This window comes from Zavarzinella formosa DSM 19928 (assembly GCF_000255705.1).
Taxonomy (GTDB): Bacteria; Planctomycetota; Planctomycetia; order Gemmatales; family Gemmataceae; genus Zavarzinella; species Zavarzinella formosa.
Genome location: NZ_JH636440.1, coordinates 748,641 through 794,518, shown reverse-complemented (window position 1 = coordinate 794,518; position 45,878 = coordinate 748,641). Strand labels below are relative to the sequence as shown.

Here is a 45,878-nt window from a genome sequence, read left to right as displayed (position 1 = left end):
AGATCCAGAAAATCCTGATGTCCAACCGCACGGATTTCCGGACGGCCGAACTGGTCGAACTTTATGATTTGCGCTGGCAGATCGAACTGTTCTTCAAGGAGTTGAAAAGCACATTGGGCTTCGCCCAATGCCGCCTGCGCCGGTTCGAGGCGACGGAGGGATGGCTGGAGCTGGTCCTGGTGACGTTCCTGTGGCTGGAGTGGCATCGGGCGAGGCAACTGGCCAAGTCCGGCCTGACGACGAAGCAGAAAGAGCGCTGGCGACACCAGCGAACCCACGGCCTCTGCCTGGCGGTCCGCCGCCACAGCGAACAGGCCGACTTGGAATACCTGGCCCGCGCCATGCAAACACCCGGCGGAATCCGGCGTTTGCGACGAAAACTCCGGCAGGCCATCCCGGCCGAGTTTCGCACCGCCGGATAAAAAGCGCAACTTCAAAACTTGCGCTCGGTGCTGTCCCGGCAGACAACCGCGAAACCAATGTGAATCCCAAGAGGATCATGAAGGGCGTTGATGGTGACGACGGCCCAAAAAGGCAAGCCGCCATTCCGAAGCCACAGCCCTTCCTCCTCAAGGCGGCCTTCTTCGAGGGCAATCTGCAATCCCCGCCAAGGCTTGCCCGCCGCCGTGTCCCTTGGAGTGTGGAAGCAACTGACGGAACGACCGACGATCTCTTCGGACTGATATCCCAAGATTTTCCCGGCGCCGGGATTCCAACTGGAGACGTTCCCCGCCGGGTCGAGCATGAACATGCCGAAATCAGTCACTGATTCCACGAGTAGTCGAAACGGATCGGCGGAGAGGGGAGTCGACGTGACTAGCAAAGCTGATGAATTGTGCGTGTTTTCCTCGATTCATCCCGGGACGTTGGAGATTGTGCGAGACAATCTCCCGTGGAAGTGACAGACATTCCTGTCATCACCACTCATCAACTTCACCTGTTAGAGAGGAAAAAGCAAGAACCAAATTGAAAAGGTCGAAAGCAATCTTCCGGAAAGGTAATGAGAGTTGACGGGAATCCGGCCTGACAAATGATGCTGCTCATGGCATGGAACGCAAATTCTCTCTGGCTTAATCGGTTTCGACATCGAGACAAAACTGTCATTCATTAGAAGTTTCCGTTTCTGGAAACTTTAGCCAAGGCGTTGGGAAAAGTTCGGCTCCCCCTCTCCATCGAGGTCTTTCGGATTGTGATTCATTCATTTTGCAATCCGTCACATGAACTTTACGATTCAGCGGGGAATGGATTTCACATCGTTACCCCAGCCTTCTCTCCGGCGGCAAATGATGTCTAAAATCCATTATTATCACTTCCTGTTGGTCTTGTTGTCATTTCCTGTCATGGCAAACAACCGTCCATCCTGGCAGCAATAAACACATATTAAATTAATGCTGTTTAATTCACATTGCCGGTTCTGGATCATGCCCGGCCTATCCTTCATTCATGTCCAGGGTCTGGGGAAATGTCGATTCGGCTCATTTGATGGTGATGCGAGAGGACATGCGGCCGTCAAAATCCTCGGGTTTTGACGCCAACCCCTTTCTAGATATCGTCACTCAACCTCAAATATCGATGGAGGCATGACATGATCATGCAAGGCAAATACCCGTTGGTCGTATGTTCCGTTCCTCCGGTGGCATGGGAAGACGAGACTCCCCGGCCGGAGGGGGTCTCCGCCGTCCTCAAGCAGGCGGGATATGTCGTGCTTGCGGCGGTATTGATGGTGCTCGTTGCCCCGCTGGCGCTTCTTGCCGTGATCTTGGTCAAGATCACTTCACGAGGACCGCCCTTTTACTCTCAAGAGCGTCTCGGACGAAACGGCGTGCCGTTCTGGATTTACAAAATCCGCACCATGACTCATAATTGTGAGCGCCAGTCCGGAGCGGTTTGGGCTGTCCGCAACGATCCTCGCGTATTCCTCGTCGGCCGGATTCTGCGAAAACTTCACATCGACGAACTGCCACAATTGTTCAATGTCATCCGGGGCGACATGTCCCTCATTGGTCCGCGACCCGAGCGGCCGAAGATCGCGGCCGAATTACAGGAAGATATCCCGGCGTATCGCGACCGTCTCGCCATCCGCCCCGGTGTGACCGGCCTCGCCCAAGTCCAGTTTCCGGCCGATACCAACCTCGGGTCCGTCTGCCGGAAACTGGTGGCCGACCTTCATTACATCCGCTTCGTCCGGCCCTGGCTGGACCTTCGCATTTTGATTGCCACGCTCTTCTACCTGCTCCATTTCCCGATGTCATGGCGTCGCCGGGCGCTCGGGGCGGCCGCCGAACCAATGCCTGCACCGGATCACCCAAAGAAGAGTTTTCGAGAGAGATTTGCGGGGATTTACGAGATTCCTGAAAAGACGGATCGGATCGTCGCCGTGCAAGGACTTCGCGGCGTCGCCGCCTCGCTGGTGTTCTTGGCGCATTTCCTGACCCTGTTCGGGATCTACCTGGGCGGGGCGGAGAGCGTGTTCGTCGCCCGGGTGCTGGACACTATTGCCCGAAACGGGACTGACATCTTTCTGCTGATCAGCGGGTTTCTGATCTACGGAATGTGCGTTCGCCGGCCGTTCCAATACGGTCGGTTCCTTCGGAATCGAGCATGGCGAATCTACCCGGCCTTCCTGTGCATGTTCGGGCTATACATATTGCTGTCGGTTATCTTCCCGTCCGAGTCCAAGATCCCCTCGGACCCGCTGGCGGCAACGATCTATTTGCTGGAGAACTTGTTTTTGCTGACCGGCTTGACCGGCGCCCCCTCATTGATCGTGGTGACCTGGACGCTTGGTTATGAAATGGTTCTCTATGTGACTCTGCCATTGTTCGTGCGATTCTCCGGGATGCGGGACTGGTCGGTGGCCCGGCGAGTCGCCCTCCTCATCGGTGTCTGGGCTGCCTACCTGCTGTATTGCGGCGTCATGTCCCCAAGCCACGTCCGGCTGGCTGTCTATTTTGCCGGGTTTCTGGCCCACGAGGCCGTCACCGCCCGGCGAAACCATTTTGCGTCCGCGAGAGAGGGAATCGTGGTGTTTGTCGCCGCATTGGGAGCCGGGTTGGTCGTCCTGCTTCGGGCGGGATCAGTGATGTTCCCGGATGGGGCGCCAGGGTATGCGATCATCATCCGGGCAATCGCCAAGGGTTTGGGCATGTTCGCGGTGGCTTGGTACTGTTTTGGCGGCGAAGGCGTATTTGCGAGAATTCTTTCTCTGTCACCGCTGCGCTGGATCGGGAATATGAGTTACTCGTTCTATCTGACCCACGGTTTGGTCTTGAAGACACTGGCGTTGATGATCGCCCTGCTTTTGCCCGCCGCCTCGCGCGGCTCATGGGTGTTCTGGGCCGCACTGCCGTTATGCTACCTCGGAGCCATCGCGGCCTCTACAACCCTGTTCGTCCTGGTGGAAAAGCGAGTATCATTTTCTCGCAAGCCGGCGCCTTTTATGGTTATCACGGCGCCGCCGGAGGATGACCAGACTGCTCTGACCGAAACTGTTCAGGACAATGAATATGGGTCAGCCAAGTCTCTCATAACGGCAGCTTACAAAGAGGACCAGAGATAACGGCCTTGTCCTCATTATTGAAGGCAAGGCCAACACGGCTCGTCACGATGTCAAAGATAAGGTCTTTCCATTAACTCCATATTTTCCCTCCTGGGAAAGCGGCAGTCGTGGCCGCTCTTAAAGTGAAAGACCGGCCACCATCGCCATCACGTCAGCCAGCGAAGGGTGGCTTGCGGAAACAGCATGCTCCCGCCTTTTCATCAACTCCCGAGCGCTCACTTCCCTGTTGATCAAACACTGCGGAATATTTCCAAGTAAATGAGCAGTCTTTCCGACATACTGGTACATTAACTGACGGGACTGATCTTTGGCCGTGAAGATTTCTGCCCGGTTCAGTCGTTGTTCGCCGAACAAGGCGGGAACACCAGAACATCTGAACCTTGTGATTCGGACCGGCCGGGTGTGTCGGGATACTCGCCCCCGAACCGAGGTGAATGACTCGCTTGACGAATTCCACCACCACCGTGATTCAACACCTCGCAAGGCAATTGCTTGCCGCCGAGGCGGTTGGTCCAGCCGTCGCCGAGGCGGTTGGCGTGGCGGCCGCGCGGACTTGTGAAAGGCTGCGTGTGCCGTTGACCAAACTGGCGGGGGCAGCCGGATTCCGTTCCCTCATGGCCCGGGCTCTTGCCCTCGCCATCGTCGAATCGCCCGCGCTGGCCATCGTTCAGGTCAAAGCCGACGGGTCTCTGGACGGACTTCAACACCTCAAAGATCATCAGGACGGCGGGCAGGCCGGGTTTGTGGTCGTGGCCCAATTGCTCGGGCTGCTCGTGACTTTCATTGGCGAACCGCTCACGCTGGGCATCGTGCGTGACGCCTGGCCGAACGCATCCATCACCGGCATGGATGCCGGAAGCGCGGAGGAACGATGAACGGGGAAAACAGGGTGACGATCCGGAAAATACCCACCGGAGTGCCCGGCCTGGACGAAATTCTTGGCGGCGGCCTGCCCGAATATTCTTTCAACATCATCGCCGGCTCGCCCGGTTGCGGGAAGACCACGCTCGCCCATCAGGTGGTCTTCGCCAACGCCACGCCGGAACGGCCGGCCCTGTATTTCACCGTGCTGGGCGAACCGGCCATCAAGATGCTCCGGTATCAGCAGCAATTCCGGTTTTTTGATTCGGCCAAGCTTAACGGCTCCGTGCGGTTCATCAACCTGAGCCAGGTCGTTCTGGAACGGGATCTGAACGCCGTCATGGAGGAGATCATCAAAGAGGTCGAGGCGGCCAGCCCCGGCGTCGTGGTGGTGGACTCGTTCCGAACTGTGGTGCGGAAAGCCACGGCGGGCACGCCCGAACTGGAGCTTCAGGGATTCGTCCAACGGCTGGCGCTTCACCTGACAAGCTGGCAGGCGACCACCTTTCTGATCGGCGAATACACCGAAGGGGAAATCCGCGACAACCCGGTGTTCACCGTCGCCGACGGTCTTTACTGGCTCTATCAGCAGGTCGAGCGGAATTCCATCGTGCGGAAGTTGCAAGTCATGAAGCTTCGGGGCCAGGCATCTGTTCCCGGCTTGCACACGTTCCGGATCACCGAGGGGGGCTTGCAAGCCTTTCCCCGCACCTTCGGTCTCACCGGCCGGAAGGACAAGTCCCCCGACCGCCGCCGTCTTTCCACGGGAATCTCCGAACTGGATACGATGCTGGGAGGCGGTATTCCCGAGGGGGACAGTCTGCTGGTCGCGGGGCCGTCGGGGACGGGAAAATCGGTCTTGGCCACCCAGTTCATCTCGGAGGGGATTCGGCAGGGAGAGCCGGGAATTGTCGCCATTTTCGAGGAGCGTCCGGAGGAGTACGCGGGGCGGGCCGCCAAACTCGGCATGGATTTTGAGACACCCCAACGCGATGGCAAACTGGACATCATTTATCTTCGTCCCCTGGACCTGTCCGTCGATGAGACAATGTGCGAGGTCATCGAGGCGGTCAAGCGAATCGGCGCGAAACGGGTGGTGATCGATTCGCTGGCGGGATTTGAAATGGCCCTTGCGCCCGGATTCCGCATCGACTTCCGCGAATCGCTCTACCGGATGATCGGGGCGTTGACACGTGTCGGCGTCACGATCGTAAGCACCGTCGAAGTGGCCGAGTCCTTCACCGAACTGGCGTTGAGTCCGTACTCCATTTCCTTTCTGAGCGACGACATCATTCGTCTTCGCTACGTGGAGATCGCAGGCCAGCTTCGCAAACTCCTCATGGTGGTCAAAATGCGGGCGGGCGCCCATAGCAACGACATTTGCGAATACGAAATCACCTCCGACGGCCTGAAAGTCGGCAAACGGCTGACGGGCTATCAAGGACTGATCACCGGCATTCCCGAACCGATTCCCGGCACGGATACCACCGACGCGCCGACGGCAAAAGAGTAAGGTGAAATCATGGCTGCGGAACTCGATTTCGAGGCAGCCGGGCATGCCCTCCTGATGCCTCCCGGCCTTGGCCGATGCCTCTCCGAACTTTCGCCCCAGCCGATCGTCGCCGTCGAGGGATCGACGCATGTCGTGACTTATCTCAATCCCGCGTTTGCGCGGCTGGCGGGAAAAGAAAGCAAAGACCTCCTCGACCGCCCCTTCGCCCTGGCCGTGCCGGAGGGGGTTGGAAATGGCTGTCTGGCGCTCCTCGACCGGGTGTTCCATTCCGGGGCGCCGGAAAATCTGGCCGAGCAGGAACATCAATCAGTGCCGTCCGTCAGCCCGGCGCCCGTTTATTGGTCCTATGCGGTTTGGGCGATCCTGGGGGCTGACGAACAGCCGGTCGGGGTCATGATTCAGGTGACAGATGCCACGGAGACCGCTTCTTTCCGTCAACAAGTCGTGGCCATGAACGAGGCGTTGCTCGTCTCCGCGAACAGGCAACACGAACTGGCGGCGGCGGCGGAGTCACTGAGCACGCGCCTGCGGGCGGCTGTGCAGTCGAGAGACCGATTTCTGGCGGTGCTAAGTCATGAACTCCGCAATCCCCTGGCCGCGATCTGCGCCGGGATGGAATTTATCAAGCTGGCCAACCGGGATCCGGTGAAGGATCAGAATTCACGGGCGATGATGGAACGGCAGTTGCGGCAGATGGTGCGGCTGGTGGACGACCTGCTGGATGTCAGCCGCATCATGTCCGGCAAGTCGAGTCTCCGCAAGGAACGGGTAGACCTCGCCGTGATCCTTCGGGATGCTGTGGAGGCCAGCCGACCCTTGATCGCGCTCGGCGACCATCGGATTACCGTGACCATCCCGGACGAACCGCTCCCGCTGGACGCCGACCCGGCGAGGCTCGCGCAGGTGTTCCAAAATCTGCTGAACAACGCCGCCAAGTACGCGGAACCGGGCGGCGACATACGGCTTTCCGTCCGGCGGGACGGCGACGAATTGGTGACCGGCATCCGGGACAGCGGAATCGGCATCTCCGCCGAAGACCTGCCGCGCATCTTTGATGTGTTCGTCCAAGTGGACACCTCTTGGCAACGGGCGCAGGGGGGCATGGGAATTGGATTGTCGCTGGTGAAGGAATTCGTCGAATTGCATGGCGGTCGGGTCGAAGCGATCAGCGACGGAATCGGTTATGGCAGCGAGTTCATCGTCCGTCTGCCGATGGCCGTTTCCCCGGCCCTTGAATTGAACACGAGGCCCGGCTCGACGCTCTCCGCTTCGCCTCGGCGCGTACTGATTGTCGATGACAACCGGGACGCCGCCGAGTCGCTCGGAATGATGCTGGGAATCCTCGGGCATGAGATTTGCACTGCTTGGGATGGTGCGGGAGGAGTGGCGGCGGCGGATGAGTTTCGGCCGGATGTGATCTTGATGGATATCGGCATGCCGCAGATGGATGGCTACGAAGCCGCCCGGCGTATTCGGGCCGAATCGTGGGGAAAGCCCATGTTTCTCATCGCCCTGAGCGGTTGGGGAGCCGAAGAAGACCGGCGAAAGTCTCAAGAGGCCGGTTTTGACCGCCATTTGACCAAACCAGCGGAACCGGGGACTCTGGCCGAACTCATTGCCAAGTTGCCGACAGATTCAATTCGGCCGCGACCGTGAAATCGCAGAAATGAAACCAACGGAAGGTCTTTCACATCCGCGGAATGTTTTGTCGATGTGATGGCGCCATGAAGGTTCATCGTCAAGAACGACGGAGGTGTTGGCATTTGGGCCAAGGGGGGTGGGTGATGGACGCGGAAACCGCATCAAGACCGATAACCGATCCCTTCGACCCGTCTCGTCTCTGCGCCTATTTTTCCCGATACTCTTCCCGGCCAATGGTGGCGGTCGAAGGGGCGACGCACATCGTCCGATACTCAAACCCCGCGTTTTCACGTCTCGCGGAAATCACTTGCCAAGAAATCATTGGCCGCGAATTCGTAAAAGCCGTCCCCGAACTGGCCGGGAACGGGTGCGGAGAACTTCTTGATCGCGTCCTTCAAACCGGGATTTCGGAAAGCTTGGAGGAACAGGAACACGCTCATGTTCCTCTTAAATACTGGTCTTACGCCATGTGGGCAATTTTGGGGGAGGATGGTCGTCCCGTCGGGGTGATGATGCAAATCACCGATGCGACAGAAATCGCCCTGTTCCGTCGGCGGGTCGCGGGCATGAACGAGGCCCTGATGGTCTCCTCTGTCCGACAGCACGAATTGATCGACGCGATTCGGCGGGGAGAGCAGGAACGGCATGAGTTGCAGGTCCGAATGTTTCAGTCCCAGAAAATGGAGAGCCTGGGCGTCCTCGCGGGGGGACTGGCCCACGACCTGAACAACATGCTGACGCCTGTGATCGGATTTGCCGAACTGGCCTCTGAAATTTTGCCAAAGAACTCGCCGGCCATCGCGATGCTTGAGGAGGTCGGAAAAAATGCCCGGCTGGCGGCCGACTTGGTGATGCAAATCCTCGCCTACGCGGGCAAAGGACGGTTTGTCGTCGGGCCGGTGGATCTTTCCCGACTAATCGATGAAACGGGGAAATTGGTGAGGTCGTCGATCTCGGTCAATTCCCGGCTGGTGTTCGATCTGGCTTCGGATCTGCCTCGCGTCGAGGCCGACGCCACCCAACTCCGGCAGGTTGTTTTAAATCTGGTCATCAACGCTTCGGAGGCGGGCGGCGACCAAGGCGGGGAAATCAAGATCCGCACCGGACTGGTTCCGGAAGCGGCCGCCGGCTCGCAAGCGAATCCTCCCCAAACGGTCGCCGCATCAGGGCCGCGCGTGTTCTTGGAGGTGGCGGATTCGGGATGTGGCATGAGCGAAGAACTGATGGGCAAAATTCTCGATCCCTTCTTCACCACCAAATTTACTGGCCGGGGACTGGGACTGGCCGTGGTTCAGGGAATCGTCCGGGGTCATCGCGGTGAACTTCAAATTCACAGCGTTCCCGGCAAGGGAAGCACATTCCGTTTGACGCTTCCCGCCCTGGAAGGCTCCAAAAGTGTTGTCATCGCGCCAAGCTCGCGCGAGCGCTGGCAGGGAACCGGCACGATCCTGGTGATCGACGACGAACGAGCGGTGCGAGACATCGTGACAATAACGCTCAAAAAAGCGGGTCTCAAAGTGCTGTCGGCCAAGGATGGCCTGGAAGGACTGAACGTGTTCCGCGAGAGACCGGATGAAATTGATGCCGTTGTCCTGGATATGACCATGCCGGGCTTGGGCGGACAGGAAACCGCCCGCGAACTGCGTCTGATGCGGAAAAAACTCCCCGTATTACTTATCAGCGGGTATGGGGCCGACGAAATCGCCCTGAAATCCGAGGGTGAAATCCTGACGGAATTTCTGCAGAAACCGTTCAAGTCATCTAACCTGCTCGCCGCCATCCGTCGCCTCCTCGGTCAGTGAGTCGGGAATGCTGATTTTCAAAAGCCGAGTTATGATTTATTGAGGTGGGTGTTCGGGAACGCAAGACAATCCAGGCGTATTCTGCTGGTTTAGAGTAATCTCTCCGCTCAGTAGAGAGGCCAATCGTTGCCGGTCTGCCGGGGAAAGGCTGGCCATCATTACCATCAGTTCAGCCAGTGAAGGGGCATTTGCTGAAACTGCACCGGATTTTGCAGCGCGTGGAAGTGGCGTTTTCTCTAACTCATTTGTGGAATTGGATGTTACGTCATTTAGTTCGTATCCAGCAACGCCCATACCATCACTTTGCAAAACTTTCCGTCAAGCCAATCATATTCAGACATTCTAATTCATCTTTCTGCTTCACCAGATTTTGCAGCCCGTAAAGCAGCTTTTTCAAAATGGCCAACTTGAAAGCCGATTATGTGCTGGCCAACGGCAGCATGCCATCCAACTAATCAGGCGCGGGGAGATCCGCAAGGACGTTATCAAGGCCGCCACGGGAATCAGCAGCGTGCGCGTCCTCATCTTCACATTCATCTTCAACAAGAACAAACCCGCCCTCCCAAGGAATCGGGGATTCCCCAAGTCGGCCCGGACATCTCGATAGACATGATCGGCGGCAAAATTTTGAACTGACGGCCGGTTCCAATCTCTTGGAAATGTCATGGCAAGACCAGGCACATTCTAATTTGTCGGCAAAAATTTAAGTTCGCGGCAGGATGGTGAGGTATTCCCGCCACGGTCCCACGGCGTCGCGGCATTGGAACGCCATTGCCTTGGCGACCTGATGCAGGTGGCCGAGATCATGAACGACCCACGCGGCGATCAGTTGCCGGATCGTGACCTCGCCAAACGCCGGATGGGCGCCGCGAATGTCCAGTTGCTTGGGTGTCAGGTTGAGGGCTTTCAAATCGTCGAGGCTTCTCGCCCGAAGCGAGGCGAACGATTCCAGCAGATCGTCCATCGTCCTGCCCTTGCTGGTCTCGTACATGCCGTATCGGTCGAATGCCGGAAATGGTTTTGTTTCGCCATGCTCAAGGATCACCCGGAGGCGGGTCATCCAATTGGTTTGGTCGGCTTCGATGAGATGGCCCACGACATCGAACGGGCTGAAGGTGTTCTCGCCGTAATTGCCCAAAATCCAGAAATCGCCCAGGCCGCCGAGCAGGGATCGCAGAACGGCAGGCGTCCGCTCCAAGACTTCCACGGCCCGGCCTAATTCAACGTTCATTGACTGCTTCCTTGCGGAGCGGTTGTGTCAGAAGAGATCACTTTTTCTCGGGCAGGTTCGGCACCAGTTTCGGATCGTATTTGGACCCTTTCGCCACCTGGATCATGGTGATCCGCATCTTGGTCGGGAAGAATTTCTCCGGGTCGGTCCGTTTGTGGGCGTGGCCGCTGCCGCCGCTGTCGTCCTTCATCACCAAGTGCATTTCCTTGATTCCCTGCTCCCAGACGATGTTGTCGTTCTGCCAGAACGAGGTCATCTTCACATCCCGTTCGTAGACGCCCTTCTCTTTGTAAACCTCGGTGCCGGTGCAACCGTACCCGGCCTTCTCGCCCTTGTTTGGGATATAGCAGAGTGTCCAAGTGGTGGGCGCGCCCCCCGCCGGTTTCTCGATCACCTCGGCCCGGATGTGGACGGTGCCGTTCCGGTAGTCCACCGGACTCGTCCAGTCCTTGGGGCGCTCTGCGTTGAGCATCTTGCCGAGAACGTAAAAGTGCGACTTGCTCGGCTTGGAGTTGTCCGCATCTTCCTTGGTGAAGGTGAACGTGGCGTCGAAAAGCACGAACTGTTGCGCCGGGGCCGCCGTGCCCGCCAGCAGCAGGCCCGCCAAGATGATCGCCGAACGATTTGTGCACAGAGATTGAATTGCAGACATGATTGCCTCTCGAAAAGTCGCCGTCGATTCCCTGTCCTGCCGGGACAGAGGCGGGCATGATCCTTGTTTATTCCGGAGCGATCCAAAAAGAACCGCCGGCCCCAATCTCGCCGACGGCGGGAAGCATCGCCGCTCATCCGAGATCAGGATCGCTGACAAAGACAAGCAACACTCTTGAACCGTCCCAAATCAACGGCCATAATCAGGTCGGGCATCGCAAGCTCCCTCGAAGATAATCAGAACCGGGCAACTCATGGCTGCCCTCTCCTTCGGACGGCGGCTTGCCTGATTCTTTGGGAAAGGAGACCGGATGCGAGCGGAAGACTGTGTCGGCCAATACGGTCGCACCCTGACCGAGGTGTCGGCAACCGGTCGGATTCAAGTGGCGGGCAAATCATTCGACGCGATCACCGTCGGGCCGTTGATTCCCGCCGGGGAAACGGTCCGGGTGACCGGGTGGCGGCTGGTCGATGAGTTTCGGCGAATTCTGTCGGTTCGAGCGACCCATGCCCCCGAACTTGGAGGGACATCGGGCCTTGCGGATGAGTTCCAGAAACTGCAAAAACTGCGGGATGCCGGCACGCTGACCGATGCGGAGTTCACCGAGGCGAAGGCGGCGCTCCTGAAGAATCCGCCCGTTCGCGCCGCCGAACCGCCGGCGACCAGACCGGCAAGCCCCCGTTGCCACGCCTGTGAGGCGGCGGCGACAACCCTGTGCCAGGGTTGCGGCGCGTTGAGTTGCATGACGCACCTCCAAAGCATCTATATGGCGCACGATGACGGCGGGGCTTACGAATTGCGATGCAAAACCTGTTATGCGTCCGCACAGTGGTGGAAGGTGGCGGGCTGGGTGTTTTTCGCCGTTATGACGGTTATCACCCTCGTCATCTGGTCGCTGGTGAGCAGTCGGTGAGACTGGCTTCGTCCTTCAATCTCTTTAACTGCTTCGCGTCGTGCAATTCCTCGGAAAATGAACTCGCCGACACATCGGTGATGTGCCGCTTTTCACGACTCCCGTCGACTACGCTGCTTCTCGATACTGTCCGGGTTGACCGTCGGCGCGCCGGGCCATGCGGCAACACCAAGATCGGGCATGGTCAACTCACTCGATGATATTGCATTTGGGCAGCGCCTTCTTGAGTTCCTTCAGTCCGGCGTCGGTGGCACTGGTCTTCCTCACATCAAGGAAGCGGAGGTTCGTGAGTGGCGCGAGGTCCCTCACCCCCGCGTCCGTAAATTTTTCCCCGCCCAGCATGAGTTTTTCGAGGCTCGTGATCGTGGCCAGTTCCTTCGCCGCCGTGTCCGTCACTTCGTTGCCAATGGCAATCGCCTTGAGTTTCTTGAGAGCCGCCAATTCCTTGAGGCCCGCGCCGGTGACTTGGGTGTCGAGCAGAGTGAGTTCGGTGAGGCCGGACATCACCGCAAGCGATTTCAATCCCGCGTCCGTCACCGGCGTTTTGTACAGCGCCAATTCGGCTAGGTTCTTCAGCGGAGCGAGTTCCTTTAACCCCGCGTCCGTCACCCGGGTGCCACCGAGATTCAAGGTGGTCAGATTTTGAAGTTTTCCGAATTCTTTAAGGCCGGCGTCCGTCACTTGCGTTTCGGCCAGAACGAGCAGCTTGAGTTTCGTGAGCGCCGCCAGTTCCGTCGCGCCGGCATCGGTTAATTTCGTGCGGGTCAGGTAGAGGGTCGTGAGGCCCTTGATCGCGGCCAGTTTTTTGGCGCCGGCGTCCGAGACCGGCGTGTCGTTCAATTCAAGGAATTCGAGATTTGGGAGGGCGCCAAGTTCCTTGAAACCATCATCCGACAACTTTGCGTGTTTCATCTCGATTCGGGTGAGGGATTTCAGGCCGGACAGTTCCCTCAATCCAACACCCGTCACTTGAGTTTCGGACAGGTTGAGAAATTCGAGATTCGCGAACGTGGAAAACCCCTTGAGTCCCGCGTCCGTCACCTGAGTCCGGGTCAGGTAGAGACTTTTGAGCTTTTTGAATGCAAAGAGTTCCTTGAGATCCGCGTCGGCCACTTTTGTGAAGGCAAGAAAGACCGTAATGACGGGCTTGCCGGGGAGTGACTGATCGCGGGACACTCCACCCCTTAGCTGCTTCACAAACGCCTCGGCCTTGTCCTCGGCCTCGTCAGCCCGCGAAGTTGCGGGTGAACACAGCGCCAGCCACACACCAATCCCACACATCATCAACCGTGACATTGTCATTTCCATTCAAGTGAACGAATTAGAAATCGAGCGGCACAGAACCGGTCGGCTTTGGCCGAGTGCAATGGCGACAACCTTCCACCCACGCCGTCTTTGCGAGACCAACCGCGTGACGACGGCAGATTATTTAGTGAAACACCATCCGTCAAATTTATTCTCGCCGGAACGCTTCGTTCGTCGGGCCGGCGAATCCATGACTACCGGAGGCAAACCTGTGGAAATCGGCATTGCCTCGGCCCTCAACATCTCCCGAATCGGGCAATCGCCCTCGACAGCATGTATGAGGCGATCTTGCCATTTTCTAATACGCAAAAAAGTCTTCGCCCCTACTGAGCAAGCCGCCGAGGTGGGCGGTCAGGGAGAGGAAGGCGACGCCGACCGCCAGCAGGAGGCGGGTGACCGGGTGGCGCTGTTTTTGGCGGGCGTCGTGTTCGGAGGCGATGGCTGCGAGGACGAGGCAAAGGGCGGTGGTTGTCCCCAGCCAGCGGTGGGCGTTCAGGAGTTGGGGGGAGCCGATTCCGTTTCCGGAGGCGGCGAAGAGCCAGCCCAACCCGGCCGTCGGGATGGCCGTGATCGCCCCCAGCGCCAGACAGAACCGGACCGTGTCCGACGGGATTGGATTTCGCCGCCACATTGCCCATGCTTCGGCAAAGGCGGCCGCGAGAATGAGGGCGACGGGAAAGTGCAGCATGAGCAGGTGAAACTTGCCCAGCCAGCGGATCATCCGTTGGGCCGCCGTTATCCGGGGAATCTCGCGGCTGATTGGTTCCGGCCCTTCCGGGGTCTCGAACGTGTGAGCGAACACGTCCGGGGCCCCGGCGGCGATCCAACTGCGGACAACCTCTTTTTGCGAGGTCGTCAGTTCACCCTGCGGCGAATCGGCCGGGGGCATTTCGTTGTGATAGACAAGCGCCCACAACTCCGATTGATCCGGCTGGTAGGGAATCACCATCTCCGGGTTCGCGGCCATTTTCCGCAGGTCAAGAACGTCGCCGAACCGACCCTTGGGCTTCGCCAAATCGGGGCCGTGGCATCCGGCACATTTCACCGCGAAGAGGCTGCGAACCTCGGCGCCGAGATCGCGCCCCGGAGAATCCGATTGGGCATGGACAATCGCCGGTTGAAATCCCACCAACACAGCGGAAGACACGGCTGTTGATAGCCACCAGTTCAACATCGGGCACCGTCCTTTCTGGACATGTCAAGAAGGCGGAACCGGCGACAGAAACATGCGCCGCCGGTTCGGGCAAAGAAAAAAAATCAAGTTGTCGCCTGGCGTTTCCATCACGCAAGCGTCGAGTCCACAATCGCCAGTTCGCCGCTGTTTTCGACGTAGGAAACCGTGGACAATCCCAAGGCCGATTTGAGCTTTTCGGCCGGGAGATCGCGCATTGGCCCCGGCGTCCCCTTGCCGGGTTCCGATTGCGGGAAGGCCGTGGAGCGGGCGGTGTGGAAGGTTGCCTTGCCCTCCACCTTTTGCAGGATTTGATGGATGTGGCCGTTCAGCACCGTGAGCGAGCCGAACCGTTTCAGGATCTTGAGGGCCTGTTCGGAATCTCGCGTGCCCCAGCCCCATTTCTCGTGAACCATCCACAGGGGAACGTGGGCATAGACGACGACCGGCGTGCTGTCCCGAAGACCGGCGACATCCTTTTCCAGCCACTCCAGTTGATCTTTTCCGATCACGCCGAGGCCGCCGTCGCCGCTGCCGGATTTGGCGCTGGCCACGTTCACCAAGCCGATGAAGCGGACGCCCTTGTAATCGAAACTTCGCCAGCCGGCGCCTTGCGTCCCTCGGCCGTATCGCTTCAAATATTCCGCGTTGCCGTCGCCGTCGAAGTCGTGTTCGCCGGGGACATAGAGGACGCCGCCGGTCTTCGCCTCCTTGAGAATTTCATTGGCCGCGTCGAATTCCCCCGGCTTGGCGAGGTGGGTGATGTCCCCCGTGTGCAGGACAAACGCGGGGGGCTCGGGCATCGCGTTGATCCGGGTGACGGTCTGCCGAAGCGTGGCGGCGACATCCTTGTTGGGATCGCGGGCAAAGCCGAGGTGACTGTCGCTGATCTGCACGAATGTGAACGTCGGCTTCGTCGCCGGGGCTTGGCCGAAGACGCTCGACGTGGCCAGCCCCCCGGACACGCCCCAGACCATCCCCGTGCCGGCCCATGCCATGCACTTGAGCATTCCCCGGCGGTCAACGCCGTCCGCGCTCGATGGTTCCGTCCGCCGTGTCTTGTGTTCGATTTTCATTCTTCTGTCCTCGTGATCGGGGGTTTTGAAACGACCGCCGGTTGCCGGGGCAACTCGCGTCGCCCATCACTACCGGCCGTTTCGCCGGAATATTCCCGACGAAAAAATCGGGAGCGTTTTGGGAATAATCCCGGTCTGGAGGCGGTAGACTAATGGGCGAGGTTGGGGTTGATTGCTGATTTCGTTGATGGCTTTGATCGCTGACGGAAGAGACCCCCTCCAACTCCCCCTTGCCAAGGGGGAGAGCAAAACCGGCCTCTCTTCCGAAGCTGGCTGTTCTTGCGACGACCGGATTTCCTCTCCCCCTTGGCAAGGGGGAGTTGGAGGGGGTCTCTTCCTCTCCCGCTTGACGGGGAGAGTTGGAGGGAGTCTCTTCTTCCCGAAAGGCTTGGGATTTGGACCCTCATGAGCGGATGCGGTTTGAGCGGGCGACGCTGCCTCATCTCAATGCCGCCCACAATCTGGCCCGCTGGCTGACGCGGGACGATCACGCGGCCGAGGACGTTGTCCAGGAGGCGTACTATCGGGCCGCGCGCTATTTCAACAGTTTTCGGGGGGACGAGGGGCGGGTCTGGCTCCTGAGTGTGGTTCGCCGGGTGGCGTTCGACTGGCTCGCCAAACAGCGGGCGCAATCGGCCGCCGTCTTCAACGAAGAGTTCCACGATCGGGGGGATGAGTCGTCAAACCCGGAATTTCGGGCCATTCAAAAATGCGACCAAGAAAGCGTGCGGCAGGCGGTGGAAGAACTATCGCCGCCATTGCGAGAGGTGATTGTGCTTCGGGAGCTTGAGGGGCTGAGTTATCAGGAGATCGCCAAAGTGATTGAGGTTCCGATCGGGACGGTCATGTCCCGGCTTTCGAGGGGACGCCAACAACTTCAACAACGGCTGGCCTCCCCCCCGGAAGGAGCGGGGACAACATGAACTGCCGGGACTTTCAACAACTACTGCAACCGTATTCCGACGGCGAACTCGACTTGGTTCGCCAACTGGAGATGGAAGAACACCTCGCCGGGTGCCTCGACTGCGAAGAGCAAGAGAGAAACCTCCGGTCCATGCGAACCGGCCTTGCGGCCGCCATGCCGTATTACCCGGCGCCGGATTCGTTGCGGGCAAAGTTACAACTTGCCCCGCCCCCTTCGCCGACCGTGACGCGCCGACGTTGGCGGCCATCGGGCCAACAGTTGTCCATTGCGGCGGGAATCATGTTGGTGGTCGGCGCGGCCGCGACGATTGGAATGCTGGTGCCTCGTTCGGGAACCGGCGCCGATGACCGCTTTGCGGAACGGGTCGTCGCGGGGCATGTTCGTTCGCTTCAGGCCGAACATCTGATGGATGTGCCGTCAAGCGACCGGCATACCGTGAAGCCGTGGTTCCGGGGCAAGATTGACTTCTCGCCCCAAGTCCCCGATCTGGCTCAGCAGGGATACCCCCTGACCGGCGGCCGGCTGGATTACCTGACCGACCGGCCGGTGGCCGCTCTTGTGTATCATCGCCGGTTACACGCCATCAACGTGTTCACCTGGCCGGCCGCCGACAAAACGGCCACTCCGGCGAGGGCGTCCGACCGGCAGGGCTTTCACCTTCGCCACTGGCAACGATTCGGGATGACCTATTGGACCGTCTCCGATTTGAACGACCAGGAACTCGATGAATTCGTCCGGCTGTTTCAGGAACAAACGGCCGAATAGCCTTTGCAATCGGTGGCCAAAGTACTCCGCACGCTCCGCGTGCGGGCGGGACGTTGGCCCGTTTCATCATCCGGCCTTGGAGGAAATCCCATCCGCACGCGGAGCGTGCGGAGTACTCTGCTCACCGACCGTTTATTGTTTCTGCTCGTTCTCACTTCACGCCGCTCTTTTCGCGGGCCGCCCGGAACTCGTCGCCCGGCAACCACGTTGGCAGCGTCGGGGTGTTGGCGGTTTCGCGGGCGGCATCCAACGTGAATCGCATCAACGGAGGATAGGCGGCGAAATCCCATTCCTCGCGGTATTTGTCGTTCGGCGTGTGGTAAATGTTGGCGATAAAATCCTCGGTGACTTTCTTCATGAAGTCGGCTGGCTTGCCTTTGACCTTTTCCCCCCGGCCCACCGAAAACGCGGGGACGCCGCCCCGGCCAAGGGCGAAGTGATCGGAGCGATAATAGAAGCCGAGGTGGCTGCGTTGGTCCGGCTCAACCACCAGCCCGTGTTTGGCGGCGGTGGCTTGCAGGGCCTTCCACGCGGTCGTGCGCTCGGCCCCGCTCAACACGATGGATTCCGGTTCGCCAACCGGATAGATGCAATCGAAGTTGAAGTTCATGGCCGTCTTGCCAAGCGGCACGGCGGGATGAGCCGCGTAATAGTGCGCCCCGAGCAGGCCGCTTTCCTCGGCAGTCGTGGCCAGAAACAAGGCCGACCGTTTCGGCTTCGGGTCCATCGCCGCCCAGGCGCGGGCCAGTTCCAACAGGATGGCGCTGCCACTGGCGTTGTCCAGCGCGCCGTGGTAGACCTCTTCGCCGCCGGTCGTGGATTTGCGGACGCCCAGATGATCCCAATGGGCGGAGAACAGCACGTATTCGGATTTGAGCGCCGGGTCGCTTCCCTCGACCACGCCGATCACATTTTTGGAGATGATCTTTTGCGTGGTCGTCGGCGCGTACACCTTGAACCGGGTGTCGAGCGGAATCGGCTTGAAGCCCTTGGTATCAGCCTTCTTCAAGGCTTCATCGACGGTCAGGCCGATGGCGTAAAGCACCTTGTCGCCCCCCTTGGCGGAGAGCCAGCCGGCGAAGGCCAGTGCCGGGGCGTTGGGTTCTCGCTGGAGTTGCACGCCTTTCACCGACTTCACGACCGAATAGGGATACCCGGCCGTTTCCGGCGTGTGGATGATAAACACCGCCTTCGCCCCGCGCCGGGTGGCTTCCTCGTACTTGTAAGTCCATCGGCCATAGTAGGTTAGGGATTTTCCGTTGAAGAACTTGGGATCGTCCGACGGCGGTTCGTTCGTGAACAGGACGACGACCTTCCCCTTCACGTCGGTATCCTTGTAATCATCCCACCCGAATTCGGGCGCCGAGATGCCGTGGCCGACAAAGATGGCCTCGGCATCAAAATCCTCGGAAACCTGTGTATGACTGACGCCGACAAACTCCTCCTCGGCCTTGAGGGGGATGCCTTCCTTCCCCTTGATGAGTTCCAGCGACAACTCCGGCCCGGTCTTCACCGTGACCAGCGGCACCCCCTGAAAATAAGTCCCCCGGTCCCCGCCCGGCTTCAGCCCCGCCTTCTTGAACTCGGCCGCAATATGATCGGTCGTCAACTCCTCCCCCCGTGTGCCAACGCCGCGCCCCTGCAGTGGCTCGCTCGCCAGATATTTGACATCCGCCCGGATGCGTTCCGTCGAAATGGCCGGCAACTTGTCGCCGCCTTCCTGGGCGAAGACCGGCGCGGGGGCAAACAAAAGGATGAACAACAAGAGGCGTCGCATCGTGATCCCTCGGGTGATGACGCGGGAGAGGTTCGAGAAGTTTAGCCCGCCGGGACGCATGGTTCAAGGAGGTTGGTTGCGACCATGCCAGCCAATGGCGAGCCGGGCCGCGTCAGCGCCCGGAGATTGTCACCCGTCGATTGCTCAAGCGTTTGGTGTGCGACGAACTCCGGGCGCTGACGCGACCCGGCTCGCCGGTGGTGATGAGTCACTGTTACGGATCAACGACTATTGATGGGTTATCACAACGTGATCCGCACATTCTTCAACCGCTCCGACGTGGCAAGAGCTTGGCGGCCTTCTTCGCCAATCGGGTTGCCATCCAAACTAATGGTGCAGAGGTTCGGCAAGTCTTTCGCGTTTGCCAACGCGATGGCTCCAGCATCGCCGATCTGATTTTGACACAAATTCAAATGGACGAGTTTTTCCAGATGCGGCGAGTTCACCAGTCCTCTAAAACCTTGATCTCCGATTTGGTTGTACATCAAATCGAGGGTTTCCAGATTGCGGACGGCCGGACTGCGGGCCAGCGCCATAATGCCTTCGTCGCCGACATCGTTTTCGCAAAACGACAGGTGTTTGAGATTCGCCATCACCCGCGATTCCAAGATTGCCAACAACCCTTGATCGTTCATCTGGTTTAAGCTGAGATCCAGTCGTTCCAGGTCGAGTTCGTCAAGCGAAGGAATGGCACCGGCCAAGTCGTCGCCATTCTCGTTGATATCGGAGGCGTCCAACCCCCTTAGTTGCCTGAGATGAGGGAACCGGCCAACCAATTCGACGGCCTTTCCAATCGGATTGCCGCCAATGTCCAATGTTTCCAAGTTGGCCAGATGGGCCGACTCGGCCAGTGCCACCATGCCGGTTGACCCGATTTGATTCGAGCTCACATTCAGCTTTCGGAGGCGTTGAAAGTTTTCCAAGCAGGCAAGATGCCGGCAACCAGTGTCCCCAATCGTGTTGTGGCATAAGTCCAAGTCGGTCAACCGAGACAGGAGGGGTGATTTGCCCAGTGCCCGGACGCCCGGCGCGTCAATCTGATTGACGCGGAGGTTTAGTTGTTCCACCTGCCCAATGTGGGGAGAAGCCGCCAAGGATTCGGCGCCGACAGTCCCTATTGGATTGGAACTGAGGTCGAGACGGACAATTTTCCCAAGATTCGGTGAACCAGCCAGTGCTTGGATTCCGCGAACACCAATCCCGCAATTGGTCAACCCCAATTCGACAAGGTTGCTTAATTGTCGGGACCGGGCCAAGGCAATTGCCGTGTTGTCGCCATTACGGATTTCAGACAGACAAAGAGATTTCGCGGCGGCCAAGACGGGAAATCTCGTCAGCATCCGAATGCGACGATCGCTGATCTGGCCTCTCAGCGACAGACAGTCCAACCGCAATACCTTTGATGTGGCGATGGCCAAGACTATCGCATCTATGCGGCCGGTTTCAAATTGAAAAATTACCAGATCATTGAGTTGAGGCGATACCGATTTGTCAGCCAGCACGGGAACAACGGCGCTGGTGGCGGCCGCATCTTCCAAGCTCAAATGAAGCCGGGTCAGCCCTTTGGGCACAAGTTTCTTGGCGAGAAAAGCAGCCTCTTCAGCCTGTAACATCGGATAGCCAAATTCCAACCCGGCCAGCCAAAGATTATCAGAAAGCGTGTTCAACGTTTCGGCATGGAACTCCCCTTCCCAGCCCAGCCAGCCATTGAAGCAATGAGTCAACGGCGCCCACCGTTCCTTGGCCAAGCCGGACAAAAGAGTCCGATGCGGAGGCTTCAAACTCTCCCGCAAACACTTCGCCAATTCCTCCTCGCCTTGATCTTCCAGCCAATCGGTGAGGATCAAACGCGGGGCCACGTCAAGAGGGTTGTCCTTGCAGGTTTGCAGGAGGGCAAGGCCCTCCGGGTCGCGGGCGCAGGGGGGAAGCATGGGGCAGACACCGAAAACGGGCTGGTGGTCTTATTTGAAAGACTTGACGCAATGAAGGCAAGTTCACGATCTTCCAACCGACCGGAGGCCGGGTTCCGAGATGATGCTCACACCGTGACCCGCACGTTTTTCAACCGCTCCGACGTGGCGAGAGCCTGGCGGCCGGCTTCGCCAATCGGGTTTTCGGACAAATCAATGGTGCGGAGGTTCGGCAAGCCTTTGATGTTTGCCAAGGCAATGGCCCCCTCATCGGCAATGTGATTTGCGTTCAACACCAGCTCTTCCAATTGATTCAAATGGGGTGAATTCGCCAGCCCGACCATCCCTTGGTTCCCGATGCGGTTTTGCGCCAGCTCAAGCTTTTTCAAACCACCGGCCGCCGGGGTTTGCGCCAGCGAGATGACACCTTCATCGCCGACATCATTGTTCCAAAGGGACAGATCTTTGAGTTTGGCCAACAGAGGCAGTCCCGCAATGGCGAACAATCCCTGATCCGTCATTTGATTGTCACAAAATCTCAATTGTTCCAAAGAGAGCTGAGCGAATTCCCGCACTGTGCCGCCCAAGTCATCACCTTGCTCATTAATCCGGGAAGCGTCCAAATATTTCAGATTCCGAAAACGCGCCGACCGGCCAATTTGCGAGAGCGCTTTCCCAATTGAATTGTCGCCAATGATCAAGAATTCCAGAGTGGCGTGATGTTCGGACCGAGCCAGCGCGGCGATGCCGTCCGGGCCAATTTGATTGGCTTGAAGGTTCAGCCATTTCAAGTTGCAAAAGTTCTCAAACCGGGCGACATGAGCGCACCCGGCATCGCCGACAAGGTTGTTTCCGATGATCAATCTGGAAAGCCGGGTCAGGCGGGGGTTGTTTGCCAGCGCCAGCAGGCCCGAATCCGTCATTCGATTGTGGATCAGGTTCAGTTGCTCCAACCGGCCAATGTTCGGAGAGCCGCCGAGAATGCCGATGTCGGCCGGGCCGAGTTGATTAAACGGCAGGCCGAGATAAATCACATTCCTGAGATTGACGGACCGGGCCAATTCCCTCACACCAAGTTCGCCAATTCCCGTTCCAAACAACTGCAATTCAACCACATTGCCCAGACACGGAGACCTGGCCAAGGCAGTCGCCCCGTCGTCACCGAAATCCCGGCAGTACAAACTGAGAGTTCGCAGGCCGGACAGGACAGGTGAATTCAGCAATGTCCGAAAGGATCGCCGGCTAATTTTGCCCTGACCCACCAGCAAAGTATCCAAATTTTTCAACACGCGAGATGTCGCGATCCCGTGAAGCAACGGATCAAAGGATATGTCCGGGTCCGCCAACTGGACGCTCAAGTCACTGATTTGCCGCGAGACCGGATCGCGCGCCAGAACGGTCCCGAGCGCCTTCGCGGCGGATTTGTCCCGCAGATCCAAATGAAGCCGAACAATGTGTTTCATCATCGGTCGGCGAGAAAGTCCTTCAATCATCTTGGCGGTAAAATCGCCACCACTCGAATCTCGATGGAAATCCAAGCCGGACAACCACGGACTGTCCGGCAGGATGGCCAGCGTTTGCTCGTCATATTTTCCATGCCACCTGATCCAGCCATTGGAACAATGCGTCAGCGGCGCCCAGCGTTCCCCGACCAGTCCGTCCAACCGAACTGCTTCGTCCACTCCGATACTCTTGCGCAAACACTTCGCCAGTTCCTCCTCGCCGTGGTCTTCGAGCCAATCCGTGAGGATCAGGCGAGGGGCCACATCAAGAGGATTGTCCTTGCAGGTTTGAAGGAGGGCAAGGCCCTCCGGGTCGCGGGCGCAGGGGGGAAGCATGGGCCAATCACCAACGGGAATGAGAGAGAGTCCATGAACTCAACGAGCCGGCCATCGGGAGGAGCTTTTTGAGTTCCGCGAACGGGTCAGTAATATCCGTCCGCGATGGCTTGCTCGGCTTCCTGACACCAAGATCGAACCCATCCGACAACAGATTTTCGCACTTGTCTTGGTTTGAGGTCGTCCAAGTTGACATACCAAACGGCCGAATCTTCCGGGTGGTCGCACCGGATGTAATGGAATTGATCCCCGTCTCGCCCGAGGATAATCAGGGCGTCGGCCGGGAGCGTGAACGAGCTGGACTCATCGAGAAGCTTGGGAAATCCGGCGGTCGCCTTCACGACGTAGTCGTACTGAATGTCAAGGTGATCATGAGTGACCAGACGGCCCGATTTTCGGCCCATGAGTTCCAAGAACCGCCGATAGGTGGCCGGTAGGGTCACGCCGTACCGAGTTTCCAATCGTTGGATCTGCGCGGGCGTGCAGCCGAGCAGGCCCGATGGTTCTGCCACTCCTGATCGTTGCATCCGCTTCAAGATCGAGGCAAAAGGATCTTTAGTCATTTGGAAACACACATCATTGAAGAAAACACCCACCCAACGAGCCGACCGCCGTGAGGCGGCGGGTGGCTTCGGATCTCGAAAACCACCCGCCGCCTCACGGCGGTCGGCTCATTTGAGATTTGCTATTTTGGACGCTGGCGAATCAGCCGATGATGCCGCCGATCACGTTGCCCTTCACCAGTTCGCGGGGCTGGTTCAGATGGTTGTAGACGATCGTGTCGGGGGCGATGCCGACGCTGTGGTAGACGGTGGCCAAGAGATCCGTCGGGTGGACCGGGTTTTCCAGGGGGGCACTGCCTGTCTTGTCTGACTTGCCGTGGACGTAGCCCCGTTTGATGCCGGCGCCGGCGATGCAGGCGGTGTAGCAGTAGGGCCAGTGGTCGCGGCCGTCGTCCGAGTTTTCATTGCCGGAAGTGCTGACGCCTCGTTGCGGGCTGCGGCCGAACTCGCCGACGGCGATCACCAGCGTGTCCTTCAGCAAGCCGCGTTCGTCCATGTCGGCTAGCAGCGTCGAAAGGCCGCTGTCCAGCATCGGGGCTGATTGGTTCTTCATGCGGGCCGAGAGGCCGCTGTGAACATCCCACGAATGATTGTCCGAGTTCGCCACCTTGGGCCAGTTGATTTCCACCACCCGCGTGCCGGCTTCAATCAGACGGCGGGCCAGCAGGCAGGATTGGCCGAAGGTATTCTTGCCGTAGCGTTCCCGGATCTCGGCTTTTTCCTTCGTGAGATCAAACGCATCGCGGGTCTTGCCGGACAACACAAGGCCGAGGGCCTTGCCGTAGTAGCCGTTCAATTCAAACTTCGAGGTCGCCTTCTCCAGTTCCGGCATCCCTTGGGAAACCGTCTCCCGCAGGCTGGCCCGGCGGGTGAGGCGGACTTCGTTCACGTCCGACCGGAGTTGCAGGTCTTCGGTCTTCACGCGGGACATCTTGTCCATGTCCATGTCGTCGCCAGCCGGGTACAGCGTGTACGGGTCGTAGGCTTTGCCGAGGAAGCCGGCGGTGCCCCCCTTGCCGACGACGTTGGATTCTTGAAGCGGCCGGGGCATCATCACGAACGGCAACACCGGCTCGGTCGGCGGCTTGAGGCGGATGATATTGCTCCCGAAGTTCGGGAAGTCCTTCGGCGTCGGCGGCTCAAGTTGCCCGGAGGGGGAAACTTTGTCCGTCGTGTAGCCGGTCAGCATTTGGTAGATGGCGGCCGTGTGGTTGAACAACCCGACCGGCGTGTAACTCATCGACCGGATCATCGTGCATTTGTCGGTGACGGTCGAGAGCTTCGGCAACAGTTCGGTGAACTTGAGGCCGGTCGTCTTGGTTTCGATGGCCTTGAAGACGCTCTTGTTCTTCTCGGGGGCCTGGTCCTTGGGGTCCCACAAGTCGAGATGGCTCGGGCCGCCTTGCAGATAAATCAGGATGACGCTCTTCGCCTTGCCAAAACCGGGGCCGCCTTGGTCCCCGCGGGCGACGGCCGAGGATTCCGCACGGGCCGAGGCCTTGAACAAATCAAGAACGCTCAGGCCGAGAACGGCCGATCCGCCGACACGCATGAAATCGCGGCGGGTCGTTCCGTCGCAGGTGTCCTTGCCTGTAAAACCGGGAATGACCAACATGGCGGGAAGCCCTCGGGTATTGAATGAAGCGAAAACGGCGTCTAGGCGGGAATGACCGATGATCGGGCAATTGTCCGATCTTCTATCGACCAACTTAAACGAGCGGGCGAGGGAATGCAACAGAAAATTTCGGGGGGAATCGAAAGGCCGGTCGGCTCCTTGGCGGTTCCGGCAACGAGGGCGGTTTCATCCGATCGCTTCGCGGTCCGGCGGGATGCCAATCGAAATTGGCTCAACAATCCGTGTCCCTCATTTTCGCCGAAACATGACAACGCTCCATTTCGGGAGGTTGATGTAAACACGGCCGTCGGCTTGGGTCCACGGTTCGCTGAAGGCGTTGCCCGCGCCGCCCCAACCGCCGAAGGCGGCGTCTTGGGTGCAGAGGATTTGCGTCCATTGGCCAAACTGGCCGCCGGTGGCCACCCCATAACTGTTGCCGGAGAAATTCTGGTCGCCAAGGTTGACGACCGTCAGGACAAGATTGCCGCCCGCTTGCCGGACGAAGCCAAGCACCTGATTGGTGGCGTCCTCGTGGGGAATGGTCAGCGAGTCGGCTCGCAGCGCGGGATTTTGCCAGCGGACGGCATTGCTCGCGGCCACCAGCCGGCGCATCTCCATCCCCAAATCATCCCCGGCGATGTGCCAGTTGAAGCGGTGGTCACCGTTGGCGTCCGGGCCGTCGTGCCAATATCCCCAGGAGACATCCGGCGAGGCCATGAGGCATTCCGATCCCATGAACATCAGCGGCGTGCCGGGCATCGCAATGTTGAGCGCCCACGCCAGCCGGCATTTGGCCCGCGCGGACCAGTCTTGCCGGCCGCCGACTTGATCGACGAAGTAGCGGTGTCGCTTGTCCCAATCGGTGAGGCCGTGTTCCGCGTTGCCGTTTTCCTGGTCGCCGATATCGTCGTGCGAACCCAGTGTGTATTTCACCAAGTTCCACGGATGATCGTAACCGTCCCAGCCAAGGAAACCCCGCACCTTGTTCATCGGGTCTTGTCCGGCGAGCGCCCGCTGGCATTCGTGATGTGAATCGGCATGCCAGGTGGCGCAGAAATGGCCCGTGTTGACAATCCACGGATTGGACGGCAGATGTTCGGCGACGAAGTACTTTCCGGGGAAGTCCTGCCGCAACCGGGCCATGACGAGTTTCAGATGATCGCCGTTGATCTGCGTCGTCACATCGAATCGCAGCCCGTCGCCGTGGTATTCGTCGAGGAACATGCGGGCGTTCTGATAGAAGAACTCCTGCACATCCCTCTTCCACCACGCGGGGCCGCGACCCCACCAAGTATCCTGGCCTCCTTCAAAGTAGATGCCGCCGTTGTCGTTCGCATAGCCGTCGTACTCGTAAAGCACGTTGTCGCCGGGACCGGCGTGGTTGTAAACCACGTCGAAGATCACCGCCAGCCCCTGACGATGAGCGGCATCAACAAAATGCCTCAGATTGTACGGCGAACCATAGGCCGATTCGGGGGCGAAGAACGAGGCTGGATTATAGCCCCACGAGCGGTCCATCGCGAACTCATGGACAGGCAGCAACTGGATGCAATTGAACCCCATCTCCCGGACATACGAAAGCTTGCTCTCGATGTCCTCGAAGGTGGAGATGAGTTTGTCGAACTCATCGCCCCGGCCGGCGAAACTGCCGACGTGGGCCTGATAGATCAGGAAGTTCTCGAATCGGGGGGTGTCGAAGGGCGCCCACGGGAACGGGTCGGTTCCCTGCACGACAGAACCATTGCGGCTGCTCGGGTCGTGCCGAGTCAGCTCGGAACTCAGCACATCGCGGGCGGCCGGGTCGAGTCGTTCGAGAATGCTTCCGTCCTGGAGGGTGAGTTCAAACCGATAAAGCTGCCACGCCTGGACACCCGGCACGGTCGCCGTCCAGTATTCACCATCCTTTTGAAGAGTTCCCCGGAGGATGGTGTCCGTGATTTCCCAATAAGGACCGTCCTGAACCAGCACGGTCACGGCCGCCGCATGGGGTGCCCAAACGCGAAAATAGCAGCCAAGCGGGGTGAGCCATGCCCCGAGGCGTTCTTGCGGATCCATGAAATATCCGGTGGTTGCGAGCCGATGGAGTCTGTCAAATCGAGTCACTGACGATGATGGCCGCCGGTGATTTGAGTGTCAACCAAAAAAATGAAAATGTTCACAATCCGCCGGGTGTTGGCCGGATTGTGTTGAGGGGGGCGAGACCAAAAAGAAAAACCCATCAGCGCTCGCTGATGGGTTCGGGGCGGGCAGGTTTCTCGGGGCGAAGTGTCCGGCTTCCCGCCTTATCGGCGCCGGGTGTCGATTAGCCCGAAGGAGGGGATGCGTTCGGGGGCGCCGGGAATTTCTTCCAGGGGATATTCTCTTTTCAGGCGATCCGTCACCAGCGCAAAACCGGCCCGGCCGGGCTGTCAAACGCCAACGCCGGAACCGGCCGGTCGCCATTCAGACGGCTTTGCCGAAGGCAGGCGCCGTTGACGCCAGGTCGGCCGTTGAGAAAACTGCCTTAATTTCTTGATCGCGAGCCATATAGCGTCTGGCCCAATTCGAGAAACCGTTGATCTGACGGGCCCCCCCAAAACTATCGGTCAATTCAAACCGCCGGTACTCGACTTCTCCGACCCGCAGAGTCCACGCTTCATCTGAGTTTGACTCCCATTCACACCGACCAAGAAATAGCTTTTGACCGTCAATCAGCACGCCGTGCAATTGGGGCAGATTGTCAAAATGAAATACGTTGACCTTGATGCCGGAGTCGCTCAGACGCGATTCATTGACCTTCCTGAAGTCCTTGATGCAGACGCAAGCATGTTTCAGATCACGAAGCCAAGGCACCAAATTCCAATTCGACAATGTGCTTTCCGCGGCAATGCAAAGGTTCAATTCGATGCGGGGATCGGGTGTTCCATTTTCACGGCTGTGCCGCATAAAATCGGTCAAAATGTTATTGAAAAACGGCCAGCTAAATTTGGCCGAGACCGCGATGACGTCAATCCGCAAAGGCTTGCCGATCAAGACATAGTCGTTGATGGCGGCCCGCAAGTCGGGCTGCATCTGCTCGAAACTGGCATAGCTCGGCGGGTTCGGATCGTGAAGCGTCCGCTCAATGTCACCCAGCTTGCCCTCCAGACGAGTCCATGCGTCATGAAGCACAAACAAAGCAATGATCGGACACATGCTGAGAAGGATAAATCTGAATTCCCGGACGCCAAAGACAAGATCCGCAATCGGACAAAGGCAAATAAGGCCCGTGATCACATAGAGCAACACAAGGCGAAATTTTCGATAAAGCGCGATCAATTCCTTAATCATGATGTTTCTCTGAAAGTGGTTTTGACAAATAAGTCCTCGCCCATCAAATGATTGGGAACACACAAGGGAGGATGGAATAAATTAACAAGGAGAGCTTGGAAGGCGGGAGCGCACGACACGTCACGGGGGCAGAATTAGATAATGCGGGATGATTGCTGGTTTGTCATGTTGAGTGGAATTGTTACCCTCCGGGTATGTTGATTTGTCTTGGACAGTGTTTCAGACGTGGATACGTTAAATATTGTTCCCAAAATAAAATTTCTCCAGAAAAAATCACCGCCCCGCCTCAAGCAAATCAGCATAATCGCAAACCTGCCCGATCGGATTGTCAAACACCAAATTCCAATCCCGCATGCCCGGTTCAGCCATCCCTATTTATCCAAGGGAATGAACGACGCCCACTCGCCGACCGCCCCTTCAAGGATTCTCTTGGCGGCCTCGTCGGCGATAATGCACACCTCGCGTTCGTTGCCGTAGAAGAGTCCTTCGCAGCGGTCGTGGCGGGCACCGAGGCGGTAGCGGTTTCGGCCCACGGCGGGATCGTGGCCCGTCAAATTGACATCGCACCTGCGCACCGGAAGGCCAAGCTCCCACATCGGCTCCATGACCGGCTCCCCGACTTGAACAAACCGGACATCTTGATTGTCCTTTCGGAAGAATTGGGCGGCTACAACGTGTTTGTCAGAATTGGCATTTTTTGAGCCTCCGTGAACGCCCACGCTCGGTCTGGCGAGGAAGCATCCTGTCACCCGTGGCCGCGTCATAATGATCGGTCAGGTGTTCCGATCCCGTCGTTGAGCCACTTGCGCCAGACTCCCGCCAATGAGCACAAGGATCGGGCCAGCCAGCAGACTGACAATGACCATCTCATCGGCCGACAGCGATCGGAACAGCATCACGGCCGTCATCAGGCCCCCTCCGCTGCCCGCCAAAACGCCCCCGACGTATTCCCGTGTCATCCGGATCATTGCAACCTCCGGCCAGTCTTGCCCAAAAAGTCCGCAAGCGCCATTTGAAAAGCACCAACAACGGTTCGCCAACTCATGGCGAACCCCGCCCGCACTCACGGCCGCTCGACCAACACAACATCAATCATTGTTGATATGTTCCGGCGATACCATCGGGCATTCCGTGATGTTTCAGCCTCACAATCGGCCAAGGTCATCTCGGGCAGACAGCGGCTCCTTGATCGCCGCGTCCACCACCTTCAGATGAAACTTGAAACCAAAAGATTACCGAAGACCGGCGATCTTTGAACAATCCCCGCCATGCATCGTATCGTGAACCGGGAAAAACCTCACTTCGACATTCGCGCCAACGCGGCGGTCGCCTCGGCCGTCAATGGCGAGTCGGGAGCACCGGCCGCGATCTCGGCCAGATGCCGGCGGGCGGCCGGTGTTCCGAGGCGCTCCAACAGCCACACGCTTCGCAATCCCCGGAGGGCGAGGCTGGTCGGCGGCGGCGTTACGTCCAGTTTGCTCACGAGTTGGGCCAGTCGTTCCTTTTGCTCGACCGAGACGGGCTTGCGGAAAGCGGTCCGCAGTTCCTCTCCCACGGCGTCCCCGCAGGCGGCCAGTTCGCGGGCGGCCGCCTCTCGCACGGCGAACTCCGGATGGTCCAGCCGGGTGATCTGACGGAGGGTGTTCCCCCGGTCAAGCGTTAGCCGGAGACGGGTTTTCAGCAACTCGGCGGCTTGATCCGGATGATCGAGCAGACGCCAGAGGGTTCGCCAGGCGTGAGGCGCGTCGGTCGTGGCCAAGTCGGGCCAAAGACGGTCCGCCTCGGCCGCAACCCACGGAGCGGGCGTTCGGCGCGGGACTTCCCAAATCAGGATGGAACCGTCCGGGTGGGCCGAGGCCAGTTGGCGCCCGTCCGGCGAGAACGCGAGTTTGCTCGGAGCCGGGGCCGCGAAGGTCGTCACCATATGGCCCGGATCGGGCGTTTTCATCTCCCTCCGCAATTCATAGATGACAATGCTCCCCTTTTCATGGCCGGCCACCCAGCGTCCATCCGGCGAGAGGACGAGGCCGGACAGGGAATCGGCGGCGCGCGGCATCGAGCAGACGGTCCGGCCGGTCAACACATCCCACACGATCCCGCTGATGTCGCCCGTTTGCTCATGCGTGGAGGGCCTCAAGCGGACTCCGACCAGGCCGGCGCCGCCCGTCACCGGGGAATCCCGGAGCAGCATCTGGAGGACATTCGTATCCTGCAACGGCGGAAGCAAGCGGCCGTCTCCCAAGTCCGTCCGGGGGAATTCCATCACTAGCCGCAAACCATCCCACGGTTTCTTCGCGAACGGGTTCGGCCGGGTTGGCGGCGAGTCCGGCCGGGCTGGCGGCGAGTCCGGCCGGGCTGGCGGCGGCGGTTCATCACGTCGAACCAGCGGGCCAAAAACCACTCCGGGCTGGCCGGGAATATGGGAATATTGATGCCACGGATCAAGTTGAGGAATCAAATCCCGATACGGAGCCGTTGTCTGCCGCAGGTGTTTGCCGGCGGGATCATATGTGTCGCCGATCATCTCGCGCTCGGCCAGATTCACCGTGACAAGCCGGTCAGCCGGATCGAATTGGGCCGTGAAAATCCCCTTCTCCGCCGGTCGCCGCCGCAGTTCGATGTTGGTTTCCGTTGTCTTTGTCTCATTGATCGTCCACATCCGCAGGCGATCATCGGGGAGACAGGCCCGCACCGTTTTCCCCGTCTTGTCGAAGGCTACGTCCAGCGGGGAAGACGGAATCGGCTGCCGCCACCGAAGCGACTTGGCGCTGGTGTCCCAAACTTCCAGTGTGGTTTGGGTAGATCGTTTTGAGGAAAACTGGTCGTCGGTCACCCAACCGGCTAGCAGCCGAGATCCGTCGCCGGACCATCGCAGAAAATCCGCCCGCAAGTCGGCGTGCCCGTTGCGCGGCTCCGGGTATTTCGGCAAACCGGTGGTGAGGTCCCAACGCTGGATGCTCCGCGAGACGGTCACCAACGACTGGCCGTCCGGGGCGAAGGAAACCAAGTCGGCCGGGTGCGGAAACTGGAACCGGATCTTCCCGCCGGTCACCTCTCGGACGACCACCTCTTTCGGATCGACGAGGGCCAGAAGCCGCCCATCCGGGCTGAGGGCCACCGATCCAAGATGGTCCTGCCACTTCGGATCATGCGGGGCGGTCAACAAGAGCTTTGGCCCGTCGACATCGAACACCTGAACCTTCTTTTCACCGATAACGGCCACCCGCCGACCATCCCCGGAGACCGCCCGAAGCGACATCTCGCCGGCCAGCGGAACGGACCATCGCTCCCGACCGGCTGGCAAATCCCAACAAATCAAGGCGTCCTCGGTGCCACGGGCGGAACCAAACGCACGCCGACCGTCCGGGGCCAGCAACACATCGCACACATCCGTCCGCTCCCCGAGCCGGAGAGGCGTTCCCTTGGCGAGGTCGAACCGCCACGCTGATCCGGATGTGTCGCGCGGGACTGTCACCCCGGCCAGAAATCGGCCATCGGCCGTCAGGCTCATGACGCGATTGAAAGGGCGGGGTGTTCCGGCATCGCCCGGCAGTTGGGGCAGCCGGATCGTCTGAAAGAGTTCGCCGGAACTGATCTCATTGAGCCAGCCCTGACGATCGTTCGCCCGGACCAGAATCCGTCCGTCACGGGACAACAACGCGGTCCCTCGCGGCTCCACTTTGTCGATGTTTTCGCGTCCAACCACTCTTCCGGTGTCCGCGTCGATGGTGGCGATCGTCCCCCAGCCGACGACGACAATTCGTTTACCATCGGCCATCCAAGCCATGTCCGTGGCATTCTCGCCCAAGGGCCAAGGCTCCCCCAGCCGGGCGACAGCCCCCGCCGGCAACGGATAACCATTCTGGTCGAATCGAATCTCACGCGGCGCCGGCCCGGGCTCTGACGCGGCCGAATCCGTGGCAAGAATGATGAGGGAAAGAGCAAGAACAACCGTGCGAGCAGACATGACGGGCCTCCGAGTCGAAGGCAATTGTATCCCGACCACCTGTCTTTCCGGCCTGACGGATTGGAAAGACAAGCCGGGAAGGGCGAATCATCACTTCAGATACGGGGGCAGCCGTTTCAACGCGGCGCGGGCTTCGATGGTCAGGCGGGCGGCGGGGGCGCCGGCGGCCAGCTTTTGCAGGTGGTCGATGGCGGCCGGGGTGCCGATCCATTCCAATGTGGCGACGGCTCGTTGGTTTCGGTTGACACGGGCGAGGACGGCCTCGCTTTGGACCAACAGGCGTTCCAGTCGGGCTTGCAATTCCACACCCGGTTTGTCGTTGAGCGCCTTGGCGAGGAGATGCGTGACGCCTTCCTCCATTTGCTGCAATGTTTTCTGGGCCTCTTCTCGCTCGGCATATCGTTGGCTGTCGAGCCGGGCAATCAATTTGGCCACCGTCTCCGGGTCGCCGAAGGGAACCGGGCGAACTCGTTCTCGCAACAGCGCCACCGCCGGTTCTGGGGCGGCGACCATTTGGGCGATGGCTTTGTAAGCACTCTCGGCCTCCCCGTTGAGGGCGGCCCACCATCCGTCAATCTGGGCGGCTGGTGGTGTCGTCGGTTTCGCTGTCGGGATTTTGGGTGTGTTCCAGATGAGGACACAATGATCCTGGCCGCCGGAGGCCAGATATCGGCCGTCCGGGCTGAAGGCGAGGCATTCGGGCTTCACCGGGAATTGCCCGGCTTTTTCTCCGGTGACGGTATCCCAGATATCAATGCCCTCGCCATAACTGATGATCTGTTGGCCGCTATGCCCGGTCGCGCCGGAAGCCAGCAACCGAGCGCCGGGAGAAAAGGCCAGCGAAGAGGTGACCGTCGGCGCCAAGCTTCGGATCGGCTGCCCGCTGGCCGGTTCCCACAAACGCAAATTGTAGGCCCCATAGTACGTGCGAAAGCCTGGATATTCCGAAACCTGGCTGGTGGCGAGCAGCCGGCCTTCCACCGAGAATGCCGCCCCGTCGCACCGGATACCGCCTTTCTTCTCGTCACGGAGCGACATGGTGGCGGTCGGTCGTTTGTCTGTCGATTCCCATGCCTGGAACTTCATCTCCACATGACTGGCGTTCAGGTTGCCTTTGTCAACCGTGTAATTTGTCCGCAAGAAACCATCGGCCCCGAATGCCTTCACGGCTCCATCGTCGCCTGTCTTGAGCCGAATGATTACTTTGGCTTCCGAGAGATTCCAACCCAGCGCCACGGATGATTCGCCGCCGGCGTACAGAATCTTGCCATCGGGCGAGAAAGCCAGCGCCGCCATTCTGTCGGGGCCGGCAATCTTGGCGACGATTTTGCCATCGGCCAAATTGAGCACGAAAATCTGGCCCGATTCGCCGGCCGATGCCAGAAGCCGGCCATCCGGGGAAATTGCAACGGCCCTGACGGCATCCTGATGGGTGGCCAGCAAGCGAAGATGCTCGCTGGTGGCGGGATTCCACAGCCTCACGGTCTTGTCGAGGCTGCCGGAAGCGAGCAACCGGCCGTCGGGTGAATAAGCAACACAAGTGACCGTGGCATGATGGCCCGGCGGCCGAACGGCGCGCCGGCCCGTCGCGGCGTCCCAAGTTACGAGTGATTGCACAGACTTCCAATTGCCATCGGAGACCGCAATTGTGCGGCCGTCTTTCGAGATGCCCGCCATGCGGAAGACCTTGCCGTACAACCCCCCTTCCATGTCACGAATTTTGCCTCCCGTGAGCGCGTTCCAAAGAGTGCAGTGGCCATTTTCATCCGCTGTGAAAATGGCCTTGCCGTCCGGGGTAAAAAGAGACGACGCTCCCTTCGCCGGAATGACAATATGATCGTCGCCCGTCGGAAGATGCCGTGCTAGGACATATTGGCCATCGTATGTCGCAAACGCGACTGTCTCGCCATCCGAATTCAGGGCGACTTGATGAAAACGATCAAATTCAATTTCGCCAGTGATTTTGCGTGTGGTGATGTCGATGCATGCCAACACCTCTTTTGAGCCAGTTCGCTTCTTGCTATCCGCGTCGATGACGGGCAAGCCCGACCACAGGAGCAATCGTTTGCCGTTAGAACTGAAGGCCAGCTCTTTGCATGAATTGCCCCGGCCGGGCAAGGCGGCCAGTTCTTTGCCGGTTTTGATATCCCACACAAAGACGGGGGCGTCGATCAATTCTTTGTCATACGGTTGCGCGGCCAGCTTGTTGCCATCGGGACTGAGTGCAAATCTGTAAATCCTCTCCTTGTCTAATTTGAGCGTCCGGGGGTCGCCGCCAGTTGTCGCGTTCACCCGTGTGATGCCAGCTTCAGTGCGAAACACCAAGTCTTTGCCATCGGGGCTAAACTGCATCTGATTGCCATAAATCTCGGGCGGCTCAATCTGTCGGGCAATCTTTCCGGTTGTGGTGTCTAAAAACCGAATCAGCGAGCGTTGTCCGTTGTTCCGGGACGCAATCGCCACCATCGATCCGTCCGGTGCGATGGCGATGGATTGAATTTCACGATCTCTAATATCACAATCCGAAATTTGAAATCGCGTGTTCCCCAATCTCGCGATGGCCCCAACGGGTAGCAGGCCGCCGTTGATGTCGAAGCGAGGCACTTTGATGATTTGCGCCCCGGCGATTTCGGGGACAATCATCAGGGAGAGCATCGCCAAGACGGGCACCAACCGCCGGATATGCGGGAACCGTTCTTCCGTGAGCCGAGAATGATTGGCTGATTGCATCGCATCCGTACCCTTCCGCGAGTCTTTTCTTTTGCCGAACGACACATTTTCGTTCCACTGTGTTGGAGGCATTTCACAGGATTTCAACGGCGACCCTTGATTCGATCCTACCCGCTACTCGCCTCATGCGAAGCGGCCCATGTCGGATGGTGCTCCCATAAATAGGCGTCACGAACGATCACACATTCCGGGCAAACCGGCATGGTCCGTGGCCGTGACTTCCGCATGACGCACCCGCCGTTGGCATGGTCATCACAATGAGGAAAAGCCTCGCGACGGGCGGCGAGATAAGCCGGAGATTGCTTCAGCCCGCGCCGAAGTCCATGCGCCACGCACACCTTGCGGCCCGGCATCGGGCACCCGTGGACCTCGCACATCGGCAACTCATCCGCCACTGGTATCCCTCCATAGCCTGAATAATCTTTGCCAGTCATCGTTGGGGAGAATCAAAGACATTGGTTGCCCGAGTCCCAACATTCGTTGAAGAGTTTGCGAAGTCCGAATCGATTATGGCCGGGATTGTGGCCGGTTCAAGAGGGTTGTTTGTCTTTGCCCGGTGTTAGCACACCACCGGGCGGGCCATGTTTGTGCTTAAAACGCTCTTCTTGAAAAGATGTCAGACGGGCCTTTGAGTCGCCCATGCCTGGCGCCGTCTTAGACGGCGCCAGGCATATTGTCCGCACCGGCCGCATTGGCCCTCCCAATATCGTGACTCGCCCCACCCGCCCGACCAATGACTCGCCATGCCGATGAGTCGAAAAGATCGCATGCCGCAAGAAGGACACCGCCAACGCCGGAACCGCCGGTGGAGCAAACAGGCGATCAAGAACAATCAGCCAATCACGGCGACCGTCAGAATCTCGCCCATGAGGCATATGCCTCCGATGTATCGCCGGGACGGACTTTGACACAATCCGAACAACCGGGGATGTGTACGATGCCACATTTGCCAACGGCGTTATTTGGCCCGGATAATTGAACCGTGACCGCCCGAACCGCCACGATTGCGCGGCGCCAGTTTCGCCACCAAGGCCATCACGCCCGCCGCGTCGGTCGGCTCCCAATCCCCCTGCCAGCCGTGGCCGCTTTCCTTTGTGACCATGCCTGAACGTGTTGGGCAAATGAAGGTAACTCCCTCGTTGCCCTCGTCCGATTCGTTCCGCAGGCATAGTGTTGCCCCGTCCGCGAGGCATGCGAGAATGTCCTGCCCCGCCTCCCGCTCCCGACCGGCCGGGATGGCAAAGCGGGTGATGCGTGCCGCGCTGGTGTCTTGAATGCCGGCGAGTTTGAGTCCTCGGAAGTTCATCGTCATCTTCTTCGCTTGACTGAAAACATCCCGGAGTCAATCGTGTGACGCAAACTCCTTGCCCCGGAAGAACGGTTCGCCGTTTTCGTCGAGCGCCCGGAGCAGGAATTCGGTGAATGATTTGGCCACTTTTCGGCCGGTCTCGGCCACGGGTTCGTCGCCGCGTCGGCCGACGAACACCGCGCCATCGTTTTTATGTTCGGGGCAATAGAGTTGGATCAGAAAATCCGTGCCGTCGGCCGACTCGGCGAAGCGGAACAAGTCATCAAATCCCCGGCATTTCTCGCCGTTGGATCGCACTTTCCAAGTGACCGCCCATTCGGGCGTGACCCACTCGGCCATCGGCAAGATTCGATAGAGCGGGGCGCCGTTCTTTCCACGGATAACGGCCGATTCCACCTCATGGAAGAATCGCAGCACATCCGACGGAATGTAAGACACATGCCGGGAACGGAGCGAATCCATCGCCTCTTCTGGCAGCCCGTTTTTTGCCGGTTCGAGCGTGTGGCCGGCAAGCCGGATCATCGCCTGTTCAATCGGGGCCGACTCGCGCACGGCCCAGCCTAATGTTGGCCGAAGCGAGCCAGTTTCGGCGTCTTGGGTGACGACCATCGGACCCGCCAGCAAGTCCATCGCCCGCTGGCCGTTCGCGTCTTTCCAGGTGAACGGCACCTGGCTGAGGCCGCGTGGCAATTCGTCGGCCGTGATTCCCGGAGCATCGAAGCGATTGAGGAAAAACAATTCATTCCCCGGCTTTTTGGTTTCTTCTTGGCGAATCTCTTCCTCCACCGCCGGATCGAGCAAATCGTTGCGGCGGGAATAGGCTCCGGTCTCGTAGCTCTTGATGTAAGGAAACAGTTTGCCCAGCCAGCCGCTGATCTTGGTGGCCGCGTACACACGGCGAATCTTGTACAGTCGGCGCCAGTGTTCGCCGTCAACATCACCGTCGGCGGCCCGGACGAACTGGTCGCAGATCGGCCTCAGTTCGCATAACCACCAATCGGGCTGGATTGGTTCCAGCCATTCGACCTTCTCGCGCAGGCGTCGCCAGTCGGCCGGCGTCCCCTCCAGCGTGACGGCGGGGATGCCGCAGGCCGCCACCATGTTGTAACTGAAATAAGGCTGGAGTATGTCGAGCAACACCACTTCGCTCACCATGCGCTCGACCGGCCCGGTGGTGCTGAAGTCGCAGGCGAACCGCCCGGCGAGTTCCCCGATTTCCTGACGCACCAGACCGGCCAAATCGGCGACCACCTCGGGCCACGGGTTTTCCGGCGAGCCGCGAAACATGTCATCGCGTTCAACAGTCAGTTGGCGCTTGCCCTCATGGTGGACGAGGAGAGATCGATAAGCCTCTGGGTCAAGCTGGATATGCTGGGCCAGTCCTTGGATGATGGTCACCCAGATCACATCGGGTGACAGCGTCAACGGACGATGTTCGCTGAAAGCAAGATGGGCGGCGGCAATGAGCGGATGGTGACCGATCCCGGCAACGCAATCGGCCGAGTAACTCCAGCACGCCTCCACCCGGCCATGCGTGGGATTCCCCTGCGACGACTCGTCGGCCGCGAACGAATTGGGCGGCGCGTTCAACAAATCCCGGACCGCCTCCGGCGCCTTGCAGGTTTCCAATGGCGAATCGACTGGCACCACCTCATCCACGGCAAACGTGACGGATGAAACCGGCTTGGTTGCAATTGTGCTGCTTTTCGTGTGAATAAACCTTCTCCGTCGAAGCCACGGGCCGCCCGACATGAGCGTAACGCGGGGAATACCGCCCCGCAAGCCCCTTCTCCGCGAACCCCAAGGACATCGACCGCCTGAGGAGGTTCGCTGGCCCGGCCCGCCTCCGCCGGACAATTCGTGCGAGTCCCTCACCCGAGGTTCGGGCGAGAAGCAGAAGCGGATGCCGTTGAGGTCGAGGCCGGGCTTGATTCCCCGGCAAGAAGGTTTCCGAAGAACGCTTCAAATCTTCGTTCCAGTCCCTCGCGATCACCCGGTTTTAAGAAGTCCTCCGCCACATATACTTTGGCCACTTCGGCGGGCACGTTTCGCAAATGTTGGATCCCCTTGGTGTGCCCAAGATAGAGCGCCAGCGAAGCGGGGGCGAATTGCCGCAGGTGTTCGACGACCAACCGCAATGTCCGGCCCCCGATGACGTCGTCTTCAATCAGCAAAACCCGCCCGCCTTCGACTACCCGCAGGTCATCCTCGGCATCGCACCGGGTGGGCGGATAATCCGTGAAAACCGACAGCACCGGGACGCCCAACCGTTCAAGAAAGTAGCCGTATATGTGCCCTTCCGGCGCGATGGCCAGAAAATGATCGAACCCGGCCGAGGCGAGTTGCCCGGCCATTCCAAAAGCATCGACCGCATCATGCGGAACAAAGTTATTAACGCCCGGCCCCTCGCGATAACCCTTCGCCTCGCAATGACGCCGCACGTCCGCGACCACGGCCTCAAGAAGTGATTGCGAAACCATCGGTGGCCTTCCCTGTTGTTTGGATTTGAAGGTTATTTCTTGCCCAACAACAAATCTACAACCCAACACCCCCGGACATGAAGCCCCGGTCCCCGGCAGTGAGCCAAGATGTCAGCGTCTTCACACCCGGCGTCTTCGAGGGCGTCAGCGAGGATCGGGAGGCGGTGGAAAGCTGATTCCTCATAAATGCCTTGGGCAAGGGCGGGGATGGTTCCACCGTCCCATGTCAGCCAAGCCGGATTGATGAGAGAAGGACGGAAGGGGTTTCCAAAGACCTCACGAAGCAATTCGCAATGATCCGATAATGCGGCGTGAAAATCGCGATCAAACATCTCCTCTTTCACACGTTCGCTCATCTCGTTTTGGCATGTGAGAGAGGCCTTTTTGATTGCCGTCGCCACTCCCCAGATGAAAGCTGTGTGCATCGGGCGAGAATCAATAGCGATGTAGGCATTCGCGCCTTTGTAATAGACTTCGTTCAGGAATAGTATTCCTTCCTCATTCGTTGTCTGGCCATCAACAAAACGTTCGGTGATTTCAACAATCTGCAATTCTTCGAGGGTCACCAATTCAGAACAAGCCTGGCTGAGCAACCGCACGCAAGCACAAGCATATAGCCGTAATTGGCGGTCAGAGGCCGCGTCACGGTGGAATTCAAGCATGGCTGGCGGATTGGCGCATAACAGCCATTCTGTTTCTGTCACGGTTTCGCCCCCTGAACTTTGGATACTGGCATATCCGTGATCCGACGAAGCGCCATCACCAGTTTCGCGTCGATCTTCGCCATCGGATTCACTCCCGGTCATCTGTCGATGTGGCTTGACTACGACATCTTGAAGCCTTGAAAAGCCGGGCTGTCAGCCCGGCCAGCTTCGGCTACTGGTTAGTCGCCGCCGATGATTGCCAATTCACCACCGCCGACGGCGATGAGCCGTCGGTTCCCGTCGGACGCGCTCCAAGCCTCATACCCGGACGAAGTCAGAATGATTTGAAAATTGTGTCCGGTGTCGAACCGGAGTTCCACATCGAGCAGGTTTTGTCGCAGATCCACCCGTTCCACCGTTGCCCCTTCCAGACGGCGGTTGATTTCGGCGGCCGAGTCCACAAGCGTCGAAAGGCCGAATTGATGGCCGTTATCTTCGCTCGTGAATCGTATGCGATCTGATTCGACCATGCGCCACAAGCAAGCGACCGTCATGCTGGCATCCTTGTCGAACACGACAAGCCAGTCATATTCACGTCGTGTGAGCGATTGAAACCGATGTCCGACAAGCCAGGCAAGTTCATTCATTGGCGTCTCGCGTGTTCGCCCGCCCAAACTGTCAAAACCATTTGCGGCCGATCTTTTCCTTGCAACTCCCGATCAATCCCCAATGGAAATCAAACTGTCCTTCGTTTCCAAGTTGGCGTAACAGGCGCCGTCGGCCATGAGGTTCCAGCTTCGGCAAAGGGCATGGAAGCGTTCCCAGAAGACACTGGGCTCGGTGTAGGCGGCCACACGGAGGGGGCGGCCGTTCCAGCTCAGGGAATAGACCGGCGATCCCCACGGCAGTTCGCTTTCCTTGGTCGCTCCGTGTTGGCGCATGAACTCGGTGACGAGGGCGAGCGGCACCTGATTGCGGCGGCACCATTCGTTGTAGCCGGTGTCAACGTAGGCCGATTCGCTGGTGGCCGCGACGTAGAGTTCCTTGAAACACACCTCGCCGACGCCGGTGTTGGCCGCCCAATCAAGATAGGTTCGCAGAGTGTCTTCGTCGTAAACGCCTTCCCGCTGGAGAACACAGATCCAGCGAAGTTCCAACCCGCTCAGGGCTTCCCGGTTGGCGGCCCATGTTTCAGCCACCCGTTCGGAGCGGGTGTCGGTCTTCATGATCCGTTCGTTGGCGTCGGGGCTGTGCCGGGAGATCGCCAGAACCGTCAGTCCGGCGTCCCGGTAGGCGCGCAGCGCGGCCAGTCGCTCATCGGCCTCCATCCGGCCCAGCGTCAGGCCGTTGGTGATTAACACAATCTTGCGGAAGTGTCTCGCTCCGGTGCGAATCAGATCGAGCATCTTGGCGGGGGCGAGCAGGGTTGGCTCCCCGCCACCGGTGATGACAAGGCGGCCGGCCCCGGCCCGGACGGCGGCTTTGCAGGCGGCTTCCAACCGGTCGAGGATGATTCGCCCTTGTCGTTGATCTTCGGAGACGGAGGAGTGCGAGAAACAGAAGGCACAACGCGCCTGACAGGCCTGCGCGATTGGCAACACCGAAAGCGACCGAGGCCGAACATCTTTCCATTCTTTGAGGCCACCGTTCAGCTTCAGCGACTCGGCAAACATTTCCTCCACCGTCGTCGGCCGGAGGAGGCCGTCTTCGATGATCGACACTGATTCGATTTTGATCCACGACCGTTCAACGTACTGGCCGAGGCCGGTTCGCCGATTGGCCCGCAGTTCGTGATTGCGAACCCGTGTATGCAGGACGATCAACCGTTCCCCGGCTTTGAGCAGGTGCGACACCTTTCGGCTCCCGATGTCGATCTGTTCGGGCGGCAGCAGGAAGAAACGATCCTTGAACGTGGACTCCGGGATGCCGGTCTTGTCGTAACGGCGGCCGTACTTGTCGTAGCCTCGCGCGAAGTTCGACAGGACGGTGACGTGAAGCCGGTCAACTTCTTCCATCTCATCGCCCGCGTTTGTCTCGTGCAGGCAACTGACGATGGATAGACCATCGGCCGCGTCATACACATCGTTGGGAACGACGAGCAGGCCGCGCCCCAAGAGGTCTTCGCTTTGGCCGCGAATGACGGAGAGGTAGCCGGTCTCCGGCGGTTTCCACGTCGGATCGGCCGCCTCCAGCACGGGGGCGAGCCGTTCCCAGCGATGCCGGAAGAGAGATTGTTGATGACCCGGAAAATCCCGGCGGGCCGTCAGCAAGATTTTGGCTCGGTCTTGTTCGTCCGTCGGGATGGATGGCAGGTTCAGCCATGTCGGCGTCACCGCCAGCCCGGCCACCAGCGGGGAAAGGTGGGTCTTCGATAGTGAATAGAGAACAATCGCCCGGTCGGTGTCGATAAGAGGCTGGACGACGGCACTGTTGTCGTAATCATACACGCGGTCGATCACCAGAAGACGCCCCGGCTTGGCTTGGACCCATTCGGCCAACAGCGCCACCTCAGCGTTCGTCAGGTCGCGGCCGGCCGGCGTCAGCGGGGCCGTCAGAACCACGGTGTCGGCGATCAGGGCAGTTTCAATCTGGAATTGCGGCAGAGTGGGATAACAGACATGCTCGCGCCCGGCGGTCTCCGCGATGGTGCGATACACCGGATACACATCCGATGGCAGAGCGATCATTCCATTGATGGCCTTGAGGACATCGTGCAGCGAATGCCGGACGCCGATTGAATGGGCACACCGGGAAAACCGGACGGCGAGGGCCCGCCGCCATGCTTCCTCCAAGGTGAGTTCGGGCGGGCGCGACGCCGGGAACTCATGCCGCACCGCCTTGACCGGGTTCAGGCAATCGAGGCGAACAAGATCCGTGCGCTCGGCCAAAAGGGTTTTGACTCGTTCCTTGAACTTGGCGAACGCCGGCGAGTCTCTCCGGGTGAATTCACGCATGGTCGGTCTCCTCGCGGCCCGGATCATTCGGCGACACCGGCTTTGGGGGGATGCCCTTGCCGTCAGGCGCCCCGCGAGCCAACCCACAGAGGACACCCCGCCGCCCGCGCGGTTCGCCTGACGACCCACCAAGACAAAGACATTCGCTTGAAAATAACTCGCTCATTTGTTTCTAAAGAAACACCGGAAACGGGTAATTCCGGTGTTGATAGGGAGTTTTTGAGTGGTAAGCTGGTATGGAAATTGAAAGGCCTCCGACGGACTCGCAATCCCCATCACCGGAACCACGCAAGTTTGAATGGTTCCGACAGATCACCCAAGGGGATATCCGTTCGCCGCTGGCTGACACGGTCGCAGGCAAACCCTGATCTTGTTTCGCATTCGCGGTTTGCCCGAGCCATCCCCGCATGGCGGCTGACATCGCCCATCGATTCACGGCTGGCTGATGGGAAAGTCAGGAGGCGTCATCGTGCAAAGCACATTGATCGACATTCGGGTCCGGCCGGCCGGCCGGCCGGTTTGGGAACGGAAAACCAGAGGGAGGGGATGGCTGGCGCCCGTGGCCGCGCCCGTTGTGCTGGTTGCCCTCACAATTGTCATTCGTTTTCTCCTCGACCCAATCCTTGGTGATCGTTATCCCTTCCTTTTGTTTCTCGCCCCCGCTTTGCTGTCCTCTTGGCGTTATGGCTGGAAATCGGGAATGCTGGCCCTGGCATTGGGCCTGGCGGCGGTGCTTTCGTTGTTCATCCCCTTGCGATGGAATCGCTTTTGGACGGGCTTCGCCGACCAGTTTGCCCTGGCGGTGTTTGTCGTCGTCGGCGTCATCAGCGTCGTGATGGCCGAGAGCCTGAGCCGGTCGATGCGGCGTCGCGACATCCAGGCGGCCATGTTGCAGGCCGAGATTGCCGAGCATGAGCGGACGCAGGAACAATTACGGCTGGCCACAGATCAGTTGGAACGGCGCGTGGAGCAAAGCACGGTCGAGCTTTCCCTCGCCACCGGCCAACTCCAGGACGAGGGGGCCGCGCGGCGGGCGGCGGAGACGCGGGAGCGCCGGCTGGCGGCCATCGTCGCCTCGTCCGAGGATGCCATCGTCGGCAAAGACCTTGATGACCTCATTACGGACTGGAACACCGGGGCCGAACATCTGTTCGGCTACACGTCGGCCGAAACCATCGGCCGGCCGGTCACGATGCTCATTCCTCCCGACCGCCGCGAGGAGGCGGCTCGCGTCACGAAACGGGTTTGCCGGGGCGAAGAGGTTCTCGCTTACGAGTCGGTGCGATTGCGGAAAGACGGCGTCGAGGTTCCGGTATCAGTCCGCATGTCGCCGATCCGGGAGAACGGACGAATCGTCGGCCTGGCCTCGATCAGCCGGGATCTGACCAACGCCCGGCAACTGGAGGCGCAGTTGCGGCAGGCGCAAAAGATGGAGGCGGTCGGCCAGCTTGCGGGGGGCGTGGCCCACGACTTCAACAACATCCTGACTGTCATCAACGGATACTCCGAAATGCTCCTTGGCGAGCAGGAACCGGACAGCCCCGGATACCAGATGCTGGAGCAAATCTCCGAGGCCGGGAGGCGGGCCGCGTCGCTGACGAGTCAGCTATTGGCCTTCAGCCGCAAACAAGTGTTGCAACCGAAGGTGGTGGACCTGAACGACACGGTCCGGACCAGCGAGAAGATGCTTCGCCGTCTGATCGGAGAGGACGTCCGGCTGACCACGACGCTGGCCACCCGCCTCGGACATGTGAAGGTGGACCCCGGCCAGATGGAACAGGTCATCATGAATCTGGCGGTCAACGCTCGCGACGCCATGCTCGACGGCGGCCGCGTGACAATCGAGACGGCCGACGTGAACGTGGACGAAGAACACGCCAAAACACGCGCGGAGATCTGGCCGGGCCGGTATGCCTTGCTCTCGGTGAGCGACACCGGCACGGGCATGGACGAGGAAACCAAAGCTCGCATCTTCGAGCCGTTCTTCACGACCAAGGAAGTCGGCAAGGGAACGGGCCTCGGACTGGCGATGGTTCACGGCATCATCAAGCAATCCGGCGGCCACATCGTCGTGGACAGCGAACCGGGCCGCGGCACCACCTTCAACATCTATCTCCCGGCCGTCGAGGGGCTTCGCGCTACCGGAAAATCCCACGCGGGCGCCGACGTGCCAAGGGGAGCCGAGACAATCCTGCTTGTAGAAGACGAAGAAGCGGTGCGCCGGCTCGCCAAGATGGCGCTCCGGAATGCCGGCTACACGGTGCTGGAAGCCAGCCACGGCGGCGAGGCCGTGCGACTGGCCGAGGCCCACAAGGGACCAATCCACCTGCTCGTCTCGGACGTGGTAATGCCCGAAATGGGCGGCCGCCTGCTGGCCGAGCGCCTGTCTGCCTCCCGCCCCGGCCTGAAGGTGCTGTTCGTCTCCGGCTACACGGACGACGCCGTCGTCCGTCACGGCATCGTCGAATCGGAGATGTTCTTCCTCCACAAACCCTTCTCCCCCGCCGGCCTCTCCGGAAAAGTCCGCGAAGCGCTGGACGACAAGGGGGGCTGAGAGGAAAGTCGATGCGAGTGGGACTGCTTGATATCGGCGGTTACCAAGGTCCGCCGGACCAAGAGTGGAAGAAGTCGCTGACGAACCCGTCGTGGCCTGAGATCGAGGCGGCCATCCGTCGATTGGATGGCGTCGAACACGCCGGAGCCTGTCTGGCGAGAGAAAACACGTTTGACAATGGCGGCGGCCAGCCCTCTCTTCACATCTTCGGCGGCCAGGGCCGGTATCTTGTCGGATATTCGGCCGGGGACGGATTGACCGTCAGTTACATCGATCCCAAGCCTGTCGATGAACAGGAGATGGTCGTCCTCATGCGGCGAGATCGAGACGTGCGGGTTTTCTCCGACATGGTGTGCCGGGATTTGGAATTTGTCGTGTCCATCGCCCGATATTTCGCCGAGACCGGCCGACCGCATCCCGAAGTTTCTTGGGCGTAGGATTGGCAAGGACACGAAGACAAATCGTGTTTTTTCAGCCTCCAGTGGATTGAGAAATGAACGATCACTCGACACACGACATCCTCGCCCGGTTGGCCCGTCTTGGCCCCCTGCCGGACGATGCGACGATCACGCAAGACCAACTTGACGAATTCGGCGACATCATCGCCGCCATTGATCGCGCCCCGCCCGATGCCGCTTACATTCGTCCGCTGCTCGACGCCTTCGGCTACGGGGATGGTTTCGCCCTCTATGTCCACGGGGCAAATGCCCTGTTGAAACAAGATCGCGCCGCCGTGATGGAGGCCGCGCTCGACACGCTTGAAACCGGCCGCGACGGGCCTCGCCAGTGGGCGATGGAAACGCTTCGCCGCCTC

Annotated in this window: 35 protein-coding genes and 1 pseudogene; 12 read left to right on the top strand and 24 right to left on the bottom strand. The window is 59.5% G+C overall.

Translation table 11 applies throughout. The annotated features are described in order from the left end of the window. The coding region (locus BGIM_RS50350; protein WP_029631332.1) for a transposase at window positions 1-422 on the top strand (422 nt) is incomplete at its 5' end. A gap of 11 nt (window positions 423-433) precedes the next feature. Here BGIM_RS50350 and BGIM_RS50345 read toward each other — a convergent pair. Then, window positions 434-823 carry a PAS domain-containing protein gene (locus BGIM_RS50345; RefSeq protein WP_072022258.1) on the bottom strand — a complete coding sequence of 130 codons (390 nt, stop codon included), beginning with the start codon at window positions 821-823 and terminating at the stop codon, window positions 434-436. A 762-nt stretch (window positions 824-1,585) separates the two neighbouring features. On the opposite strand from BGIM_RS50345, the gene BGIM_RS57470 reads away from it, so the two are divergent. Continuing rightward, window positions 1,586-3,559 carry a sugar transferase gene (locus BGIM_RS57470; RefSeq protein ID WP_020470473.1) on the top strand — a complete coding sequence of 658 codons (1,974 nt, stop codon included), beginning with the start codon at window positions 1,586-1,588 and terminating at the stop codon, window positions 3,557-3,559. Window positions 3,560-3,676: 117 nt separating this feature from the next. Here the strand turns inward: BGIM_RS57470 and BGIM_RS0114400 are convergent, their stop codons facing one another. Continuing rightward, the gene (locus BGIM_RS0114400) at window positions 3,677-3,913 is read right to left on the bottom strand and encodes a hypothetical protein (RefSeq protein WP_020470472.1); all 237 of its coding nucleotides are present in this window, start codon (window positions 3,911-3,913) and stop codon (window positions 3,677-3,679) included. 80 nt (window positions 3,914-3,993) lie between these two features. Here BGIM_RS0114400 and BGIM_RS0114395 point away from each other — a divergent pair, with 80 nt between their 5' ends. The 4 genes from BGIM_RS0114395 to BGIM_RS50330 all read left to right on the top strand — a co-directional run bounded on the left by BGIM_RS0114395 (window position 3,994) and on the right by BGIM_RS50330 (window position 9,376). Then, entirely contained in the window at window positions 3,994-4,434 is a 441-nt protein-coding gene (locus tag BGIM_RS0114395; RefSeq protein ID WP_020470471.1) for a hypothetical protein, read from the top strand. Then, entirely contained in the window at window positions 4,431-5,933 is a 1,503-nt protein-coding gene (locus tag BGIM_RS0114390) for an ATPase domain-containing protein (RefSeq protein ID WP_020470470.1), read from the top strand. Before BGIM_RS0114395 ends, BGIM_RS0114390 begins: the two co-directional genes overlap by 4 nt. A gap of 9 nt (window positions 5,934-5,942) precedes the next feature. Then, window positions 5,943-7,589, top strand: coding sequence for an ATP-binding response regulator (locus BGIM_RS50335; RefSeq protein WP_020470469.1), 1,647 nt, complete (start codon window positions 5,943-5,945; stop codon window positions 7,587-7,589). 128 nt (window positions 7,590-7,717) lie between these two features. Then, complete coding sequence (locus tag BGIM_RS50330; RefSeq protein ID WP_162136252.1) at window positions 7,718-9,376, top strand: hybrid sensor histidine kinase/response regulator; 1,659 nt, start codon at window positions 7,718-7,720, stop codon at window positions 9,374-9,376. A 703-nt stretch (window positions 9,377-10,079) separates the two neighbouring features. Here the strand turns inward: BGIM_RS50330 and BGIM_RS0114370 are convergent. Together BGIM_RS0114370 and BGIM_RS0114365 are read right to left on the bottom strand one after the other, a co-directional pair. After that, window positions 10,080-10,607, bottom strand: a complete 528-nt coding sequence (locus BGIM_RS0114370) for a DinB family protein (RefSeq protein ID WP_020470466.1) — start codon at window positions 10,605-10,607, stop codon at window positions 10,080-10,082. Between the two features lie 37 nt (window positions 10,608-10,644). Beyond that, the gene (locus tag BGIM_RS0114365; protein ID WP_020470465.1) at window positions 10,645-11,259 is read right to left on the bottom strand and encodes a hypothetical protein; all 615 of its coding nucleotides are present in this window, start codon (window positions 11,257-11,259) and stop codon (window positions 10,645-10,647) included. Between the two features lie 310 nt (window positions 11,260-11,569). On the opposite strand from BGIM_RS0114365, the gene BGIM_RS0114355 reads away from it, so the two are divergent. After that, entirely contained in the window at window positions 11,570-12,172 is a 603-nt protein-coding gene (locus tag BGIM_RS0114355; protein ID WP_020470463.1) for an NfeD family protein, read from the top strand. A gap of 189 nt (window positions 12,173-12,361) precedes the next feature. Here the strand turns inward: BGIM_RS0114355 and BGIM_RS0114350 are convergent, their stop codons facing one another. From BGIM_RS0114350 to BGIM_RS0114340, 3 genes are all read right to left on the bottom strand, one after another. Further along, complete coding sequence (locus BGIM_RS0114350; protein ID WP_020470462.1) at window positions 12,362-13,468, bottom strand: leucine-rich repeat domain-containing protein; 1,107 nt, start codon at window positions 13,466-13,468, stop codon at window positions 12,362-12,364. A gap of 307 nt (window positions 13,469-13,775) precedes the next feature. Continuing rightward, the gene (locus tag BGIM_RS57465; protein ID WP_020470461.1) at window positions 13,776-14,651 is read right to left on the bottom strand and encodes a c-type cytochrome domain-containing protein; all 876 of its coding nucleotides are present in this window, start codon (window positions 14,649-14,651) and stop codon (window positions 13,776-13,778) included. 107 nt (window positions 14,652-14,758) lie between these two features. Then, entirely contained in the window at window positions 14,759-15,724 is a 966-nt protein-coding gene (locus BGIM_RS0114340; protein WP_020470460.1) for a metallophosphoesterase family protein, read from the bottom strand. Between the two features lie 395 nt (window positions 15,725-16,119). Between BGIM_RS0114340 and BGIM_RS0114335 the strand changes: the two genes are divergently transcribed. Together BGIM_RS0114335 and BGIM_RS0114330 are read left to right on the top strand one after the other, a co-directional pair. After that, window positions 16,120-16,647, top strand: coding sequence for a sigma-70 family RNA polymerase sigma factor (locus BGIM_RS0114335; protein WP_202947263.1), 528 nt, complete (start codon window positions 16,120-16,122; stop codon window positions 16,645-16,647). Next, window positions 16,644-17,414 (top strand): anti-sigma factor family protein, encoded by a 771-nt coding sequence (locus tag BGIM_RS0114330; RefSeq protein ID WP_020470458.1) that lies wholly within the window; start codon window positions 16,644-16,646, stop codon window positions 17,412-17,414. Before BGIM_RS0114335 ends, BGIM_RS0114330 begins: the two co-directional genes overlap by 4 nt. Before the next feature lie 151 nt (window positions 17,415-17,565). Here the strand turns inward: BGIM_RS0114330 and BGIM_RS0114325 are convergent, their stop codons facing one another. From BGIM_RS0114325 to BGIM_RS66500, 17 genes are all read right to left on the bottom strand, one after another. Then, window positions 17,566-19,191: a M20/M25/M40 family metallo-hydrolase gene (locus BGIM_RS0114325; protein ID WP_020470457.1), complete on the bottom strand. Its 1,626-nt coding sequence runs from the start codon at window positions 19,189-19,191 to the stop codon at window positions 17,566-17,568. Between the two features lie 242 nt (window positions 19,192-19,433). After that, the gene (locus tag BGIM_RS0114320; protein WP_020470456.1) at window positions 19,434-21,122 is read right to left on the bottom strand and encodes a hypothetical protein; all 1,689 of its coding nucleotides are present in this window, start codon (window positions 21,120-21,122) and stop codon (window positions 19,434-19,436) included. A 107-nt stretch (window positions 21,123-21,229) separates the two neighbouring features. Then, the gene (locus BGIM_RS0114315; RefSeq protein ID WP_020470455.1) at window positions 21,230-22,939 is read right to left on the bottom strand and encodes a hypothetical protein; all 1,710 of its coding nucleotides are present in this window, start codon (window positions 22,937-22,939) and stop codon (window positions 21,230-21,232) included. 86 nt (window positions 22,940-23,025) lie between these two features. Next, entirely contained in the window at window positions 23,026-23,502 is a 477-nt protein-coding gene (locus BGIM_RS0114310) for an SMI1/KNR4 family protein (RefSeq protein ID WP_029630048.1), read from the bottom strand. A gap of 142 nt (window positions 23,503-23,644) precedes the next feature. Then, window positions 23,645-25,117: a DUF1501 domain-containing protein gene (locus tag BGIM_RS0114305; protein ID WP_020470453.1), complete on the bottom strand. Its 1,473-nt coding sequence runs from the start codon at window positions 25,115-25,117 to the stop codon at window positions 23,645-23,647. 249 nt (window positions 25,118-25,366) lie between these two features. Continuing rightward, on the bottom strand, window positions 25,367-27,172 hold the full coding sequence (locus tag BGIM_RS0114295; protein WP_020470451.1) for an alpha-amylase family glycosyl hydrolase: 1,806 nt from the start codon (window positions 27,170-27,172) through the stop codon (window positions 25,367-25,369). Window positions 27,173-27,559: 387 nt separating this feature from the next. Beyond that, a complete protein-coding gene (locus BGIM_RS0114285) occupies window positions 27,560-28,489 on the bottom strand; it encodes a hypothetical protein (RefSeq protein ID WP_157368987.1) in 930 nt (309 codons plus the stop codon). Window positions 28,490-28,797: 308 nt separating this feature from the next. Then, window positions 28,798-29,031 carry a hypothetical protein gene (locus BGIM_RS0114275; RefSeq protein WP_157368986.1) on the bottom strand — a complete coding sequence of 78 codons (234 nt, stop codon included), beginning with the start codon at window positions 29,029-29,031 and terminating at the stop codon, window positions 28,798-28,800. A 168-nt stretch (window positions 29,032-29,199) separates the two neighbouring features. Continuing rightward, the gene (locus tag BGIM_RS0114270) at window positions 29,200-29,394 is read right to left on the bottom strand and encodes a hypothetical protein (protein WP_020470446.1); all 195 of its coding nucleotides are present in this window, start codon (window positions 29,392-29,394) and stop codon (window positions 29,200-29,202) included. Between the two features lie 329 nt (window positions 29,395-29,723). After that, entirely contained in the window at window positions 29,724-32,393 is a 2,670-nt protein-coding gene (locus tag BGIM_RS0114260) for a WD40 repeat domain-containing protein (RefSeq protein WP_020470444.1), read from the bottom strand. Window positions 32,394-32,483: 90 nt separating this feature from the next. Further along, window positions 32,484-35,195: a WD40 repeat domain-containing protein gene (locus tag BGIM_RS0114255; RefSeq protein WP_029630046.1), complete on the bottom strand. Its 2,712-nt coding sequence runs from the start codon at window positions 35,193-35,195 to the stop codon at window positions 32,484-32,486. 886 nt (window positions 35,196-36,081) lie between these two features. Continuing rightward, on the bottom strand, window positions 36,082-36,429 hold the full coding sequence (locus tag BGIM_RS0114250) for a hypothetical protein (protein ID WP_020470440.1): 348 nt from the start codon (window positions 36,427-36,429) through the stop codon (window positions 36,082-36,084). Window positions 36,430-36,465: 36 nt separating this feature from the next. Then, window positions 36,466-38,079: a DUF4419 domain-containing protein gene (locus BGIM_RS57460; protein ID WP_238537620.1), complete on the bottom strand. Its 1,614-nt coding sequence runs from the start codon at window positions 38,077-38,079 to the stop codon at window positions 36,466-36,468. A gap of 224 nt (window positions 38,080-38,303) precedes the next feature. Continuing rightward, entirely contained in the window at window positions 38,304-38,912 is a 609-nt protein-coding gene (locus tag BGIM_RS0114240; protein ID WP_020470438.1) for a phosphoribosyltransferase, read from the bottom strand. Between the two features lie 32 nt (window positions 38,913-38,944). After that, a complete protein-coding gene (locus tag BGIM_RS67115; protein WP_238537618.1) occupies window positions 38,945-39,616 on the bottom strand; it encodes a hypothetical protein in 672 nt (223 codons plus the stop codon). A gap of 179 nt (window positions 39,617-39,795) precedes the next feature. Further along, window positions 39,796-40,203 carry a hypothetical protein gene (locus BGIM_RS0114225; RefSeq protein WP_020470436.1) on the bottom strand — a complete coding sequence of 136 codons (408 nt, stop codon included), beginning with the start codon at window positions 40,201-40,203 and terminating at the stop codon, window positions 39,796-39,798. A 72-nt stretch (window positions 40,204-40,275) separates the two neighbouring features. Then, the gene (locus BGIM_RS66500; RefSeq protein WP_020470435.1) at window positions 40,276-42,510 is read right to left on the bottom strand and encodes a radical SAM protein; all 2,235 of its coding nucleotides are present in this window, start codon (window positions 42,508-42,510) and stop codon (window positions 40,276-40,278) included. Between the two features lie 559 nt (window positions 42,511-43,069). Here BGIM_RS66500 and BGIM_RS50305 point away from each other — a divergent pair. From BGIM_RS50305 to BGIM_RS50300, 3 genes and pseudogenes are all read left to right on the top strand, one after another. After that, window positions 43,070-45,064 carry a PAS domain-containing sensor histidine kinase gene (locus tag BGIM_RS50305; protein ID WP_162136251.1) on the top strand — a complete coding sequence of 665 codons (1,995 nt, stop codon included), beginning with the start codon at window positions 43,070-43,072 and terminating at the stop codon, window positions 45,062-45,064. A gap of 11 nt (window positions 45,065-45,075) precedes the next feature. Further along, window positions 45,076-45,501: an Imm1 family immunity protein gene (locus tag BGIM_RS0114205; RefSeq protein ID WP_020470433.1), complete on the top strand. Its 426-nt coding sequence runs from the start codon at window positions 45,076-45,078 to the stop codon at window positions 45,499-45,501. A 56-nt stretch (window positions 45,502-45,557) separates the two neighbouring features. After that, window positions 45,558-45,878, top strand: a pseudogene (locus BGIM_RS50300) (hypothetical protein); the annotation flags it as partial.

What these genes read in the sequence shown, in the direction of transcription:
- BGIM_RS57470 (WP_020470473.1), top strand. Translation starts at nt 1,586, where the DNA reads ATGATCATGCAAGGCAAATACCCGTTGGTCGTATGTTCCGTTCCTCCG.
- BGIM_RS0114395 (WP_020470471.1), top strand. Translation starts at nt 3,994, where the DNA reads ATGACTCGCTTGACGAATTCCACCACCACCGTGATTCAACACCTCGCA.
- BGIM_RS0114355 (WP_020470463.1), top strand. Translation starts at nt 11,570, where the DNA reads ATGCGAGCGGAAGACTGTGTCGGCCAATACGGTCGCACCCTGACCGAG.
- BGIM_RS0114305 (WP_020470453.1), bottom strand. Translation starts at nt 25,117, where the DNA reads ATGTTGGTCATTCCCGGTTTTACAGGCAAGGACACCTGCGACGGAACG.
- BGIM_RS0114390 (WP_020470470.1), top strand. Translation starts at nt 4,431, where the DNA reads ATGAACGGGGAAAACAGGGTGACGATCCGGAAAATACCCACCGGAGTG.
- BGIM_RS0114255 (WP_029630046.1), bottom strand. Translation starts at nt 35,195, where the DNA reads ATGCCTCCAACACAGTGGAACGAAAATGTGTCGTTCGGCAAAAGAAAA.
- BGIM_RS0114250 (WP_020470440.1), bottom strand. Translation starts at nt 36,429, where the DNA reads ATGAACTTCCGAGGACTCAAACTCGCCGGCATTCAAGACACCAGCGCG.
- BGIM_RS50335 (WP_020470469.1), top strand. Translation starts at nt 5,943, where the DNA reads ATGGCTGCGGAACTCGATTTCGAGGCAGCCGGGCATGCCCTCCTGATG.
- BGIM_RS0114225 (WP_020470436.1), bottom strand. Translation starts at nt 40,203, where the DNA reads ATGAATGAACTTGCCTGGCTTGTCGGACATCGGTTTCAATCGCTCACA.
- BGIM_RS0114330 (WP_020470458.1), top strand. Translation starts at nt 16,644, where the DNA reads ATGAACTGCCGGGACTTTCAACAACTACTGCAACCGTATTCCGACGGC.
- BGIM_RS0114275 (WP_157368986.1), bottom strand. Translation starts at nt 29,031, where the DNA reads ATGGAGCCGATGTGGGAGCTTGGCCTTCCGGTGCGCAGGTGCGATGTC.
- BGIM_RS0114365 (WP_020470465.1), bottom strand. Translation starts at nt 11,259, where the DNA reads ATGTCTGCAATTCAATCTCTGTGCACAAATCGTTCGGCGATCATCTTG.
- BGIM_RS0114370 (WP_020470466.1), bottom strand. Translation starts at nt 10,607, where the DNA reads ATGAACGTTGAATTAGGCCGGGCCGTGGAAGTCTTGGAGCGGACGCCT.
- BGIM_RS0114240 (WP_020470438.1), bottom strand. Translation starts at nt 38,912, where the DNA reads ATGGTTTCGCAATCACTTCTTGAGGCCGTGGTCGCGGACGTGCGGCGT.
- BGIM_RS50330 (WP_162136252.1), top strand. Translation starts at nt 7,718, where the DNA reads ATGGACGCGGAAACCGCATCAAGACCGATAACCGATCCCTTCGACCCG.
- BGIM_RS0114260 (WP_020470444.1), bottom strand. Translation starts at nt 32,393, where the DNA reads ATGTCTGCTCGCACGGTTGTTCTTGCTCTTTCCCTCATCATTCTTGCC.
- BGIM_RS57465 (WP_020470461.1), bottom strand. Translation starts at nt 14,651, where the DNA reads ATGTTGAACTGGTGGCTATCAACAGCCGTGTCTTCCGCTGTGTTGGTG.
- BGIM_RS0114350 (WP_020470462.1), bottom strand. Translation starts at nt 13,468, where the DNA reads ATGTCACGGTTGATGATGTGTGGGATTGGTGTGTGGCTGGCGCTGTGT.
- BGIM_RS0114295 (WP_020470451.1), bottom strand. Translation starts at nt 27,172, where the DNA reads ATGGATCCGCAAGAACGCCTCGGGGCATGGCTCACCCCGCTTGGCTGC.
- BGIM_RS0114315 (WP_020470455.1), bottom strand. Translation starts at nt 22,939, where the DNA reads ATGCTTCCCCCCTGCGCCCGCGACCCGGAGGGCCTTGCCCTCCTTCAA.
- BGIM_RS0114320 (WP_020470456.1), bottom strand. Translation starts at nt 21,122, where the DNA reads ATGCTTCCCCCCTGCGCCCGCGACCCGGAGGGCCTTGCCCTCCTGCAA.
- BGIM_RS0114205 (WP_020470433.1), top strand. Translation starts at nt 45,076, where the DNA reads ATGCGAGTGGGACTGCTTGATATCGGCGGTTACCAAGGTCCGCCGGAC.
- BGIM_RS0114270 (WP_020470446.1), bottom strand. Translation starts at nt 29,394, where the DNA reads ATGATCCGGATGACACGGGAATACGTCGGGGGCGTTTTGGCGGGCAGC.
- BGIM_RS0114340 (WP_020470460.1), bottom strand. Translation starts at nt 15,724, where the DNA reads ATGAAAATCGAACACAAGACACGGCGGACGGAACCATCGAGCGCGGAC.
- BGIM_RS0114325 (WP_020470457.1), bottom strand. Translation starts at nt 19,191, where the DNA reads ATGCGACGCCTCTTGTTGTTCATCCTTTTGTTTGCCCCCGCGCCGGTC.
- BGIM_RS66500 (WP_020470435.1), bottom strand. Translation starts at nt 42,510, where the DNA reads ATGCGTGAATTCACCCGGAGAGACTCGCCGGCGTTCGCCAAGTTCAAG.
- BGIM_RS0114310 (WP_029630048.1), bottom strand. Translation starts at nt 23,502, where the DNA reads ATGACTAAAGATCCTTTTGCCTCGATCTTGAAGCGGATGCAACGATCA.